The sequence below is a fragment of the Actinomycetospora sp. C-140 genome (assembly GCF_054796175.1).
Genome location: NZ_JBTWNF010000014.1, coordinates 115344 through 172043, shown reverse-complemented (window position 1 = coordinate 172043; position 56700 = coordinate 115344). Strand labels below are relative to the sequence as shown.

Sequence of the window (56700 nt, the reverse complement as noted above, 5' to 3'; positions counted from 1 at the left end):
GCACGCCGTCGGCGACGAACTCGCGCAGGAAGATCCCGCCGACGAGCATCCCGCCGAAGCGGTGGTTGGTGACGTTGGCCAGGTCCGCCACCCGGGAGTCGAGGTCGCCCCGCAGCTCCTCGGGCAGCGGCATCGCCCAGCCGCCGTCCCCGGCCGCGACGGCCCGGGCGGCCACGCGGTCGCGGAACGCGTCGGTGCCCATGACGCCCGGGGTCCGCGACCCCAGCGCCACGAGCTGGGCACCCGTGAGCGTCGAGGTCTCGAGCAGGTAGTCCGGCGAGTCCTCGCAGGCGCGGGCGATCGCGTCGCCGAGGACGAGCCGGCCCTCGGCGTCGGTGTTGAGCACCTCGACCGTCGTCCCGCCGTACATCGTCAGCACGTCGCCCGGGCGGTACGCGGTGCCCGACGGCATGTTCTCGGCCATCGGCACCGTCGCGACGACCTCGACGTCCAGGCCCAGCTCGGCGGCCAGGCAGGTGGCGGCGACGACGCCCGCGGCCCCGGACATGTCCGAGGTCATGTGGTCCATGTTCGCGGCCGGCTTGATCGAGATGCCGCCGGTGTCGAACGTGATGCCCTTGCCGACGAGCGCGACCTTCTTGACGGGGTCCGCGGGCCGGTAGGTGAGGCGCACCAGGCGCGGCGGCCGTGACGACCCCCCGCCGACACCGAGGACGCCGCCGTAGCCGTGCTCGGCCAGCTGGAACTCGTCGAGGATCTCCACGGACACCCCGGCGCCCTCGGCCAGCGTCCGCGCCCGCTCGGCGAAGGCGTCGGGGTAGAGGTCGTTGGGCGGGGTGTTGACGAGGTCGCGCGCGGCGGCGACCCAGCGGGCGACGGCCGTCGCGCGGGTGAGCTCGGAGGTGTCGCCGGGCTCCTGGTGGGCGCCGTGGGAGCCGTGGGCGCTCACCAGCCCGACCCGGGCGAGCTCGGTCGGCGCCGTCGACGGGGTCTTCTTGTAGGCGGTGAAGCCGTAGTCGCCCAGCAGCGTGCCCTCGACCGCCGCCGCGAGGTCGAGCGTCGAGAGGGTGGTGACGACGTGCGCGGCGTGCCCGTGCAGGGCGCGTGCCGCGGCGCCGGCCGCCCGCCGGACCTGCTCGGCCAGGTCGGGCGCCTCGCCCGGGCCCGCCTCGGCCGCGGGCTCTGGACCGAGCCCCACCGCGAGCACCACCGGGACGCCCAGGGCGCCGCGCGTCGGGACGCGCGTCACCTCCTCGGCCTTGCCGGAGCCGCCGAGCAGGCCGACGAGCCCGGGCAGCTCGCCCGCCAGCTCGCCGAGCGCGGAGGTGTTGCCGACGACGACGGGGTCCGCACCGTCCTGACCAGGGCGGACGCCCACGACGAGCGCGTCGGCGCCGTCGAGGGCGTCGGCGCCTGGCTCGGCGCCGAGGAGCTCCAGGTGGGGGGTGCTGCTCACGTCGTGCCTCTCCTTCGCGCGGTGTCGATCACATGCTAGGACCGCGCCCGCTCCCGTACGGTGCCGCGGGTGTCCGACCCCGACTCCCGCCGCAGCCCCGTGCACGACCACCACGTCGCCCTCGGCGCCTCGTTCGCGCCGTTCGGCGGGTGGGAGATGCCCGTCCAGTACTCGGGCACGGTGGCCGAGCACACGGCGACCCGCGAGGCCGTCGGCCTGTTCGACGTCAGCCACCTCGGCAAGGTCCGCATCAGCGGGCCGGGCGCGGCGGCGTTCGTCGACCGGTGCCTGACGAACTCGCTGGAGCGCATCGTGCCGGGCAAGGCGCAGTACACCCTGTGCTGTGCCGAGGACGGCGGCGTCGTCGACGACCTCATCCTCTACCTCGTCGGCCCCGACGAGGTGTTCGCGGTGCCCAACGCCGCCAACTCCGCGGGCGTGGGTCGCCGGCTCGCCGAGGTCGCCCCGCCCGGGATCGCCGTCGACGACGAGCACGACGCCCACGTGGTGCTCGCCGTGCAGGGCCCGTCGTCGCCGGCGGTGCTCGCCGAGGTGGGGCTGCTCACCGATCCCGACCCGCTCGACTACATGGCCTTCGTCGACGCGCAGTGGCAGGGGCGGCCGGTGCGCGTGTGCCGCACCGGCTACACCGGCGAGCGGGGCTACGAGCTGATCGCGCCGGCGGACGGTGCGGGGGAGCTGTGGGACGCGCTGGCGGCCGTCGTGGCGGAGCAGGGCGGCCTGCCGGCCGGGCTGGGGGCGCGCGACACGCTGCGCACCGAGGCCGGGCTACCGCTGCACGGCCAGGACCTCGGCCCCGACATCACCCCGCTGCAGGCGCGGTGCGGGTTCGCGGTCGGGTGGAAGAAGGACGGGTTCTGGGGCCGCGACGCGCTCGTCGCCGAGCGGGAGGCCGGCCCCCGACGCCGCTCGTGGGGGCTGAGGGCCACGGGCCGGGGCGTCCCGCGGGGTCACATGACGGTGCGGCGCGGGGACGAGCCCGTCGGCGAGACCACCTCGGGGACGTTCTCCCCGACCTTGAGGACGGGCATCGCGCTGGCCCTGCTCGACACGGCGGCCGGCGTCGAGGAGGGCGACGTGCTCGCGATCGACGTGCGCGGCCGGGCGCTGGAGTGCGAGGTCGTCAGCCCGCCTTTCGTCCCGTCGCACGTCCGGTGACGATGTCCCGGTGAGCTTCCCCACGGACATCCCGCCGTCCGATCCCGGGACCTACCGGTCCCGATCCGAGGCCGAGCAGGCGGGCCCGGTGCGGTTCATCGCCCCGTCCGACGTCGTCGGCGGCGGCTACGGCCTCTTCGAGAACGCCGCCGAGCCCGGCCGCTGGGGCGCGATCCCGCACTACCACCAGGGCTTCACCGAGTCGTTCTGGGTGATCTCGGGGCGGCTCGCCGTGATGAGCGGGACGGCCTGGCAGGTGCTCGGCAGCGGCGACTTCGCGCACGTGCCGGTGAACGGCGTGCACGGCTTCCACGCCGTCGGCGACGAGACCGCGCGGTTCCTGATCCTGTTCGTGCCCGGCGCGCCGCGCGAGAAGTACTTCCGCGGCCTCGTGGAGCTGTTCACCCGCGGCGCGAGCACCGACGAGATCGACGCCTTCGCCCTCGAGTGCGACCAGGTCAACCTGCGCGACTGGCCCCACGAGCCCGTCCCGGTGAGCTGATCCGAGATCCCACTGCGAGGAATACCCGACGAGATACCGAGAGTCATCGGGTCATCGTCCGCTCGTGTGCAATTCGTTGACAGTGTGTCCAGCCATGGCTGTACTCGACTCCGCGATATCACTCGGAGTAACACGTCGGGGAGTGAGATCCGGAATGATTCCTGTGCTTTGTCGACGAATTCGTTGGCTTCGGTAACGAATTCCGATGAACGCGCCGACCCACGCCCTCCGACCGCTGCCCGTCAGCGGGCCGGACGACCACGTGGTCGCGGCGCTCGCGGAACCCGGCGTCGCCATTCTCGACGGTCCGCCCGGGTCCTACGTCGCCGAGCGCCTCGCAGGCGTGATCGCGAATTGGGGCCGCTGGCGGCACTGTGTGTGGTGGCGCGCCGGGAACGTGCCGCTCGCCGAGCTCTGCGCGGCCCTGGCGGAGGCCGGCGTCCGGCGCTGGGAGGACTCGTCGGCCCCGGGAACGGACAGCGACGTCGACGGCGGGCTGCGGCGGGCTCCGGCGGGCGCGGTCGTGGTCCTCGAGCTGCCCCGCGACACCTCCGCGGCCGTCGTCCGGTGGATCTCGTCCGCCCGCCCCCTGGCGCGGCGTCGGGGGCTGAGCCTCGTTGCGGTCACGGAGCACAGCAACCCCGCCGTCACCTGGAGCGGTCTCGACGACGCCGTGCACCACTGGGCGGTCGGGCCGCCCGTCGGACCCGAGCCGCTGCCGGCCGGACGGTGCCGCCGACTGGTGGAGCTCGCCGGGCCCCGGGCGGCCGTCGTGCGCGACGTGGTCGACGCCGCGCGCGTGTGGTCGCCCGAGCCGGTCGCGCGGGCACTCGACAGTGGCCACGAGCTCGGCACCGTCCTGGACGTCCTCACCGAGGAGCTGCACGCCCGGTGCAGCGCCGAGCAGCAGGCCGCCCTGCGGATCAGTGCGCTCACCGGGTACTGGCACCCGTCGCTGGCCCCGTACCCGGTCGACGCGGCCGGGCTGCGTCCGTGGATCGTCCCGCTGGAGGACGGGTGGGGTTGGGTGCGGCCGCTGTGGCGGCGGGCGCTGCGCCGGGTCCTGGGGGACGACCCCGCCGGCCGCTCCCGCTCCGCGGTGACTCAGCGGCGGACGACGACACCGACGCCGGTGCCGCCGTCACCCGACCCGGCCGGCGATCGGCCGGCGATCCTCCTCGAGGCGCGGCTCCTCGGCCCCTTCGAGGTCCGGGTGGACGGGCGCGCGGTGAGCCGCTGGCGCGGGCGGCTGGGTCCCGATCTCCTCCGGTTCCTGCTCGCGCGCCCGGGTCACGTCTGCGCCCGCGATGAGCTGCTGGCGGAGTTCTGGCCGGAGACCGCGCCGGACGTGGCGCGGAACCGCCTGCAGGTCGTGGTGAGCGGGCTGCGTCGTGCCCTCGGCGAGCTCGCCGGGACGCCGGTCCTGGAATACGTCGACGGCGGCTATCGCATCGCGGCGGACGTCCGCGTGGAGACCGACACGGCGAGGTTCGAGGAGGCTCTCGAGGTCGCGCGCGAGGCCGAGCGGGCCGGCGACACCGCGCGGGCCGCGGGCGCCTACCAGGAGATGCTCGACCTGTACCGGGGTGACTTCGCCGTGGACTCACCGTCGGACTCCTGGACGCTGCTGCCGCGGGAGAGCCTGCGGATCGGCTATCTCGACGCACTCGACCGTCTGAGCCGGATCCACCTCGACGCCGGACGGCTCGACGACGCCATCTCCGTCGGGCACAGGATGGTGGAGGCGGACGTGTGCCGCGAGGACGCCCACCGCCTGATCATCTTCTGCTACGCCCGCCAGGGGCGCTCCTACCAGGCGCTGCGGCAGTTCGACTTCTGCGTACGTGTGCTCCGGTCGCAGCTCGACGTCGGACCGCAGCCCAGCACGCTCGATCTCGTGCGGTCCATCCGCGACGGTGCGCGCGTCCCGGCGCTGACGGAGTGATCGTCACCAACCGATGCCGCGACCCCGTACTCCATGGCCTGCCCCGCCGCCTGCGCAGGCGGCGGGGCAGGCCACGGTCATTCGACCGGAGACCGGTCACGGCGTTGCCTTCGTACGGCTGCTCGACCGTCAGTTCATGTCCTCGACCTGGATGATCGGGCCTTCGCGGAAACCGATCATGTCGAAGCCCGGCGCGGGCAGGGTGCTGTCCAGGAAGACGGTGACGGCGAGCTTGTAGAGACCGCTCACCTCGGTGCCCGGATCGGCCTCCTGCAGCTTGTTGGCCGGCACCGTGATGGTCGCCGTGTAGTCCCGCTGGTTGGGGTCCGCCGCCACCGACTCGTTCGTCCCCAGCAGCCCCTCGAAGCCGGCGCCGATCGACTCGGCGTACGCCGACACGACCCAGTTGCTCGTCCGGCCGCTGAGCCAGAGCGGCACGTCGGTGCCGCTGAGCGTCCACGCCACCGTCACCTCGAACGGCTTCGTGGGGTCGACGACGCGGTTGCCCTGGTGGGGCGGCTGAGGTGCCACCGGGTCGATGACGAGAAGAGCGGTGATCTCGCCCTCGATCTCTCCGGGCCGGTTCGGATCGAACTGATCCATGATTCCTGCTCCTTGTTCGCTCCCACGGCCCGGTCCGGACCGTGTGCGACGCAGGCTAGGAATACCCTCTGAGCCCATCGGATCGTCAGCGCTGAGCAGCGTCGCTCAGCCCGGCCTCAGCGACGGCGAAGCCGCCCGGCACGACCTCTCCACGTCGATCTCTCGGGAGTGTCGCCAGCGGTCGACCCTCCTGACACTCTCGAGAGATCACATTGGAGAGCCCAGCGACATCAGGGGTCGACCGAGGCCGACATCGACAGACCGAGGCTCCCACCGGAGTGCATGGCGAAGAAGTCGCCGCGATCGATCACGACGAAGCCGCCGCCGCGCCGGAGCACCACCCGGCGTCCGCAGGCGGAAACGGGACAGACCAGGAGCAGCTCGTCGCCGTTGTCGGCCTCGACGGTCATGCGGTGCTCGTCCATATCGAGGAACGAACCACGCCACGTGTGGGTTCCGCGTCGGGAGATCCGGGTGTTCCGCTCAGCGGCGACGGCCGCCGGGGCGGTCGGCGGTGTCGTCGAGGTCGACGCCGACGTGCTCGTCGAGCCACTGCCCGAGGGGCTCGAGGCGGCGCCAGGTGGTGGCGACGCGGTCGGCGAGCTCGGGGGTGTGCAGCTCGTCCGACGGCGGCCAGGAGCGCCAGGCGAACAGCGCCTTGTGCCGCATCAGGTCCAGGCGCGGGTGCTCGGGGTCGACGCCGCGCGGCCGCGACTTGAGCTGCTCGCCGGCGATCGTGAAGTCCTCGGCGCGCAGACCCTCGACGATCGAGGCCAGCGCCGGCCCGTGGCGGTCGTCGTCGATCGCCGCCCGGAAGCGGGCGACCTGGGCCGAGGTCATCCGGTAGTAGCCGGTCGCGACCATGACCCCGTCCGCCGACACCTGGACGTAGTGGTGGCCCGCCGTCGCGCCGCACTGGACCTTGTAGGGGGTCTTGTCGGCCGCGAACCGCACGTCGCGATAGGGCCGGAACACCTTGCCCGCGCCGAACTCCGACTCGAGGTCGGCGAGCAGCGCGAGCATCGGCGCCCGCACGTGCTCGTCGTAGATCGTCTTGTTGTCGGTCCAGTACGCCTTGGTGTTGTCGGCCTCGAGGCCCTCGTAGAAGTCGACGACCGCCTCGCCGAAGCCCGGGAACGTCACGGGGTCCATCCTGGCGTGTAGACACGAGCCGTGTCCGGGAGCGTGCACGAGTCGGTGCTCGACGCCATCGGGGCCACCCCGCTGATCCGGCTGCGCCGGGTCACCGAGGGCCTGGCGCCCCGCGTCTACGTCAAGGCCGAGTGGCAGAACGCCGGTGGCAGCGTCAAGGACCGGGCCGCGCTGTGGATGGTCCGGGCCGCCGAGCGCTCCGGGGCGCTGCGGCCGGGCGGCGTGATCGTCGAGGGGACCTCGGGCAACACCGGCATCGGGCTCGCGCTGGTCGGCGGGTACCTCGGCTACCGCACCGTGATCGTCATCCCGGACACGACCGCGGTCGAGAAGGTCGCGACGCTGCGGGCCTACGGCGCGGAGGTCGTCGCGACGCCGGCCGGGCTCGCCCGCGAGGACCCGCGGCACGTCATGAACCTGGCGGCCCGCCTGGCCGGTGAGATCCCGGGCGGCTGGCTCGCCGACCAGTACGACAACCCCGCCAACCCCCAGGCCCACCGCGACACCACCGCGCCCGAGATCTGGGAGCAGACCGACGGCGCGGTGACCTGCTTCGTCGCCGGGATCGGCACGGGCGGCACGCTGTCGGGCACCGGCGCCGCGCTCCAGGAGAAGGGCCCGGTCCGCGTGGTCGGCGTCGACCCGATGACCTCGGCCTACGGCGGCGGGGACGGCAGCCCGTACTACGTCGAGGCGATCGGCCACTACCGCCACCCCGACACCGTCGACGACCCCTGGCCCGCCAACTGGGACCGGGCGGTGGCCGACGAGATCGTCCGCGTCGACGACCGCACGACGATGCTCACGGCCCGCCGGCTGGCCCGCGAGGAGGGTCTGCTGCTGGGCGGGTCGTCGGCGACGGCCGTGGCCGCCGCGCTGCGGGTCGCGCGGGACCTCGGCCCGGACGACGTCGTCGTGGTCGTCGCGCCCGACTCGGGCCGGGCCTACCTGTCGAAGTACTTCGACGACGGGTGGCTGCGCCGGCTCGGCTTCCTCACCGAGCCCGGCCCCGACGCCACGTCGCCGCTGGTCGACGAGCTGCCGATCGCCCCGCTGCCGGTGGTCCGGGCGTCGTGGACGGTGGGACGGGCGCGGACGGAGGTGGGCGCGAGCCCGGCGCCCGCCCCCGTGGCCCGCGACCGCGAGGGACCCCCGGCGCCGTCGGAGGTCCTGGGCGCGGTGACCGCCGCCGACCTCGACGGTCGCCCCGACGACGCCCCGGTGCGCGACCTCGCCCGACCGGTGCCGCCGAGCGTGGGGGCGGGGGAGGACCTGACCTCGGCCCGGGCCGCGCTCGGCGACGCGGCGGCGGCGTGGGTGGTGCGCGACGGGCGGCTCGTCGGTCTGGTGACGCGGGACGTGCTTGCCCCGGCGGACTAGTGTGCGGGACATGAGTACGACCTTCGCCCACACCCCGCACCCCGCCCCGGCGACCGCGGAGCGTGTGGCGGAGGTACTCGCCGCGCCCGGGTTCGGGAAGTTCTTCACCGACCACATGGTCACGATCTCCTGGAACGCCGCCGAGGGCTGGCACGACGCCCGGGTGGGCCCGTACGAGCCGTTGTCGATGGACCCGGCGTCGGTTGTCCTGCACTACAGCCAGACGATCTTCGAGGGCCTCAAGGCCTACCGCTGGGCCGACGACTCGGTGCACGCGTTCCGCCCGGAGGCGAACGCCGACCGGATGGCGCGCTCGGCCGAGCGTCTCGCGATGCCGCCGCTGCCGCGCGAGCTGTTCGTGCAGTCGCTGCACGAGCTGCTGGCCGTCGACCACCGCTGGGTGCCGGCGGCCGGCGGCGAGGACGCGCTCTACCTGCGGCCGTTCATGATCGGGTCGTCGACCGGCCTGGGCGTGCGGCCCAGCGAGGAGTACCTCTACCTGCTCATCGCCTCCCCGGCCGGCGCGTACTTCCCGCGCGGCCTGGCGCCGGTGACGGTGTGGCTGTCCACCGACTACGTCCGCGCCGTGCCCGGCGGCACCGGCGAGGCCAAGTGCGGCGGCAACTACGCGGCCTCGCTCGCCGCGCAGGCCCAGGCGTCGGCCCAGGGCTGCGACCAGGTGGTGTGGCTCGACGCCCTCGAGCACCGGTGGATCGAGGAGATGGGGGGCATGAACCTGTTCTTCGTGTTCACCGACTCCTCGGGCGCCGTCGAGGTCGTCACCCCCGAGCTCTCCGGCTCGCTGCTGCCCGGCGTGACGCGGCGGTCGCTGCTGGAGCTGGCGAAGGAGGAGGGCGCCACGGTCACCGAGCGCCGCATCTCCACCGACGAGATGGAGAAGGAGGTCGCGGCCGGGCACCTCACCGAGGTGTTCGCCTGCGGCACCGCGGCGGTGATCACGCCGGTGGGGACCGTGAAGTACGAGGGCGGTGAGTACGACATCGCGGACGGCAAGCCCGGCGCGATGACCCAGCGCCTCCGCGAGCGCCTCACGGCCATCCAGCGCGGTGCCGCCGAGGACCACCGCGGCTGGATGCGGCGCCTGCTCTAGACGCGGTCAGCCGAGGGTCGACACCGCCAGGGCGGCGGTGACGGCGAGCTCGGCGCACGCGCCGAACACGTCGCCCGACACGCCCCCGAGGCGCCGCCGGGCGTGGGCGGCGACGAGCACGACGACGGCGGCGGCGAGCAGCGCGGCGCCCGGTGCCCGCAGGCCGAGCACCGGGACCGCGGCCGCCGCCAGCACGACGGCCCAGGCCGGGGCGACCCACACCGGCTGGGTGCCGGCGACGAGCGCGCCGAGGCCGTCGGGCGACGCCGCCGGCACCCCGCGGCGGGCCACCCAGGCGAACGACGCGCGCCCCAGCCCGAGGGCGAGCCCGCCGGCGACGGCCGCGACGAGCACGCCCTGACCGGCGAGCGCGCCGAACGCCGCGGCCTGCACCCCGAGCACGACGACCAGCCACACGACGGCGAACGCACCGGTGCCCGGGTCGCGCATCACCGCGAGCGTGCGGGCGGCGTCGCCGTGGCTGCCGAGCCCGTCGGCGAGGTCGGCGAGCCCGTCGAGGTGCAGGCCGCGCGTGGCCGCCGCACCGAGACCGACGGCCACGAGCCCCGCGAGCAGCTCCGGCGCGCCCGCCGCCACCAGACCGGCCGCCGCGGCACCCAGCACCCCGCCGAGGACCAGGCCGACCACCGGCACCACCGCGATCGCGACGCCCGCCGCGGGCCGGTCGACCCGGGTGGCCCGCAGCGGCACGACGGTGAACATCGCGACGGCCAGCGCTACGCCGGCGCGGACGGCCGCCACCTCAGGCGGTGATCGCGGTGGCCGCCCGGACCAGACCGACGGCCGCGAGCGCCCCCGTCGCCTGCCCGGCGCGCATCTGCAGGTCCAGCAGCGGCTCGAGGGCCAGCACGTCGAGCGCGAGCGCCTGGGCGGGCTCGGTGCACCGCGTGCCGGCGACCCACCAGGACCGGGCCCCCGGGGCCTCGGTGTCCGCGAGCAGCGCGGCCACGCTGGTCGCGGCGCCGTCGAGCACCACCGGGGTGCGCCGGCGCGCGGCCTGGGCGAGGAAGCCCGTCAGCGCGGCGAGGTCCGCGCCACCGGCGACGCGCAGCAGGCCCTGCGGGTCGCGGCCGACGGCGCGGGTGCGCCAGAGGGCGTCGCGGACCGCCGCGGCCTTGATCATCCACCGGCGGTCGTCGATCCCGCTGCCGCGCCCGACCACGGCCACCGGCTCGCGACCCGTCGACGCCGCGGCGAGGACCGCGGTCGGGGTGCTGACGCCCACGGCGAGCTCGCCGACGACGAGCAGGTCGGCGCCCTCGTCGACCTCCTCGTCGGCCACCTCGCGGCCCGCGCGCAGGGCGGCCGCGGCCTGGTCGTCGGTGAGCACGTCCTCGACGTCGAGGCGCCCGCCGCCGCGGACCACGGCGCGGTCGTCGCGGGCGTCCCCGACCACCGGTGCGGCGAGCCCGACGTCGACCACCCGCAGGCCCGCCCCGGCGGCCTCGGCGAACCGGCAGGCCGGCGCCGACCCGTCCCGCGCGGCGGCCACGCGGGCCGCTGTCTCGCCGGGCTCGTGGGCGGAGACCCCGGCCGCGGCGATCGCGTGGTCGGCGGCGAAGAGCACGGCCCGCACCCGGCGCGGTTCCCGGGCGGGCGCGCGGCCCTGGCAGGCGGCCAGCCAGGCGGCGAGCTCCTCGAGACGCCCGTAGCTGCCGTCGGGCCGGCCGGCGAGGGCCTCGCGGCGCGCCGTCTCGTCGGGCGGCGCCACGCCGGCGCGGGCGGCGCCGGCCGTCGAGCCGTCGACCACGGGGTGCACGGACGTCTCCTTCGCGGGCGGAGGGGTGGACCGACCGTAGCCGGAGGACGCGGTCACCTCAGGCGCAGGGGCAGCCCGGCCACCAGCAGCCACACCTCGTCGCACACCGCGGCGAGCGCCTGGTTCAGCGCGCCGAGCTCGTCGCGGAAGCGCCGGCCCGCGCTCGTGGACGGCACGACGCCCAGCCCGACCTCGGCGGAGACGAGCACCAGCTCGCCGGCGAAGCCGGACACCGCCGTCACGAGCTCGGCGCGCGCAGCCTCCACCGACGGCGCGTCCCGCTCCCAGCCCGCGTCGTCGAGGAGGCCCGTCACCCAGGTGGCGAGGTCGTCCACGAGCACCGGATCAGCGGGCGCCGTGCCGAGCACGGCGGGCAGGTCGGCGTCCTCGACGGTGCGCCACCCGGCGGGTCGGCGGGCACGGTGCACGGCGACGCGGTCGGCCCACTCCGGGTCGGCCCCGGGGTCGACGCCCCGGGCGGTGGCGACGTAGAGGGCCGCGGCGGCCGGGTCGAGCAGGCCCTCGGCGTACGCCGACTTGCCCGACCGGGTGCCGCCGAGGACGAGCGTGCGGGCGATCTCGCGGACCCGCTAGTCGATCCTGGTGCCGCGGGCGACGCGCGGCTTGGGCATGCGCAGGCGGCGCAGCTGGGTGGCGCGGGTGAAGGCGTACCAGCCGAAGGACAGGCCGCCGACCTGCTCGTTCGGGAACTTCGCCCGCACGCGCGTGACGACGTAGCGCCCGAGCATGACGCCCTCGAGCGCCATCATCACGAGCATCACCAGGCAGACGAGGCTGCCGAACGTCTGCACCTGGGGCACCGGGACGATCACCGTCACGAAGATCACGATCGCCAGCGGCATGAACAGGCCCATGAGGTTGCGCCGGGCGTCGACGAGGTCGCGGGCGTAGGCCCGTGCGGGACCGCGGTCGCGGGGCAGCAGCACCGAGTCGTCGCCGGCCATCATGCGCTTGCGACGGTCGTCGGCCTTGGCCTTGCGGTCCTCCTTGGTGCCGCGCAGCGCCTTCGCCCGCTTCATGGCCTCGCGCTGGGTCTTCGGTGCCGGCGCGACGGGCCCGCGGCGCTTGCCCTGCGCGTCACGGCGCGACGGCGTCGGGCGGCCCTTGGCGGCGGTCTGCGCGCGCGTCTGGTCGCCGACGACGACCGTCTCGCGACCCTCGTCGTCCGTCGTGTCGTCGACGGGCCCGTCGGTGGCGGGCGCGGAACCGCGGCGCAGGAAGTTCACGCCGCCCAGGATAGGACACCGCGTCGAGGGTCGAGCTCCGCTTCGCTTCGTCTCCGCCCACCCCTACCGTGATCGCTCATGCGCGTCCTCCTCGCCCCCGACTCCTTCGGCGGCAGCCTCACGGCCGCCGAGGCCGCGGCCGCGATGGCGCGGGGCTGGGGGCGCTCCGTGCCCGCCGACACGACGGTGCTGCTGCCGCTCGCGGACGGCGGGACGGGGTTCGTCGAGGTCCTGCACACCGCGCGTGGCGGCACCCGGCACCAGGTGGAGGTCACGGGCCCGCTCGGGGAGCCGACGACGGCGACGTGGCTGGAGCTCGAGTCGACGGCCTACGTCGAGTCGGCGTCGGCGTGCGGGCTGCACCTGGTCGCGGAACGCACCCCGGAGACCGCGGCGGCCGCCACGAGCCGGGGCGTCGGTGAGCTCGTGGCCGCGGCCGCCGCGACCGGGCCCGCGTCGATCGTCGTCGGACTCGGCGGTTCGGCCTGCACCGACGGCGGCGCGGGTCTGCTCGCCGCGCTCGGCGCCGTGGCGCGGGACGCGGACGGGACGCCCCTGCCCGACGGCGGCGGCGCGCTCGACGTCGTCGCCCGCCTGGACGGCCTGCGCGACGCCCTCGCGGCGCTGGCGGGGATCGACCTCGTCGTCGCCGCCGACGTCGACCACGTGCTGACGGGCCCGCAGGGCGCCGCCGCGGTGTTCGGGCCGCAGAAGGGCGCGGACGAGGAGACCGTCGCCGCGCTCGATGCGGCCCTCGCCACCTGGGGCGCCGTGCTGGGGGAGGCCTGCGGGGACCCGGGGCTGGTGGAGCGCCCGGGCGCCGGGGCGGCCGGTGGTCTCGGCGCCGCGCTCGCCGCCCTGGGGGCCCGGCGCGTCGCCGGCGGCCAGCTGGTCCGGGAGGTCGCCGGGCTGGACGAGGCCCTGGACCGCGCGGACCTCGTCGTCACCGGTGAGGGCGCGCTCGACGAGCAGTCGCTGCACGGCAAGCTCGTGTCGGTGGTGGCCGCGCGGGCGCGCGAGCACGGCGTGCCGTGCATCGCGCTGGCCGGGCAGGTGCACCTCGGCGGGAACCAGGCGCTCGAGGCCGGGATCGAGAGCGCCTACTCCGTGGCGGCCGACGCCGGGTCGGTCGAGGCCGCCCTGGCCGACCCCGCCGCGCGGCTGGCCGACCTCGCCGAGGGCGTGGCGCGGCACTGGGGTGCTCGTCCGCCGGGAGACGGACCGGAGGGGAGCTCGACCCGTCGGGACGGGTGATCCCGCGCACGCATGAGGCACGGCCCCACGTGTGCGAGCATGGAGACAGGCCGCGGGGGCGGGTACACCGGTCCCGCGGGAATACACGGCACCGCGACCAGTTGTGCCGAGTACGTGCACTGCGTCCCGGGAGCTCAAGGGAGAACCATGACCGTCGAGAACCCTGCCGCGCCGACCGAGGCCGAAGCCAAGCCGCACGGCGTCGAGCTGACCGACACCGCCGCGGGCAAGGCCAAGGCCCTGCTCGACCAGGAGGGTCGCACCGACATGTCGCTGCGCATCGCCGTCCAGCCGGGTGGCTGCGCAGGGCTGCGCTACCAGCTCTTCTTCGACGACCGCAGCCTCGACGGCGACCTCCAGCGCGACTTCAACGGCCTGACCGTCGCGGTCGACCGCATGAGCGCCCCGTACCTCCAGGGTGCGGTCATCGACTTCGTCGACACCATCGAGAAGCAGGGCTTCACGATCGACAACCCGAACGCGGGCGGATCGTGCGCCTGCGGCGACAGCTTCAACTGAGCCACACGCACGACGGCCCCGGACCTCACCGAGGTCCGGGGCCGTCGTGTGTCTGACGGCTGCTACGCCAGGCCGGGCACCTCGGCCGCGACCTTCTCGCGCAGCTTCTCCGGCGGCTGGGCGCCGAGCTGGGCGACGACGTGCGACGCCGCGACGGCGCCGATCCGCCCCGAGGTGGCGTGGTCGAGCCCGTGGGTCCAGCCGTAGAGGAACCCGCCCGCGTACGCGTCGCCGGCCCCGGTGGTGTCGACGAGCTCGTCGGCGTCGCGGACCCCGACCTCCTCGACCGAGCCGTTCGCGTCGTACACCGTCGAGCCCTTCGGGCCGTGGGTGACGACGACGACCTCGCAGTTGCCGCCGTGGCCGCGCAGCAGCGAGGTGACGGGGTCCTCACCGACCAGCGCCGCGACCTCGTCCTCGTCGGCGATGATGATCTCGACGTTCTCGCGCGCCAGCTCGCGGAAGTACTCCCGGTGGCGCTCGACGCAGCCGGCGTCCGAGAGCGTCAGGCCGACACGGGCCTCGCTCTTGGCGGCGGCGTCGACGATCTTGCCGATCGTGGCGCGGGCCTGCTCGGTGTCGGCGAGGTAGCCCTCGATGAGGCTGACCTTCGAGCCCGCGACGTCGTCCTGCTCGATGTCGTCGGGCCCGAGCGCGGTGCAGGCGCCGAGGAACGTGGACATCGTGCGCTCACCGTCGGGCGTCACCATCACCAGGCAGCGGGCCGTCGCCGGGGAACCCGACAGGGCCGGCGTGGAGAACGCCACCCCGTGCGACCGGATCGACTCGGTGAACGAGGTGCCGAGCCGGTCGTTCGAGACCTTGCCGACGTAGCCGCTCTCGGCGCCCAGGGCGGCCGCGATGGCGGTGGTGTTGGCGACGCTGCCGCCCGAGCGCTCGGTCGTGTCGCCGGCCTCGGTGTAGAGCTTCTCGGCCTGCGCCTCGTCGATGAGCGTCATGCCGCCCTTGGGCAGCTCGTGCGCACGGATGGTGTCGTCGTCCGTGCGGAACAGCACGTCGACGATGGCGTTGCCGATCCCCAGTACGTCCATGCCTACCTCTCGAATCGCACTACGTCCTTCGGACCAGCGATCGAGCCTAGGTGAAACTCAGGGCAACCGGGACCGGACCGTTGCGTGGCGCACGTTCACGCATACACCGGGTAGTTGGGTTCCGGGATCTCCGGGCGGATGCGCCCCTCGACGAAGATGCCGTGCCAGAGCATGAACACGAGCAGTGTCCAGATGCGCCGGGAGTGATCGACGGGACCCGCGCGGTGCTCGTCGATGAGGCGCAGGACGGCGGCCTTGTCGATGATCGCGTCGGTCTGCGAGTCGCGGACGATGCCGCGCGCCCAGTCGAGCATGTCGTGGGCGAGCCAGTACCGGATCGGGACGGGGAACCCGAGCTTGCGGCGGTTCAGCACGTGCGGCGGCACGATCCCGTCGATCGCCCGGCGCAGGGCGTACTTCGTGGTGCCGTGCGCGACCTTCTGCTCGGTGGGCAGGTGCGACGCGACCTCGAAGACCTCGCGGTCGAGGAACGGCACGCGCAGCTCGAGCGAGTTCGCCATGGTCATCTTGTCGGCCTTGACGAGGATGTCGCCGCGCAGCCAGGTGAACAGGTCGACGTGCTGCATGCGCGCCACCGGGTCCCAGGAGCCCGAGTCGGCGTAGAGGGGCGCGGTGACGTCGACGTGCGAGAGCTCGGGGTCGTGCCCGCGCAGCACCGCGCCGAGCTGGTCGTCGCGGAAGATGCGGGCGTTGCCGTAGTAGCGCTGCTCGAGAGGCAGCGCGCCGCGCCGCAGCAGGTCCTTGCCGCGCATGCCGTCGGGCAGCCGGGTCGAGAGGGCCCCGGCGAGCTTGCGCACGGCGCCGGGCAGCTTCTCGAACGGCGCGAGCGACAGCGGCTCCTTGTAGATCGTGTAACCGCCGAAGAGCTCGTCGGCGCCCTCGCCCGACAGGACGACCTTGACGTGCTTGCGGGCCTCGCGCGCCACGAACCACAGGGGCACGAGCGCGGGGTCGGCCACCGGGTCGTCGAGGTACCAGACGATGAGCGGCAGCGAGTCCATCATCTCCTGGGCGGAGACCGTGCGGACCACGTGCCGCACCCCGATGGCCTCGGCCGACTCCTTCGCGACGTCGACCTCGGAGTAGCCCTCGCGCTCGAAGCCGGTGGTGAAGGTGATGAGGTCGGGGTTGTGCTCGCGGGCGAGCGCCGCGATCGCCGTCGAGTCGACGCCGCCGGAGAGGAACGCCCCGACGGTGACGTCGGCGCGCATGTGCTTGGCCACCGAGTCGCGCAGCACCTCGGTGATCTCGGCGTGCAGGCGCGCCTCGTCGTCGACCGGCTTGGCGTCGAACTGCGGGGTGAAGTAGCGCTCGGCGCTCAGCGGCTCGCCGGGGGAGACGACGAAGCTCGTCCCCGACTCGACGCGGCGGATCGAGCGGTGCAGCGACAGCGGCTCGGGGACGTACTGCAGCTGGAGGTAGTGCTGCAGCGCGGTGGGGTCGGGCGCCGTGATGGGCTCGCCGAGGGCCGTGGCCAGCTCGAGCAGGCTCTTCTTCTCGCTGGCGAACGCCACACCGTGCGGGCCGGCGGCGAGGAAGAGCGGCTTGATGCCGAACGGGTCCCGCGCGCCGAAGAGCACCTTCTCGTGCGTGTCCCAGATGAGGAACGCGAACATGCCGCGCAGCCGGCGGACCGCGTCCTGTCCCCAGACGTCGTACGCGGCGACGATGGCCTCGGTGTCACCCTCGGTCGCGAACGTGACCCCGTGGTCGCGGGCCAGCTCCTCGCGCAGCTCGAGGTAGTTGTAGATCTCGCCGTTGAAGACGATGCGGTAGCGGTCGCTCGCGTACGTCAGGGGCTGGTGCGAGCCCTCGACGTCGATGATCGACAGGCGGTTGAAGCCGAGGACCACGTCGTCGTCGTGCCACGTCCCGGACTCGTCCGGGCCGCGGTGGCGCATGCACTCGAGGCTCGCGCGCACCGCGTCCGCCCGCGCCGCGCCGGATCCGTCGGGCGTGATCAATCCCATCAGGCCGCACACGCGTCCGCTGACACCTCCGCTTGCCGGTTTCGCGTTCCCGCCCCGCGGGCGTGCCGGGGGGCCGCCCCAGTATGCCGACGGTCCTCGACGGGCCCGCCTGTGGGCGACCCGCCGCGCCCCTCCGACAGCGCGTAGTGGCTCGCTCGGCTAGTCTCCGCACCGACGTCGGGGCCCGGGTCCACCGGGCCGCCCACCACGACGCCGTCGGGTCGGATGACCAGGGGCGACGAGGGGGACCCGCCCGAGGAGGAAGGCAGCCAGCAGTGCGCCGAGATGGGACGCCGGTCCGGAGCCGCACCGGTCGCGTGCGCCGGGCCGTGGGCCTGGCTGCGGCGGCCGTCGCCGTCGCCGTGACCACCTCCGGCTGCTCCGTCGAGGAGGTCCTGCGCTTCGGCTGGCCGATCGGGGTCACCCCCGAGGCCACGCAGATGCGCACGCTGTGGACCTGGGCCGCGGTCGCCGCGCTGATCGTCGGTGCCCTCGTGTGGGGGGCGACGGCGTGGACCGTCGCGTTCCACCGCAAGAAGGCCGGCGAGTCGGACCTGCCGCGGCAGTTCCAGTACAACCTGCCGCTCGAGCTGGTGCTGACGGTCGTCCCGCTGATCATCGTCGCGGTGCTCTTCTACTTCACCGTCGTCGTGCAGAACGTCGTCGACCGCACCGCGACCGGCAACGAGCTCAAGGTCGACGTCATCGGCTTCCAGTGGAACTGGGAGTTCTCGTACCCGGACACCCGCGGCCCCAACGGCCTCCCGGCGTCCACCGTGGGCTCCACCGGCCAGGTGCCGCTCCTCGTGCTGCCCACGAACCGGCCCATCGCCTTCACCCAGGACTCGCAGGACGTCATCCACTCGTTCTGGGTGCCGGAGTTCCTCTTCAAGCGCGACGTCCTGCCCGACCCGGAGAAGAACGACCAGAAGAACACCTGGGTCATCGACCGGATCGAGCAGCCCGGGGCCTTCGTCGGGCGCTGCGCCGAGTTCTGCGGCGCGTACCACTCGATGATGAACTTCGAGGTCCGGGCGCTGCCGCCGGAGCAGTTCGACCAGTTCCTGCGTCTGCGCACGCAGGTGAACCCGCAGACCGGCCAGGGCTACACCACGCCGGACGCCCTCGCGGCGCTGAACTGCGGCGAGCTCTGCAACCCGGAGGCGGTCACCACGGCGCCGTTCGACCCGAACCCGACCGCCCGCCAGGCCTTCAAGTGATCATGCGCACCCAGAGAGCGAGGACCCGATGAAGGTCGAATCGCGCATCTTCGAGATCCTCACGGTCTTCTGCTTCGTCTGCGCGATCGTGTACGGGATCCTCTCCGGTGAGGAGGTCGGCATCGTCGGCCTCACGCTCACCGGCGGTCTGACCCTCATCGTCGGGACGTACTTCCGGTTCGTCGCCCGGCGCCTCGAGGAGCGCCCGGAGGACAACCCGGAGGCGGAGGTCTCCGACGGCGCCGGCGACCTGGGCTTCTTCAGCCCGGGCAGCTACTGGCCGATCGCCGTCGCCGGCGGCGTCGCCTTCACCGGGCTCGGCGTCGCGATGTGGCAGTGGTGGCTCATCGTCCTGGCCGGCATCGGCCTGCTCGTCGCCATCTGCGGCCTCGTCTTCGAGTACCACGCCGGTCCCTCGGCCCACTAGTCCCACCCGCCCGGCCTCGCTCCGTGCTTCGGAGTGGGGCCGGCGTGCGTCCGCGGTGTGTCCCGCCCGGCGCATTGGTCGGCGGGGCTGACGGAGCGAACGCGCTGTTCGTGCGCAGAGAAGCAGCGAACGGCGCGTTCGTGGCGGGGGAGTGGGCGCTCGCGGCGCCGGGTGAGCGCTCGAGGCGTCGGGGCGGGCCTCGGGCCGTGCAGGAGACCAGGGCCCCCTCCCTGGCCGCAGGAGTGCGTCGAGGTGCCGAGAGTGCGTCTGACGGCGCGCTGAGCTGGGAACCGGGGGGCAGGGGGTGCGACAGGCGTTGCCCGGAGGGCCGGGGCCGAACGAACGGCGCTTTCGCTGCTACCGAGGCAGCGAGAGTGCCGTTCGTTTCTCTTGGAGGGCCCGCCCTGACGGGCCCGGACGGCCCCACGCCTGACGCCTCGTGCCTGAAGGCGCCCCTGATGTGCCCGGAGCGGCCGTCTGGTGCCTCGAGGGGCCGTCCTGGTGCGTGGGAGGGGCCAGCGCCTGACGTGCCTGGAGGGGCTCGCCCGAGGAGGTGCCTGGAGGGGCCCGCCCGAGGTGTCCGGAGGGGCTGCCCGAGGTGCCTGGAGGGCATCGGGCGGCGCGGATCCGCGCCGCGCCGCCGGGCCACGCGCCGCAGCCGAGATCAGGGGCGCGTCATCCACCCCGCGGACGCTCCGGCGGTGCACCAGGTGCTCGTGATCTCGGGCTCGCGCGGGTGCGAGGGCCAGCTCGGCGCGCGAGCGGCACGTTCGGCACCTCGCGCGGCCTCTCGATCATGCGGAACGTGCCCCTCGCGGCGCGTCAATGGAAACGACGGCGAGCGGCCGGCGCGGGCAGCGCCCGGGCGCGGCGTGTCGGCGCGGCGAGCGTGTGGCGATCCTGGCGTCACACGCCAGGAAAGCCGCATTCCTCGTACAGGGGAGCTGACCACACAGACGACGGGCCGGGAGCGTCGGTGACGCTCCCGGCCCGTGTCGGACGTGCGGGCGGTGCTATTCCTGGATGTCGCGCGGGCGGCCGGCGTCGGGACGCCCGGCGAGCTCGCGGGACTCGGTGGACCCGCTCGGCTCGATCTCCAGCGGGTCGCCGCCGTGGGGCCCGCCGGTGAGCTGGTCCTGCTCCTCGGCCGGGTCCGGGCGGAACCAGCCGCCCTTGAGCGGCTTGCCCGCAGAGCCCAGGTCGTTCATGCGCTTCGGCACCTTGGCGCCCTGGTAGGCCAGCGGGACGGCGTGACCGTGCTCGTCGACCCCGCCCAGGGGCTGGTGCACCTCGATGAACTCACCGTGCGGCAGCCGCTTGATGTGCCCGGTCTCGACGCCGTGCTCCAGGACCTCGCGGTCGCTGCGCTGGAGGCCCAGGCAGATCCGGTAGGTCGCGAAGTAGACGAGCGGCGGGAGCACGAGCAGCCCGATGCGGCCGATCCACGTCATCACGTTCAGGGAGATGTCGAACGTGTAGGCGAAGATGTCGTTGCCGCACGCCAGGACCAGCCAGAAGTAGAAGGTCATGGCCATCATGCCCGTGGCGGTGCGCACGGGGACGTCGCGCGGACGCTGCAGCAGGTTGTGGTGGGCGTTGTCGCCGGTCAGCTTGCGCTCGATGATCGGGTAGAGCGCGAGCAGCGTGGTGAGGATGCCCATCCCGATCACGGCCGGGAAGAAGATCGCCGGGATCGTGTACCGGCCGAACAGGTACATCTCCCACGAGGGCCAGAGCCGGACCGCGCCGTCGAACAGCGCCATGTACCAGTCGGGCTGCGAGCCTGCGGAGACCTGCGTCGGGTCGTACGGGCCGAGCTTCCAGATCGGGTTGATCTGGAACCAGCCCGACATGATCGCGGTGGCGCCGACGACGACGGCCGTGAAGCCGCCGCCCTTGCTGGCGAACGTCGGCAGGATGCGGACGCCGACGACGTTGCGCTCGGTGCGCCCGGGCCCGGGGAACTGGGTGTGCTTCTGGAACCACACCAGCGCCACGTGGACCGCGATGACCGCGGTGATGATCCCCGGGAGCAGGAAGACGTGGACGATGTACAGGCGCGGGATGATGATCGTGCCCGGGTACTCGCCGCCGAGGATCGCCCAGTGCAGCCACGTGCCGATCACCGGGATCGACAGGACGATCGCGGAGAGGCCGGTGCGGATGCCGGTGCCCGAGAGCAGGTCGTCGGGCAGCGAGTAGCCGATGAAGCCCTCGATCATGCCGGTGAGCAGCAGGACGACGCCGAGCACCCAGTTGGTCTCGCGCGGGCGGCGGAACGCTCCGGTGAAGAACGTCCGCATCATGTGGACGATCATCGCCGCGACGAACAGCAGCGCCGCCCAGTGGTGCACCTGGCGGATGAACAGGCCGCCGCGCACGTCCATCGAGATGTTGATGGACGACTCGTAGGCCATCGACATCGTCACGCCGCGCAGGCCCGAGTAGCTGCCGTCGTACGTGGTCTCGGCCATCGACGGGTCGTAGAAGACGGCCAGCCAGGTGCCCGACAGCAGCAGCACGATGAAGCTGTACATCGCGATCTCGCCGAGCATGAACGACCAGTGCGTCGGGAAGACCTTGTTGATCTGACGACGGACGCCGCCGGCCGGGTGGATGCGGCTGTCGATCTCGTCGGCGGCCGTGCCGACCAGCTTCATGGCCGTGCCGCCGCCCTTGCGGGTGGGTGTGGTGATCGAACTCATGAATTCCGCTCCCAGAACGCCGGCCCCACCGGTTCGATGAAGTCACTGCGTGCGTACAGGTAGCCCTGATCGTCCACGCTGATGGGCAATTGCGCCAGCGGACGCGTGGCCGGGCCGAAGACGGGCTTGGCGAACTCGTTGGCCTGGAACTGCGACTGGTGGCACGGGCAGAGGATCCGCATCGTCTGGTCCTCGTACAGCGACGTGGGGCACCCCATGTGGCTGCAGATCTTCGAGTAGGCGAAGAGCGTGCCGTAGTTGAAGTCCTCCTGGCCGGCCCGCTTGATGACGGGCACGTCCGGCCGCAGGCGGATGAGCATGACCGGGGAGTCCGACGACCGGACCGTCTCGGCCACGTGCTCGGGGTCGACGAGGTCGTCCTCGCCCAGGACGGCCTCGCCGCCGTTCGCCCCGGCGGTGAGGAACTCGGCGAACACGGCCGGGTCCTTCACCTCGTCGGCGTGGAACGGGAACACGGTCTCCATCGCGCCGGGCTCGAGGTCGCCGGACCGCACCAGGACGACGTCCTTGGAGTTGCCGTCGAACTTGCGCACGTAGACGCGCTCGCCGTGCAGCGACTTCCACTGCGTCACCAGCAGAGGGGAGTTCGGCCCCTCCTTCCACGGGTTCTTGACGAGCCCGCCGAAGGCCGCGACGAGGACGCCGATGCCGAGGACGCCGCCGGCGGCCCCGACCGAGCGGATGATCAGCTTGCGGCGGCCGATCCCGCTCTGCTGGCCGGCCTGCACGAGGCGGGCCGCCGCGGTGCGGCGGTCGAGCTCGGAGGACCGGCCGTCGTGGCGCTGCTGGATCGTGAGGTCCTCGGGCAGCAGCTTCTTCGAGTACGCGATCACGCCCATGCCGGTGGCGAGGACCGCGACACCGAACGTCGTCCCGATGATCGGCGTGTAGAGCGCGTAGACCCACGCCCCCTCGTCGGTGCCCGGGCGGTACTCCCACGGCCACGCGATGAAGGCGACGATGAACAGCAGGCCCGCGACGGCGGCGAGGATGAACCAGCCGGCCACCTGGCGGACCGCGCGCTTCTCGGCCCGCGTGCCCGGCACCGGGAAGCGCTCGCGGCCCGAGACGACCTCGATGTCGTCGATCTGGTTGCCCAGACGGACGAGGTCGTCGGTGCTCATCTGCGCGAGCTCGGCGTCCGAGGGGATGCGCGGGCCGTCCGACGGGCGGTTCTCGGTGGGCGCGTTCGCGCCGTGGTCAGCGGGGCTCACTGGCGGGATCCGATCCAGAGGGAAATGCCGATGAGGGCGGCGATGCCGACGAAGAAGGCGACGAGGCCCTCGGGCACCGGGCCGAAGCCGCCGAGCCCGTTGCCGCCCGGGTTGACGCCGGTGTTGTTGCTCGACACCGACTTGATGTAGCCGATGATGTCGCGCTTCTCCTCGGGGGAGAGCTGGGAGTCGGCGAACGTGGGCATGTTCGCCGGGCCCGACAGCATCGCCGCGTAGATCTGCTGCTCGTTCGCCGGGTCGAGCACCGGCGCGAACTTGCCCTGCGAGAGTGCGCCGCCGCGGCCGGTGAAGTTGTGGCAGGACGCGCAGTTGAGACGGAACAGCTCGCCGCCGCGGCCGAGGTCCTCGCCGCGCAGCTCCGCGCCGTTCGCGACGGCCGGCGTCACCGGTCCGCCGCCGTTGGCCTGGACGAACGCGCCGAGGGCGTCGATCTGCGCCTCGTCGTAGCGCGGGGGCTTGCGCTCCGCCGCCGCGCCCTGCGCGGCCAGCGGCATCCGGCCCGTCGAGACCTGGTAGTAGACCGAGGCCTCGCCGACGCCGACGAGGCTGGGCCCGCGTCCCTGCACGCCCTGCAGATTGGTGCCGTGACAGGTGATGCAGGAGTTGTCGTACAGCTGCTGACCCTCGCGCACGATCGCCGGGTCGGCGGCCTGCGCGGCGTCCGGCTTCGGGGTGAACACCGTGTAGAGGCCGCCGACGGCGACCAGGGCGACGCCCAGGGCGAGCAGCCCCGAGAGGCGCCGCCGCATCTTGCTCCCGCGACGCGCCCGCGTGCGGGCGGGGCGGGGCTTCTCGTCACTCATCGGGTGCCCAACCTCGAGCTCTCCTCGCTGATGGTCCTGGGGGTCCGGCGACCGGGGTGGTGGTGTCGCTGCCATCGGTCAGCGGATGAAGTAGATGACGGCGAACAGGCCGATCCAGACCACGTCCACGAAGTGCCAGTAGTACGAGACGACGATCGCCGCCGTGGCCTGCGCCGGGGTGAACCGACTGAGGAACGTGCGGGACACGAGCAGGATGAACGCGATCAGGCCGCCCGTGACGTGCAGCGCGTGGAACCCGGTCGTGATGTAGAAGACCGAGCCGTAGGAGCTGCTGGAGATCGTCGTGGCGTGCTCGGTGACGAGCGTGTGGTACTCGTTCACCTGCCCGAGCACGAAGATCAGGCCCATCACGAACGTCACCGCGTACCAGCGCCGCAGACCGAACACGTCGCCGCGCTCCGCCGCGAACACGCCGTACTGACACGTGAACGACGACGCCACGAGGATGATCGTGTTCACCAGGGCGTAGGGGATGTCGAGCTCGGTGGGCTCCGGCGGCCAGCCCTCGGTGGCGTTCGCACGCGCGACGAAGTACATGGCGAACAGCCCGGCGAAGAACATCAGCTCGCTGGAGAGCCAGATGATGGTCCCCACGCTCACGACGTTGGGCCGGTTGAGGGAATGAATCCTCGCGCTGAAAGAAGGCGCCGGCGCACCCTGGGCGGTCGTCACGGGCGTCATGATGACACCTCCGACCGACACCAGCCCGTCGGGGCGAGCCCCCGCGGTGTCGCGTCGCGGCGGCCCGTGCGGCCGGGTCCGTACCCGCGCCGACCTGCACCGCCCCTCACCTGCGTGTTCTCCTACCCGCCGTCGTACGTCGGCTCGTCGTACGGATCTGTCGCTCGCGTGCCGTCTGCTCGTGACTCTCCGGGGTGACCGCTAACATCGCCGACCATGGAGGACACGCGATGACCGCTCCGGGCCCCACCCTCACGGTCGTGGTGATGAGTCATCGCGCGGAGGTGCGCGAGGCCATCGCCACCGCGGTCGGGCGCCGGCCCGCGCCGGACCTGCCACGCCTGCGCTTCGTCGACGCCGCGAACGTCGCGGACGTGCTCGGTGCCGCCGACGCCGGCGAGATCGATCTCGCCGTGCTCGACGCGGAGGCCCAGCCCACGGGCGGGATGGGCGTGTGCCGCCAGCTCAAGAACGAGAGCGCCGACCCGCCGCCGGTGATCGTCGCCGTCCGCCGCCGGGACGACCACTGGCTCGCGACGTGGTCGCAGGCCGACGCCGTGCTGGTGCAGCCGCTCGACCCCGTGACCGCGGCCGAGACCGTGGCCACGGTCCTGCGCGAGCGCGCCCGCCCCGTCGTCCGGGGATGACCGCCGGCGTGCCGCCGACCTGGCCCGCGCTCATCGGGCGCCTGCTCGCGGGCCAGGACCTCGCCGCCGGCGACACCGAGTGGGCGATGGACCAGGTGATGTCCGGGGAGGCGTCGCCCGCCCAGGTCGCGGGGTTCGTCGTCGCCCTGCGCGCGAAAGGGGAGACGGCGCCCGAGATCGCCGGACTGGCGACGGCGATGCTGGCGCACGCCAGGGCGGTCGAGGTCCCGCCGCCCGTGGTCGACATCGTCGGCACCGGTGGCGACGGCGCGCACACCGTGAACATCTCGACGATGTCCGCCGTCGTCATGGCGGCCGCCGGGGCGCGCGTGGTGAAGCACGGCGGGCGCGCCGCGTCCTCCCAGAGCGGGTCGGTGGACGTGCTCGAGGCCCTCGGCGTCCCGGTCGACCTCGGCCCCGACGCCGTCGCGCACTGCGTGGCCGAGGTGGGCATCGGCTTCTGCTTCGCGCAGGTGTTCCACCCCGCGATGCGGCACGCCGGCCCGGTCCGTGGCCAGCTCGGTGTCCCGACCGCGTTCAACCTGCTCGGCCCGCTGACCAACCCGGCGCGACCGGGGGCCGCGCTCATCGGGTGCGCCGACGTGCGGTTCGCCCCGATCCTCGCCGAGGTCCTCGCCGCCCGCGGCGACCGCGCCGTCGTGGTGCGCGGCGACGACGGGCTCGACGAGGTCACCACCGCCACCACCACGACCGTGTGGCACGCCGGCCCGGCCGGGGTCCGCGTCGAGACCCTCGACCCCGCGGCGCTGGGTGTGCCGGCCTCGGGCCAGGAGGCCCTGCGCGGCGGCGACGCCGCGCACAACGCCGCCGTCGCCCGCGCGGTCTTCGCCGGGGAGGCGGGCGCGGTGCGGGACGCCGTGCTGCTCAACGCCGGCGCCGCGCTGGCCGCCCACGAGGAGGCCGTCACCGGGACGCCGATGACCGACCTGCACGCGGGCGTCGCCGCCGGGCAGCGCCGGGCGGCCGAGGCCGTCGACTCCGGGGCGGCCGCCGCGCTGCTCGACCGGTGGTCGGCCGTGGCGCGGGAGGCCCGGGGCTAGCTGGCCCTCATCGGGACCTGGTCGAGTGTCTAGTCGAGCCCGACCGAGAACGCCGACGCGTCGTCGCGCGCCGAGTACGACCGGAACGCGATGTGCGTCGACGTGCTCCGCACGCCCGTCACCTTGGACAGCCCGCCGGCGATGACCTCGGCGAGCTGCTCGTGCTCGCGGACGCGCACCACGGCGACGAGGTCGACATCGCCCGCGCACGAGTAGACCTCGGCGACGCCGTCGAGGTCGGCGATCGCCTGCGCCGTCTCGGGGATGCGGTCGGCGTCGGCGTGGACCATCACGAAGGCCGTGATCACGGAGCTCTCCTCGGCGGCGTCGGTGGGGCCCGCAGTCTAGGGGCGCGCCGCGGGCGAGGGCGGAGGGCCCGGACCCGGTGCGGGTCCGCCGCGATCCTCCAGGGCCCACCCACCTGGTCCCGCGGAGCGGGCGATCTCTCGTGTCACGGCCGCCGCTCCCGTCTCAGTGCTCCCGTGCGTCCCGGGACCACCGCGGGCGAACGCCGCATTTCCGCGGGTGAGTTCTCGGCGAACGGCTCCGCCGTTCGGTCTCCGCGATTCCCCGGGGGCGTCGGACACCCGTACGCCGTCCGGCGTTCCGCCCGTGGGCGAACGGGGGTCCGCGACGCCCGTTTCTGCTGCTCGGTGAATCGTGGCTCGCGATCTGTATCGGTTTCTCGTTCTCCTGTGTCCGGACGATCTCGGAGTTGAGGACGCCATTCCGGAGTTCTACGGCCCCGAACTTGCAGCCGTTGGGGTGAACAAGCGCCCCAACGGGTGAGGGGGGAAGGGACGTTGGTGACGGAGGATCGGAACGGCGCTGCGCGCGCTCCTCTCCCCGCGCGGACGCCGCGCGCCGCACTGGCCGCGAAGCGCGAGTACTGGGAATGGCGGCGGCCCGGACCGGACCCGCTCGCCGGGCCGGTCCCACCCCTCGCGCCCGCCACGGCCGGCGACGGCGCCGACGGGGTCGGGACCGCACCACGGGGGGAGTCGCGGGCCGTCACCCCGATGGTGGTGCCTCCGCCGCCACCGCCGTCTCGGCCTCCGCTGCCGCCCCCGCCCGCGTCCCCGGTCCCGTCCCCGCCTGCGTCCCCGGTTCCGTCCCCACGCGCGGCCCGGCGGAGGCCGGTCGCCCCGGGCCGCGACCTGTCCCGCGAGGCGCCGCGGGGCGACGAGGGCGGCGCCGGTCGATGGCACTCGGCGTTCGACGACCTCGCGGGTCTGCCCGGCGCCGAGTACGTCGCGAGCGTCGACGACGAGACCGGCGCGTGCCTGCGGGAACGCGGCGAGCGCGACGAGCAGGTGGATGCGCTGCTCGGGTGGGCGCGGCGTACCGCGGCCGTGTCGGCCGACCGTCGAGGGTCCGTCGAGGACATCGTCGTCACGACGCCGACGGCCCACCACCTCCTCCGTCCGCTCGACGCCCCGAGCGGGAGGCCGGCCTGGGTCCACCTGCGGCTCGGACGACCGCGCGGGAACCTCGCGATGGCCCGCCAGCAGCTCGCCGAGCTCGGTCGGGACGCGACGGGCCCGCGGTCGCTCCCGCCGGCACCGTCCCGGATCCCCGCGCCGCGCCCGCCCCGGCCGTCCCCGCTCCCGCCGCTCTCGTCGTCGGTCCCGCCGCCGTCTTCCTCGCTCCCGCCGCCGTCGTCCTCGCTCCCGCCGCCCTCATCGCCGCCCTCACGGCCCCCGACACCGCCGTCGCCGCGGCGACCGGAGCCCGACCGCGCGCCGGCGGCCCCGTCGCCGCGACCGACCCCGGCGCCGATCCCGGCGCCGACTCCGGACCCCGCGCCCGATGCGGACGGCCGGCCGGACGACCACGCGGGCGACGAGCCCGGCGAGACGGCGTCGCGTCCGGGCGCCGTGTCCCGGTGCCTCGCCGTGCTGCGCGACTTCGTCCACGGCCCCGATGACGATCCCGACCCCCGTCGGCGGGCCGTCCGCCCACCGACCCCGCCGACGCCGTCCGTCTGACCCGACACCCCGAGGAGAACACCCATGGCCGATGTCGACTACGTCCTCAACGCCGCCGCGAACATCAAGGGCGCATTCGCCGTCGCCCTCGTCGACTACGACAGCGGGATGACGCTCGGCTCGCGCGGCGGCAGCGCCGAGTTCGATCTCGACGTGGCCGCGCCCGGGAACAGCGAGGTCGTGCGGGCGAAGTTCGACGTCATGCAGAAGCTGGGCCTGCGCGAGACGATCGAGGACATCCTCATCACGCTCGACACGCAGTACCACCTGATCCGCCCGATCTACTCGAGCGGCGACGACAAGTTGTTCTTCTATCTGGTCCTGAACCGCCAGCAGGCCAACCTGGCGATGGCCCGCCGCGATCTCAAGATGATCGCGCAACGATTCTTCATCGACGATCCCGGAGCGGCCGCGGGCCCGGCCATGGCGACGCTGGCCGAGCCCGGCTACTCACAGCAGCCCGGCCCGCGCTGACACGACCACCGGCCGCCGAGGAAGGGAGCACCGTGGCCCGCCATCGCCACGTGGTGTGCGTCCGCGACGACGGCCTCTCGGCGGTGCTGCGCCCGCTCCTCGACCACCGGTGGATCGCCGCGGCCACCCTCGTGGACGCCGCGAGCGGGTTCGTGTTGGACGGTTACGCGACCGGCCGCGACGACGTGGACGTCGAACGGCTCGGGACCGGCCACGCCGAGCTGGCGCGCGGGGCCGCGGCGATCGACGGGGTCGGCGGACCGTCCGGAGAGGTCACCGTGGCCACCGGTGACGGCCGGCGACACCTGCTGCAGCCGCTCGCCGACCCGCACGGGGACCACCTCGTGCTCGTGGTGGTCGTCGAGGGCGGCGCGCTGCGTGCCCGGCGGGTGCGGCGGCGTCTGCGGACGGTGTCACCGGACGCCGTGACCGCCGGCCCGAGCCTGCGCCGCCGGCCCGTCGACGGAGTCTGGTCGTCGACCCCGTCCCTGGCCGACCCCGCCGCCACCCCGGACCCACCGACGGACCGTCAGGTCCCCGGGCGCGGTACGGCGGACCGGGAGCACCGCGCCGCGACGAGTGAGAACAGTCCGGAGCCGCTCCCACCTGCGGCCATGATCCCGCGCGCCGACCCGCCCGAGCACCCGGATCGACCGGCGGCCCGCGGCCCGACGGTGCGCGACGGACGGCGACGCGGCCTGTGAGGTGGTCGGCTCCCGGCGGGACGCGCCCGGTCACCGGACCTCCCCCGGGGCGGGGGCGCCCCCACGGTCGCCCCGCCGCGCCTCCCGGGCGCGCCCGATCCACGCGCCCCACGCCCCGGCGCCGGCGGCGGGCATGGCCCAGGGCGTCGTGGTGCGGACCATCCGCGTGCCCGGCCGCTCGAGCCACCGGGTCACGACCGCGACCTCCTCGGGCGGCGCCCCGCACAGGGGGCCCGCGTCGGGCCGGACCGTCTCCGCCGAGGCCACCAGCGACTCGACGACCGGCATGGGCGGCACCCCGCGCCGGGCGCGTCCGGCGGCGGCGAGGCGCCCGTGCCGGACCACGGCGAGGTCCCACCCCCGCTCGCCGTCCGGCCTCGCGGCGATCATCTCCGGCGCTGCGGCGACCGCGGACAGGCGCTGGACCCGGCCGAGGGCGTGGGCGAGCTCGGCGAGGCGGTCGCGGTGGGCGGCCGCGTCCTCGAACCGCTCGGCCGCGGCGAGCTCGGTGACGGTGGCCGAGAGGCGTCGCAGCCCCGCGTCGTCGTTCCCCCGCACCAGCGCCCGGGCGTCGTCCACCACCGGGCGGTAGGCCTCGACGTCGAGGTGACCCGCGCACGGGGCCGCGCAACGGCCCATCTCGTGCAGGGCGCACGGCGTGCCCGACGCCCCGCGGGCCGGGATCCGCTGGGTGCACGGCCGCAGGCGCACTGCGTCCTGCAGCGCGGCGACCGCGTCCACGGCGTTCGGGCGGCGGGTGAAGGGCCCGATCGCGTCGGCTCGGGGCGTCCGGACCACCGACAGGCGCGGGAAGGGCTCGTCGGTGAGCGCCACCCACCACCCGCGGTGGGGGAAGCGGGAACGGCGGTTGTAGCGGGGGGCGTGCCCGGCGAGCAGGCGCAGCTCGCGGACCTCCGCCTCGAGAGCGTGGGCGCACACCACCCAGTCGACGCGTTCGACGAGACCGATCATCTCCTTGATGCGGGCCCGTTTGTCGCCGCCGGTGAAGTAGGAGCGCACGCGGCGGCGGAGCTCGCCGCTGGTGCCCACGTAGAGCACCTCGTCGCCGGGGCCGCGGAAGAGGTAGACGCCGGGCTGCTCGGGCACGGCGTCCGCGAGGTGGCGCTTGGCGCGTTGCGCGGGGCTGACCTCCACCTGCAGCGCGAGGAGGTCCTCCAACGTCGACACCCCGCGCCCGCCGACGCGCTCGAGCAGCCCGTGCAGCACGTCGACGGTGGCCTTCGCGTCGTCGAGGGCGCGGTGGACGGGGCGCGTGCGGGCGTGGAAGAGCGTCGCCAGCGCCGAGAGCCGGCACGACGGGGCCTCGTCGCGCGTCAGCACGCGGCGTCCGAGCCGCGCCGTGCACACGACCGCCGGGCGCGGCCACGACGGACCGTGGCGCCGGCAGGCGGCGCGCAGGTGTCCGATGTCGAACGGGGCGTTGTGCGCGACGAGCACGGCGCCGGCGCAGAACTCCAGGAACGCGCCCAGCACGTCGCGCAGCCGGGGAGCGCCGGTGACCATGGCCGTGGTGATGCCGGTGAGCTGGATGATCGCCGGCGGCACGGACACCCCCGGGTCGACCAGCGTGGCGAACTCGCCGACCACCTCGCCGCCGCGCACCTTGACCGCGCCGATCTCGGTGATCGCGTCGGAGTCGGGAGGGCCACCGGTCGTCTCCAGGTCGACCACGACGAACGTGACCGCCGACAGGGGCGTGCCGAGCTCGCCGAACGAGAGCTGGGGGTCCGGCCCGGTGACCGGACGGGCGGGTGCGTCCATCGCGGCGGGACGCTACGAGCGCCCCCCGACAGTCCCTGCCGGCCGCGCGGACGGGCCCGGTCGTGGGGCCGCGCCGGGACTAGCCTGACCGGTCATGGAGGCGTGCGGCGACGGCCCGGGAGGTCCGGGCACGACGGCACCCCCCGATGCCCCCGATGCCCCCGGCGCGGCGGACGGGGCGCCGGACGACGACGGGGTCGCCGTGGACGACGCGCCGGACGTTGCGGCGGAGGACGCGGTGGACGACGCGGCGCGGGCCGCGGTGCGCACCCGCCTCCTGGAGCAGGCCCCCGAGCCGGTGCGGGCCAAGGTGGCGGAGCTGGCGTCGGTCGCCGTCGGCAACATCCCGGTCACGGAGCTGCCCCCGCCGGTCCGGGCCGTGGCGCGGTTCGCCCCGGCCAAGCGGGCACGGGCCGGCGCGGCGCCCCTGCTCGCCGCCGTCGGGCGCACCGAGGGGTTCGCCGCGCGGATCGTCGGCTGGTGGACCGAGGAGCGCCCCGACGGTTGGAGCCCGCCGTCGCCCGATCCCGTGCACGCGGCCGCCGTCGCCGTGCTCGAGGGCCGCGAGGAGGGGTCCGGGCTGGTCCGCGACGTGGGCGACCGGCAGGACGCCGTCCGGGCCCGTGCCGAGCGCGATGCCGCGCTCGCCCGCGTCGAACGGCTCGAGGGGGAGGTGCGCAGGCTCACCGCCGAGCGCGACGAGGCCCGCGCCGCGGTGGGGTCCGTGGGCGAGGAGAACCGTGACGAGGTCGCCAAGCTGCGCGCCCGCCTGCGCGAGCAGGGCACGCGGGTGCGTCGGGCCGAGGACGAGGCGACGGCGCTGCGGGCGGCGCAGGAGGCGGGCGACGGCGGGCTGCGCGCCGAGCTGGAGGAGCTGCGCCGCGACCGTGATCGCCGGCGGGACGCCGCGGCCGCCGCCGAGGACCGGGCGCGCCGCGCCACCGAGGAGCTCGCCGGGGCGCGCCGCGCCTCGCTGGAGGCCCGCCGGGTCGACGACGCGCGCCTCGCCCTGCTCGTCGACACCGTCGCCGGCGCCGCCGAGGGCCTGCGCCGCGAGCTCGGCCTGCGGACGGCCGACCCCGGCGCCCGGCCGGCGGAGCTCGTCGGCGCCGGGTCCGGCGGGGCGCCGAAGGCCCGCGTCACCGACCCCGCCGCCCTCGACCGGCTGCTCGCGCTGCCCGAGGTGCACCTCGTCGTGGACGGCTACAACGTCACCAAGACCGGCTGGCCGGAGTTGTCCCTGGCCACCCAGCGGGAACGCCTCGTCGCGGCGGTCGCGCCCCTCGCGGCCCGGACGGGTGCCGAGACCACCCTGGTGTTCGACGGCGCCGGCATCACCAACGTGCCGACGCACTCCGTGCGCGGGGTGCGGGTGCTCTTCAGCGACGCGGGGGTCCTGGCCGACGACCTCATCCGCTCGCTCGTCGGCGCGGAGCCCGAGGGCCGCCCCCTGGTGGTGGTCACCTCCGACCGCGCGGTCGTCGACTCGGTGCGGCGGTCGGGTGCGCACCCGGTGCCCTCGAGCGTCCTGCTCAGCCGGTTGTCGCGCATCTGACCTGCGGTTCCGTCGGGCTGCGGGATCGACGCGGGCGGCGTTGTCGGGGGTCGCTCCTAGCGTGCGTGCCACGACCCCGGACCCGCCGGGGACTCCTGACCGGGAGGCCACCGTGCTCATCGACTGCGACTCCTGCGCCGTCCGCGACATCGCCTGCCACGACTGCGTCGTCGGCGTCCTGCTCGGCACGCCGTCCGTGCCGTCCGCCCCGCCGGCGGACGGGTCGGTGGTGCCGAGCGACGCGGCGCCCGGCGGCCCCCTGCCGCTGGAGTTCGGGCCCGTCGAGCAACGGGCGCTCGAGGTCCTCGCCGACCACGGACTGATCCCGCGGCTGCGGCTCGTGCCGCCGGCCCCGCCGCCCGAGGCCCCGCGCGAGCAGCGGGGAGCGCCCCGTCCGCGCCGGGCCCGGGACGCCGGGTGACGGCTCTGATCGGGCGCACGTCACGGCGGAGCGTGCTTCGCCCGGTGCGCGCCGGACCGTGGGCCGTCCGGGCGCCCGCCGTTCGACACCGCCCGGTGCGGGGCGCCGTCAGGCCTTCGATAATCTCCGCCCACCCACGCGGCGCCGGGTGCGCCGCCGGGGGTTCCGGATCGAGGCCGTCGGGGGCTGACGTGTCCGGCCCGAGGACGGTCGACGGCCGCCGGCGGGTCCGGGGACGCGGTCGTGCCAGACTGCGCAGAGAGGACCCGACGACGCGGTGGTGTCCCCCCGTTCCGCACGACGCGCCACCGAGCACCCTGCCGAGCACCCCGCTGGACGCTCCCGGCCCGCGGTCATCGTCCGAGGCGTCGTGCTGCTCCTGCTCGGGGTCCTGCTCGCGGCCGGAGCGGGGGTGGGGGCCGCGCCCGCGGGGACCGCACGGGCCGACCCCATCGTCCCGCCCGGAGCCTCCGACGCCGTCACGGCCCTCGCCCAGGCCAACGCCCGTGCGGCCGACGCCACGGAGGCGTCGATGGACGCGGCTGAGCAGCTCGGGGTGCGCCGGTCCGAGGCCGACCGCACCCGCCGCGAGGCCGACGACGCCCGCGAGGTGGCCGACGGCGCCCGCGCCGACCGCGACCGGGCCTTCGCCGAGGTCGACCCGGTCACCGCGGCCGCATTCCAGGGTGGCCAGCTCGACGCGCTCGGCGCGCTGCTGGGCAGCGAGTCCCCGCAGGCCTACCTCGACCGCACCAGCCTGCTCGACACGATCTCCACCGAGAACCAGAGGTTCGTCCAGCGCTTCCTCGACGCCACCGCAGCCGCCGAGGGCGCCGAGCGCGACGCCGGCGCCCGCGCCACCGACGCCGACCGGTCGGCCTCGGACGCGCAGCGCAGCGCGGACGACGCCCAGCGGCGCCGCGACGACGCCGACCGCGAGGTCGCCGCGGCGGAGGCGGCTCTCGCCGACGCGTCCCCGGCGACGCTGGCCGCGCTGCGCCGCGGCGGTACCACGAAGTTCCCCACGAACGTCCCAGGCTCCGGGATCGCGGTCGAGGCGCTGCGCGCGGCGCTGACCCAGCAGGGCAAGCCCTACGTCTGGGGCGCCACCGGGCCCTCGACGTTCGACTGCTCCGGGCTGGTGCAGTGGGCCTACCGACAGGTCGGGGTCGGGCTCCCGCGGGTGTCACGCCAGCAGGCCCTGGTCGGTGTGCCGGTCTCGATGGCCGACGCCCGCCCCGGCGACCTGCTGTTCTTCAACGACCCCGTCACCCACGTCGGCTTCTACGTCGGCGACGGCAAGTTCCTCGAGGCGCCGCAGTCCGGCGACGTCGTCAAGGTCTCCGACGTCCGCTCCAGCCTCACCGGCGTCCGGCGCATCGTCCTCTGAGCGGCCCCCGGGACGACGGTGTGATTGACACCGTCGTGGGCCGGGTCACAGGCTCGGGCTCGTGGACTCCGCCCAGACGATCACCGTGCCCCACCTCGGCTCCTCGACGATCGGGTACGCCCTGGGCGGCCCGTACGACGCGACGCTCCCGACGCTCGTCCTGGTCAACTCGTTCACGACCTCGGCGGAGCTGTACCGCCCGCAGTTCGCCGACGAGGAGCTGACCCGGACCGCGAACGTCCTCGCGATCGAGCCCTACGGCCACGGGGCCACGCGAGCCGGGTACGCCGACTACACCTACTGGGACAGCGCCGCGGCGGCGCTCCAGGTGCTCGACGCCCTCGGGATCGACCGTGCGTTCGTCCTCGGCACGTCCCAGGGCGGGTGGATCGCCGTCCGCATGGCCCTCCTCGCGCCCGACGTCGTCCGCGGCGTCATCCCGCTGGGCACGTCGATGGACTTCGAGAGCCCACGGAGCCGCGAGCTCGGGTGCTGGGACGGCATCGCGTTCCTCAGCCCGGCGATCGACGCCCTCGCCGAGCCCGTCGGCGACGACTGGGTCATCCCCGTCGAGCTGGTCGACGCGGTCCTGGCGGAGGGCTTCGGCGAGGACGTCGACCCGGACGAGCGCGCGTTCTGGCACGCGACCCACCAGCGCAACTACACCGGCGACGCCGGGCGCCGGCGGCTGCGGATCAGCTCGATCAACCTGCGGGACCGCGACGGGCTGCACGGTCGGCTCGACGCCGTGCGCTGCCCGGTGCTCTGGCTGCACGGCACCGACGACCGCGTGTACTCGGTCGCCAACGCCGAGGACGAAATCCCACGGTTCACGAGCTCCCCGCAGGCCGAGCTGCGGGTCGTCGACGGGGGCCAGCACTTCCTCAGCGCGACGCACCCGGAGGTCGTCAACGCGGCCACGGTGGAGTTCCTGCGCCGTTCGTCCTAGCGGCGTCCGGCCCGTGGCGGGCGGCGCGGAGACTCGTGCGAGGCTCCGCGGCGTGGCGCGCACGTTGCTGGTCACCAACGACTTCCCGCCCCGGCCGGGCGGCATCCAGTCCTACCTCCACGCGCTCGCCACCCGCCTCCCCGCCGACGAGCTCGTCGTCCTCGCCTCCACCTGGCGGCGCACGGACGAGGCACGGGAGGCGTGCCGGCGTTTCGACGCGGACCAGCCCTTCGAGGTCCACCGCCTGCCCACCACGATGATGCTGCCCACGCCGGGCGCGACGCAGCGCGCGGCGGAGCTGCTGCGCACGCGGGAGATCGACACCGTGTGGTTCGGCGCGGCGGCTCCCCTCGGGCTGATGGCGTCCGCGCTGCGCCGGGCCGGAGCACGCCGGATCCTCGCGAGCACCCACGGACACGAGGTCGGCTGGTCGATGCTGCCGGCCAGTCGCCAGGCGCTGGGGCACATCGGGCGCGAGAGCGACGTCGTCACCACGGTCAGTCGCTACACCCGCGGCCGGATCGCCCCGGCCCTCGGCCCGGACGCCGCCCTCGAACCGTTGCCGTCGGGGATCGACGGCGAACGCTTCCGGCCCGACCCCGGGGCCCGGGACGCGATCCGGCGCCGGTACGGGCTGGGGGAGCGGCCGCTCGTGGGCTGCGTGTCCCGGCTCGTGCGCCGCAAGGGGCAGGACGTGCTGATCGCGGCACTGCCCCACCTGCGCGGGAGCGTGCCGGGCGCCGCGCTGCTCATCGCGGGCGACGGCCCCGACCGCGATCGGTTGCGGCGACTGGCGCGCACCCACGACGTCGCCGACCACGTCGTGTTCACCGGCCCCATGGCACCCGACGAGGTCCCGGCGCACCACGCCGCCCTCGACGTCGGCGCCCTCCCGTGCCGCACCCTCGGGGGCGGGCTGGACGTCGAGGGCCTGGGCATCGTCCTGCTCGAGGCGCAGGCCAGCGGCGTGCCCGTCGTCGCCGGCCGCTCCGGCGGCGCCCCGGAGACCGTGCGGCCCGGCCGGACCGGGCGCCTCGTCGACGGCCGCGACCGCCGCGACGTCGCCGACACCCTCGCCGACCTGCTCGCCGACCCGGACGCCGCCCGGGCCATGGGCGAGGCGGGTCGGCGGTGGATGCGCGACGAGTGGACCTGGGAGTCCCGCGCCGCGCGCCTGCGCGCCCTCGCCGCCGGCTGAGCACCTCCCAGGCGGGTGATCAACGGGGACTTCGGGCGCATAGAAGCAGCGAGATACCCGTTCGCTGCGGAAACCCCGGGCCTCAGTGCTGCTCGTAGACCGCGTCGATGTCGGCGGCGCGGTTCTCGGCGATGACGTTGCGCTTGAGCTTCATCGTCGGCGTGAGCTCGCCGCTCTCCTCGGTGAAGTCGGTCGAGAGGATGCGCCACTGCTTGATGGCCTCGGCCTTCGAGACGGCCTTGTTCGCGTCGTCGATCGCCGCGGTGATCTCCGCCCGGATGTCGGGGTCGTCGGCGAGGGCGGCGGCGTCGGAGGAGTCCTTGCCGTGCTCGGTGCTCCAGCCGGGCAGCGCCTCGGGGTCGAGGGTGATCAGCGCGCCGACGTAGGGGCGGTTGTCGCCGACGACGAGCGCCTGGCTGACCAGGCGGTGGGCGCGGACGCGGTCCTCGAGCACGGCGGGGGCCACGTTCTTGCCGCCCGCGGTGACGATGAGCTCCTTCTTGCGGCCGGTGATCGAGAGGTAGCCCTCGTCGTCGAGGCTGCCGAGGTCGCCGGTGTGGAACCAGCCGTCGACGATGGTCGACGTCGTGGCCTCCTCGTTGTTCCAGTAGCCGCGGAAGACGACGTCGCCCTTCGCGAGGATCTCGCCGTCCTCGCCGATCGCGACCGTGATGCCCGGGATCGGCTTGCCGACGGTGCCGACCTTGATGCGGCCGCTCGGGTTCGCGGTGATCGCCGCGCTGGTCTCGGTGAGGCCATAGCCCTCGTGGATCGGCACGCCGATGCCGCGGAAGAAGTGGCCGATGCGCGCGCCGAGCGCCGAGCCGCCCGACACCGCGCCGATGCAGCGCCCGCCCAGCGCCGCGCGGAGCTTGCCGTAGACGAGCTTGTCGAACAGCCCGTGCTGCAGGCGCAGGACGATCCCCGGGCCGCCGGCGTCGAGGGCCTCGCTGTAGGAGACGGCCGTGGCCTCGGCGGCGTCGAAGATCCGCCCCTTGCCGTCGTTGTGGGCCTTGACCTTGGCGCCGTTGTAGACCTTCTCGAACACCCGGGGCACCGAGAGCAGGAAGTCCGGCCGGAACCGCGGGAGCTCGGTGGTCAGCTTCTTGGTGTCGGCGAAGTGGCCGATGGTGTAGCGGTACTCCTGCGCCGCGCACTGGATGACGCGGGCGAAGATGTGGGCGAGGGGGAGGAACAGCAGTGTCGAGTTGCCCGGGGTCATGAGGTCCCCGAAGGTCTCGGCCACGGCGCGCACCTCGAACAGCAGGTTGCGGTGGCTGATCTCGCAGCCCTTCGGGCGTCCGGTGGTGCCGGAGGTGTAGATCAGGGTCGCGAGGTCGTCGGCGTGCACGGCCGTGCGCCGCGCCTCGACCGTCGCGTCGTCGACGTCCGCGCCGGCCTCGCGCAGGCCGCCCACGGCGCCGTCGGCGCCGTCGATCTGCCAGACGTGCTCCAGCTCCGGGAGCTTCTCGCGCAGCGCGGAGACGATCGAGAAGTGCTCGTCGGACTCGACGATCACGCCGCGCGCGCCCGAGTCGGAGAGGCACCACTCGACCTGGTCGGACGAGGAGGTCTCGTAGATCGGCAGGGTCACCGCGCCGGCGGTCCAGAGCGCGTAGTCCAGCAGGGTCCACTCGTAGCGGGTCTTCGAGATCAGCCCGACCCGGTCGCCGGGCTGGATGCCCGCGGCCACGAAGCCCTTGGCGGTCGCGACCACCTCGTCGCGGAAGGCGGCGAAGGTGACGTCCTGCCACTGGTCACCCTGTAGGCGCTTGTAGGCGACGTCGCCACCGTGGGCGTCGGCGTTCGCCCAGGGTGCGGCGGTGAGGTTGTCGTCGTCGGCGACCTTCGCGATCGCCGGCTCCGTGTACTGCTGCATGTCGTCCACCACTCCTGCCCCGCGCGCCTCGCTGCGTCCGGCTGTGACCCTAGTCGCGGGGTCTACCTCCCGGTAGCCGGACATTTCGCCCAGCCATGTGGGACGTGAGCGATGGAGAAGGAGGGGTCCTGGGACGCTGGACGCGTGGCGAGCGTGGATGTGGTGGACGAGACGTTCCTCGCCGTGCCGCCCGAGCGCCTCGCGGCCGAGTTCGCCGACCCGGCGGCCTGGCGGCGGCTCTGGCCGGACCTCGCGCTGCGCGTCTTCGCCGACCGGGGCCCCCAGGGCGTGCGCTGGAGCGTCGTCGGCGATGCCTGGCGGGGCAGCATGGAGGTCTGGCTCGAGGCCGTCGGCGACGGCACGGTGCTGCACTACTTCCTGCGCGTCGACCCGGCGGACGGGACCCTCTCGCGGCGGGCGGCGACCCGCGAGGGGGTGCGCCGCCAGCGCGCGGCGAAGGCCCTCGCGTTCGCGCTCAAGGACCGTCTCGAGGCCGGTCGACCGCCGGGCGTGCCGCCGCTCCCGACCGGGGAGCGGTGAGGGCCCGATCACGCCGATCCGGCCCGGTGAGGGCCTGGTCACGGCGCTCCGGACGGGGTGTATGGGGCGTGACGTGCGCGTCGGGCTCGGCGGTAGCCTTCCGCGCCATGGCCGACGAGTCGACCCAGTCCATCACCATCGCGGCCCCGGCCGCCGATGTCCTCGGGGTCATCGCCGACTTCCCGGCCTACCCGGAGTGGGCTGACTCGATCACCTCGGCCTCGGTGCTCACGCACGACGACGAGGGACGTCCGGAGCAGGTCCGCTTCTCCCTGGACGCCGGTCCGATCAAGGACACCTACGTGCTGGCCTACGACTGGCAGGACGACGGCGTCACCTGGGACCTCGTCTCCGGACAGATGCAGCGCTCGCAGCGTGGCCGCTACCGGCTGGCGGAGGCCGGGGACGGCACCGAGGTCACCTACACCCTGTCGGTGGATCTCGCCGTGCCGCTGCCCGGCATGCTCAAGCGACGCGCCGAGAAGCGGATCATGGACCAGGCACTGACCGGGCTGAAGCGTCGCGTGGAGGGCTGAGTGCGGGTCCTGCTGTTCACCGGCAAGGGCGGGGTCGGGAAGACCACCACGGCGGCCGCGACGGCGGTGGCGCTCGCCCGTGGCGGGCGCAAGGTGCTCGTCCTGTCCGCGGACCCCGCGCACTCCTTGGGCGACGCGTTCGCCGCCCGTCTCGACGGCACGCCCGCCGAGGTCGCGCCCGACACCTTGCCGGGCCTGTTCGCGGCCCACATCGACACCCGCGCGCTGGTCGACGACGCCTGGGAGCCGCTGCGTGCCCAGCTGCGCACCCTGCTCGCGGGGGCCGGGGTCGACGAGATGGTCGCCGACGAGCTGACCGTGCTCCCCGGCGTCGAGGAGCTCCTCGCCCTCGAGGACGTGCGGCGCGCGACGGTCGACGGGCCCTGGGAGGTCGTGGTCGTCGACTGCGGACCGACCGCCGAGACCCTGCGGCTGCTCGCGCTGCCCGAGGCCCTCGGCTCCTACCTCGAGCGGTTGTTCCCGGCACACCGCCGGGCCGTCCGCGGGGTCCTCGCCGGACTCGCCGGCAGCAGCGCGACCGTCGCGAAGTGGGACGCCGCGGCGGCGTCGCTCTCGCGGCTGGCCGAGCAGCTCGCCGGCCTGCGCGACCTGCTCGGCGACCACCGCACCACCACGATCCGCCTGGTCCTCACCCCCGAACGGGTCGTCGCCGCCGAGACGCGACGCACCCTGACCGCGCTGGCCCTGCACGGCCTGCACGTCGACGGGATGGTGGCCAACCGTCTCGTCCCGGACGCCGGCAAGGGACGGGGCGCGGCCGCGAACTGGGTCCGGGCCCGGCGCGCCGAGCAGGAGGCGGTGCTCGCCGACCTCGCCGGCGCCGGCGGCGACGTCCCCGTCCGGCGTGTCGCCCACCACCCCGGCGAGCCGGTCGGCGTCGACGCCCTCGCCGACCTCGCCGACACCCTCTACGGCGACGACGACCCGCTCGACGGGCCGATCGGGCGGGCGCTCGTGGCCGTGCGGCGCACCGCCGGCACCGGGACGGAGCAGGACAGCGAGTTCGTGCTCGACCTGCACGTCGCGGGGATCGGTGACGCCGAGGTCGATCTCGCGCGCATCGGCGACGAGCTGGCCGTCACCGTCGACGGCCGCCGCCGGGCGGTCGCCCTGCCGCCGGTGCTGCGCCGCTGCGAGGTGACCGGCGCGGACCTCGCCGACGACCTGCTCTCGGTGGTCTTCCGCCCCGACCCGACGGTGTGGATGCGGTGACCGGCGCGGGGAGCGGTGCGGGTGACGCCGGCCGGGCCGCGCAGGAGCGCCTGACCGAGGAGGCCCGCGCGACGGCGTCGGCCCTGCTCGACTGGCTCGGCACGCGGATGGACGTGCCGACCGACGGGGCCCGCCCTCCGGGAGCCAACGGGCTGACGGGATCGCGCCGGCTGGGGATGCGCCCGCCGCAGAGCCCCGGCCCCTGCGCGTGGTGCCCGGTCTGCGCGCTCGTCGCGGCCCTGCGTGGCGAGCAGCCCGAGCTGACGGCGCGCCTCGCGGAGCAGGCGTCCGGGCTGATGATGTTGCTGCGGCTGATGCTGCAGACCCACCAGGACGCGGGGCACGGGCACACGCACGGGCACACGCACGGGGCGGCTCCTGAGGCGACTCCCGGCCCGGACGGTGCGCCGCCGCCCGGCTGGCCGGCCGAGTGGGGCGCGTGGGACGGCTGGGGCGCGACTCCGGGCTCCGCCGAGGACCACGCCGCCGAGGACCACGCCGCCGAGGACCACGCCGCCGAGGACCACGCCGCCGAGGACCACGCCGCCGAGGACCACGCCGCCGAGGACCACGCCGCCGAGGACCACGCCGCCGTCGGCGACGAGGTCCCCGACAGCACGGGCGACGGGATGCCGCCGGGAACGCCCGCGGCCTCCGGCGACGTCCGGGACGTCGGCCCCGCCACGGACGCCCGGGCACGGCGCAGGGTCCCGATCCGTCGGGCCTCGCCGCGGTCCGCTGCCTTCCGCGGCGCGGGTGGCGCCGGGACGTCGCCGTCGGAGACGCCGGGCGAGGGCACGAGCACCGCCCCAGAGGCGGGACGGACCGACGCCCGGCCCGAGCAGGACGCCACGCCGAACGGTGGTGCCCCGGTCGGCGCGCCTCGGCCGGGACCCCGGGCCTCCGGCGGCGGGCCCCGTCCGGCACCGCGCCGGGCGAGCGCCCGTCCCGCGGCGACGGGCCGGCCCGCGACGAGGGGCCGGCCGACGACCGCCGACCCGGCCGCGTCGGGTGCCGCCGCGCCGGGACGGGACGCCACGCCCACCGTCCCGCCGCGCCCGTCCGTCCAGCGCATCGCGATCCGCCGCCCCGCACGAGGGCCCGGCGCGGCCTCCGGGGACCCCCACGACACCGAGCCACCGTGCTGACGGTCGGCGTCGACGTCGGCGGGACGTCCGTGCGCGCCGCGGTGGTCGACGGCGACGGCCGGGTCCTGGCCGAGGCCGCGGCCCCGACCGCCCGGGAGGCGTCGGCGCTCGACGACGTGGTCGTCGAGCTGGTCGGCGGGCTCGCCACGACCCACCCCGTGCGCGCGGTCGGGCTGGCCGTGGCCGGGTTCGTCGACCCCGACCGGCGCACGGTCGCCTTCGGGGCCCACCTGCCGTGGCGCGACGACCCGGTGGTCGACCGCCTGGCCGAGCGGCTGGCCCTGCCCGTGGTCGTCGAGCACGACGCGAACGCCGCCGGGCTGGCCGAGCACCGGGTCGGCGCCGCCTCCGGCGCCTCGGTGGCCGTGCTGGTGGCGCTCGGCACCGGGATCGGCGCGGCCCTGTTGATCGACGGCGCCGTGTTCCGTGGTGCCCACGGCGTGGCCCCCGAGCTCGGGCACCTGACCGTGGTGCGGGGCGGGCGTCCCTGTCCCTGCGGCAAGTCCGGCTGCCTCGAGCGCTACTGCAGCGGCAGCGCGCTGGGCCGGTCGGCGGAGGAGCTGGTCGCCGCGACCGACGACTTCTCGGTGCTGCGCGCCGCCTGGGAACGGGCCGAGCCCCTGACCGGCCGCGACGTCGCGCGGGCCGCCGAGCAGGGTGATGCCCTGGCCGGTCGGGTGGTCGCGGAGTTCGCGGACTGGCTGGGCCAGGCGCTCGCCCTGGTCGCCGACGTCTTCGACCCCGACGTCGTCGTGGTGGGCGGCGAGGTGTCCGCGTCGGCGCCGCTCTACCTCGAGCGCGCGCGGCGCCGATACGCCCAGAAGGTCACCGGCGACGGGCACCGCCGGCTGGCCGACATCAGGACCGCCGAGCTGGGCGGTCGCGCCGGGGTGATCGGCGCGGCGCTGGACGCCCGGGAGCGCGCGGGCGTCTAGAGGATGGCGCCGTCGTCGGACCCGTCGTCGGACCCGCGGCCTCGCCGGAGGCCGAACACGAGCCAGCCCAGGCCGGCGGTCATCGCGAGCAGGCCGGGCACGATGCCCAGCCCGATGGGCCCGCCGAGCAGGCCGGGCACCGCGAGCAGGACCACCCCGACGATCAGCAGGCCGATGCCGAGCAGGCTGCTCAGACCGAGCCGGGGCAGCGGCGGCGGGTCCGGCGGCACGTAGTGCTCGTCCTCGGCGGGCCGCGCGGGCGGGGAGCGCCGGGCGTCGGGCACCGGCGGATCCACGCGGGGACCCGTGCCGGGACGCGGGGCGCGCCGGCCGGGCACGTCCCGCGGCGCGGGCTGCCCGCCGGGCGGGGTGGCGGTGCCGATCCCCGAGGACGGACCGTCGTCACGCGGGTCGGTCGCGGGGCGGCGGGGCGCGTCGGGGACGTCGGGCGCCTCGTCGGGCCAGCGCGGCGCGCCGTCGGCCGCCCAGTCGGCGACGATCGAGGCGAACGCGGCGTCGATGTCCTCGGGCAGGTCCGGACGGCGGGCACCACCCGCGTCGCGTCCCGCCGGGTCGGGGCGGGTCTGGTCCGGACCGTCGGGCTCGGGCGCGGTCATGCGGTGGTCCCTGTGGTGGTCCCGGCGGTGGTGCCGGAGATGGAGTCGGTCGAACCGCCGGTGCGGTCGGCGTGCACGCGGCGCACGAACGCCAAGCTGTCGGCGAAGATCGTCGGGGCGTCGTTGTCGAGGGTCGCGACGTGGTGGCTGTCGGCGAGCACGACGTCCGTGACGTCGTCGGAGCCGATGCCCTCGAGCACGAGCGTGCTGTTCACCGGCTCGACCACGTGGTCGGACGGCGAGTGGAACAGCAGCACGGGGCAGCGCACCCGCGGCAGGTCGGCGCGCACCAGCCGCCACAGCGCCGTGAGCGACACGGCCGCGCGGGTGGGCAGCCGGTCGTACGCGAGCTCGGTGACTCCCGGCTTGCGGATGTCGTTGGCGACGCCCGGCACCCACGGCACGACCCACTGGATGTACGGGGCGATCGCGGCGTCGCGCCGCAGCGTCGTGACCGACGGGTTGACCAGGGCGATGCCGGCCAGGTCGTCGCCGCGCTCCTGCGCGAGGCGCAGCGTCAGCGTGCCGCCCATGGACTGCCCGAACACGAACACCGAGCGGTACTCGCGCCGCAGGTCGTCGACCGCGCGCTCCACCTCGCCGTACCAGTCGGGCCAGCGCGTGCGGTTGAGGTCCTGCCAGCGCGTGCCGTGCCCGGGCAGGCGGGGCCCGCGGACGCCGACCCCCTCGCCGGCCAGGTACTCGCCCCAGGCGCGCATGCTCTGCGGCGTGCCGGTGAGCCCGTGGCTGAGCACGACACCGATCTCCCGCGAGCCGTCGCCGGGATCGGAGGCGAACGGCTCGGCTCCGGGCATCACGGGCACGTGGTTCCTCCGGGCGCGGCGGCGCGACGTCGGCACCCGCCGGGCGGGCGGGGGAGCGGATCGGGACCACCATCGTGGCACGTCCCACACGTCCGGGTCACGCGGTGGGGGTCGTGTCGCGCCGGACGGTTCCCCGGGGCGGTCCGGGGACGCCTACGCTCGGCGCAACGGACGGGCAGCGGGTCGACAGAGGGTCGACAGTGGGCCGAGGAAGTCACCACGCACCGGTGTCGGCAGCGGCGAGGAACGGAGCCCGGGTGCTGTACTGGATCATGAAATACGCCCTGCTCGGGCCGCTCATGCGCGTGGCGTTCCGCCCGCACGTCGAGGGCGCCGAGCACCTGCCGCGCCGCGGCGGGGCCCTGGTCGCGTCGAACCACCTCGCGGTGATCGACTCGTTCGTCCTGCCGCTGATGGTGCCCCGGCGGATGGCCTTCCCGGCCAAGTCCGAGTACTTCACCCAGCCCGGCCCCGTCGGCACGCTGAAGCGCTGGTTCTTCACCGGTATGGGCCAGGTGCCGATCGAGCGCGGCAACGGTCGCGCGGCGCGGGCGGCGCTCGACACCGGGATCGGCGTCCTGCGCGAGGGGCGGCTGTTCGGCATCTACCCGGAGGGCACCCGGTCGCCCGACGGCCGCCTCTACAAGGGCCGCACGGGCGTCGCCCGGATGGCGCTCGAGGCAGGCGTGCCCGTCGTCCCCGTCGCCATGATCGGCACGGACCGGGCCAACCCCGTCGGCTCCCGCTTCTGGCGGCCCTGCCGCATCGGCATCCGCATCGGGGAGCCCCTCGACTTCTCCCGCTTCCACGGGATCACCGACGACCGGCAGGTCGAGCGGGCGATCACCGACGAGGTCATGGACGCGGTGCGGGCGCTGTCCGAGCAGGAGTACGTCGACGTCTACGCGAGCACGATGAAGGACAAGGGCGCCGACGCCGAGGCGGCCTGAGCCCGTCGTGAGCGGCCCCGTCACGCGGCCGGGGGCCGCTGCGGACAGAATGCGCCCGTGGCCCGCTACTTCTACGACTGCGAGTTCATCGAGGACGGGACCACGATCGAGCTGGTCTCGGTGGGCGTGGTCGACGAGCAGGGCCACGAGTTCTACGCGATCTCCCGCCAGTTCGACCCGATGCGCGCCGGCCCGTGGGTGCGGAAGAACGTCCTGGACAAGCTGCCCCCGACCTCGGACCCGGCGTGGCGCAGCCGCCTGGCGATCCGGGAGGCGTTCTACGAGTTCGTGACCGCCGGCGAGGGCCCGGTCGAGCTGTGGGCCTGGTACGCGGCGTACGACCACGTGGCGATCGCCCAGCTCTGGGGCGCGATGCCGGACCTCCCGCGCGCGCTGCCCCGGTTCACCCGCGACCTGCGCCAGCGCTGGGACGACGTCGGGCGCCCGGAGCTCCCCGCGGCCCCCGCGGACGCGCACGACGCCCTCGCCGACGCCCGGCACAACCTCGCCCGCTGGCAGGTCATCGACGCCGCGTGGCAGCGGCTCCACGACGGGACGTCGCCCGCGGGGCGGTGACGGGCCGGGCGTCGCGGGGAACACGTCGGGCCCCGACGGGCCACGACTACGCTGGGCGATGTGTGGTCCGTCGACCTTCCCGTGGATGCCCTGCCCGGCCTGCCCCCGCTCTCCGCCGAACTGCGCGAGCGTCTCGATGCCGCCCTCGCGCGCCCCGCGGCGCAGCAGCCCGACTGGCCGGACGAGCAGGCGGTGACCGACGTCCGCACGGTGCTCGAGCACGTGCCGCCGATCACCGTGCCCGCGGAGGTCGACCGGTTGCAGACCCAGCTCGCGGCGGTTGCCCGCGGGGAGGCGTTCCTGCTGCAGGGCGGCGACTGCGCCGAGACCTTCGCCGACAACACCGAGCCGCACCTGCGCGGCAACATCCGCACGCTGCTGCAGATGGCCGTGGTGCTGACCTACGGCGCGTCGCTGCCGGTGGTCAAGATCGGGCGGATCGCCGGGCAGTACGCCAAGCCCCGCTCGGCGCCGATCGACGCCCTCGGCCTGCCGTCCTACCGGGGCGACATGGTCAACTCACTGGCCGCCAACGCGGAGCGCCGCGTCCCGGACCCGGGCCGGATGATCCGTGCCTACGCCAACGCGGGCGCCGCGATGAACCTGGTGCGGGCGCTGACCAGCGGCGGGATGGCCGACCTGCACGAGGTGCACGACTGGAACCGCGAGTTCGTGCGCACCTCCGCGGCCGGCGAGCGCTACGAGGCGGTGGCCGCGGAGATCGACCGGGCGCTGCGGTTCATGTCCGCGGCCGGGGTCACCGACCACTCGCTGCGCCACACCGAGATCTTCGCGTCGCACGAGGCGCTCGTGCTCGACTACGAGCGCGCGCTGCTGCGGCTGGACTCCCGCGTGGAGGCCACGAGCAGCGACGACGCCCGGCTGTTCAGCCTGGGTGCGCACTTCCTGTGGATCGGGGAGCGCACGCGGGCGCTCGACGGCGCCCACATCGCCTTCGCCGAGCTGCTGGCCAACCCGATCGGGCTCAAGATCGGGCCGGGCACGACTCCGGAGCAGGCCGTCGAGTACGTGGAGCGCCTCGACCCGCACCGCCAGCCCGGTCGGCTCACCCTGATCAGCCGCATGGGCGCGGGCAAGGTCCGCGACGTGCTGCCCGGCATCGTCGAGAAGGTCACCGCCTCGGGCCACCAGGTGATCTGGCAGTGCGACCCGATGCACGGCAACACCGTCGAGGCCACCACCGGCTACAAGACCCGGCACTTCGACGCCGTGGTCGACGAGGTCCAGGGGTTCTTCGAGGTCCACCAGCGCCTGGGCACCCACCCCGGCGGCATCCACGTCGAGCTCACCGGCGAGGACGTCACCGAGTGCCTCGGCGGTGCCCAGGACATCTCCGACACCGACCTCGCGGGCCGCTACGAGACCGCCTGCGACCCGCGCCTGAACACCCAGCAGTCCCTCGAGCTCGCCTTCCTCGTGGCGGAGATGCTGCGCGGCTGAGGGTTGTCAGCGAAGTGCCGTCGCTGACGCTCAGCGTCCGTATCGGGACTTCGATCACCTGGGACGGGGGCGTCAGCCCGGGAACCCGAGACCCCAGCCGGCGGCCCCGGCCGCGATGGTCGCGATCGCCTCGAGCAGCAGCCACGCCGCGAGCAGGCGCCGCGACCGCGACCGTGCCCGCCGGCGCTCGATCTGCTCGATGGCGACGTCGATGTCGTCGACGGGGTCGTCGGGACCGCGCCGTCGGCGGGTGGACCGGGTCTCGTCCACCGCGTCGTCGTCGGGCTCGTCGACCTCGTCGTCGACCCAGGGCGCGTCCTCGCCGTCGGCGTCGTCCGCGTCGTCCCACTCGCCCTCCACCACCGGCGGCGGGCGGCGACCGCGGGGCGCGGCCGGCGCCTCCGGCTCGAGGTCCAGCAGCCGCGTGCCCCGCAGGGGCCGCGAGCCGTTCGCCCCGCGGCGGCGGCGGGGCGGCGGCACGGTGAGGAACGGCAGGTCCGCGTCCATCCGGACGCCGCGGGCGGCGGCCAGGAACGCCTCGGCGTCGGCGAGGCGGGCGTCCGGGTCGCGGCGGGTGGCCGCCGCGACGAGGCGGTCGAGCGCCCTCGGGATGCCCCCGGCGAGGCCCGAGGGCGGTGGGACGTCGACGTGCACGTGACGGCGGGCGACCTCGACCGCGTCGTCGCCGCCGTGGGGCGGGACGCCGGTGAGCAGCTCGAACAGCACCACGCCCGTCGCGTAGAGGTCGCTGCGCTCGTCGGCGCGGCCGTCGGTGACCTGCTCGGGGGCCAGGTAGGCGACGGTGCCGAGCACCAGCTCGCCGGACTCCTCGGGGTCGCCGGGTTCGGCGCCCGCCTCCCACGCCGCGGCCACCAGACCGAAGTCGGCGACCTTGACCGCCCCGTCGCTGCCGACGAGCACGTTCTCGGGCTTGACGTCGCGGTGGACGAGCCCGCGGTCGTGGGCGACCTGCAGCGCGGTCACCACCTGCTCGACGACCGTCAGCGCCGCCGCGGGGTGCAGGCGCCCCTGCTCCCGCAGGACGTCGCGCAGGGTCCCGCCCTCGACCAGCTCGAGGACGAGGAAGACGGTGCCGTCGTCGTCGCGCCCCTGGTCGTGCACGGCGACGATGCCCGGGTGCGCGAGCCGGGCCGCCGCCCGCGCCTCGCGCTCGAAGCGCCGCACGAACGCCGGGTCGGCGGCGAGCTCGCGGTCGAGCACCTTGATCGCCACGGGCCGGTCGAGGCGCAGGTCCGACCCGCGGTGCACCACCGACATCCCGCCCCGCGCGATCACCCCGTCCACGCGGTAGCGCCCCTCCAGCACCGTCCCCTCGGGGTGGGCGGTGGGAGCGGCCATGGCCCCGATGCTACGAGGACGGCGGTGACCTGCGGGGATCCTCGGACGCGACGCGCGGCGCCCCGTCCGGGTGGGCCTAGTGTCCTCGCGGTGACGACCTGGCTGCTCGTGCCCGGCGCCGGCGGCGCGGGCTGGTACTGGCACCTCGTGGCCGACCGGTTGCGGGCCCGCGGCGACACGGCGATCGCGGTGGACCTGCCCGCCGACGACCCCGCGGCGGGCATCCCGCGCTACGTCGAGGTGGCGCTCGAGGCGCTGGGTGACCGGCCGGACCCCGTCGTCGTGGGGCAGTCCCTGGGCGGGCCGACCGCGGTCGAGATCGCGCGGCGCATGCAGGAGACGGAGCGGAGCGGAGCTGGACCATCGAGCTCCGTCCGGCACCTCGTCCTGGTCAACGCCATGATCCCGGCCGTCGGCGAGAACCCGGGGGACTGGTGGACCGACTCGGGCCACCGGGCGGCGAAGGAGGCCGCGGTCCGCGCCGCGGGGCGGGAGGACGCGGGTTTCGACGAGGCCTGGGAGTTCCTGCACGACGTCCCCGCCGACGTCGCGGCCGCCGGTGCCGAGCACCAGCGCGAGCAGTCCGGCGGCCCGTTCTCCGACGGCTGGTCTCTGTCCGCGTGGCCCGACGTCCCGGTCACGGTCGTCGTGGGTCGCGACGACCGGTTCTTCCCCGCCGACTTCCAGGTCCGGCTGGCCCGCGAGCGCGCCGGTGTGGAGCCGCACGTGCTCCCCGGCGGGCACCTGCTCGCCCTCGCGGACCCCGACGGGCTCGTCCGCGTGCTCGTCGACGCGAGCGGCGGCTGACGCCAGGGCGTTTCGGGGTCCGCCGTACGCCCTTCCTCTGGCACAGTGACGCGCGTGTCCGAGTCCGTCGCCGCCGTCGTGGGCCACGACATCGAGGTCGTGTCGCTCGCCCAGTGTGCCGAGCGTCTGGGCGTGCCCCGCACGCGCGTCAGCCAGATGATCAAGCAGGGCCAGCTGCTGGGCGTGCGCGAGGGCGACCGGTGGATCGTGCCCGCCGCGTTCCTCACCGACGACGGGGTGGTCAAGGGCCTGCCCGGCACCATCTCGCTGCTGCGCGACGGCGGCTACGCCGACGGCGAGATCCTGCGCTGGCTGTTCGCCGACGACGAGTCCCTGCCGGGGATGCCGATCGACGCGCTGCGCTCGGACCGCGGCCGCGAGGTCAAGCGTCGCGCCCAGGCGATGGCCTTCTAGGCCGGGGCGGACGGCCTCCCGGGCCGCGCGAGCAGACCGCCGAGGGCATCGCCGAGCACGCCGTGGGCCCGCAGTGTCGCCACGATCCGCAGCGTCCGCCGGGGTCCGAGCCGCCGGAGCAGCGCCGCGCCGATCGCGGGGCCCGTCCGGGCGCGGACGCGGTCGTCGCCGTCCGTGGGCGTGATCTCGATCAGGGTCGGGAGGTCGCCCGCGACCCCGGCCTCGGCGCACCAGGCCGTCACCCGGTAGTCCGCCAGCGGCAGGACGTCCACCTCCGTGACCGCCGCGGCGACCGCCCGGCAGCGTGCGCAGGACGCGTCGACGCCGAGGACGAGGTCGGTCACACCGGGGTTGGTAGCACGCGGCGGCGCCACCGGGTACCGACCGCCCGGGCCAGGCCGGGCAGCGCGACCGCCGCCCGCCGGCCGGTGCCGACGGCGACCCGTCCGCCCAGCACGTCGTAGTCGGCCGCGACGATCTGGTCGAGGATGCCGCCGTAGAGAACGTGGGCGGTGCGGACGCAGGGCCGGGACACGGGGTGCAGGAGCGCGATGCCGCGCTCGGCGCGGCGGTAGACCGCCCGGGTGCGCGCGACGAGGTGGGCCAGGGCGCGCCGGACCCGCGGGTCGGTGCGGCCGGTCCGGCGGCAGCGGTCGAGCAGGTCGCGGTCCACGCCGAAGGCGGCGAGCTCGTCGCGCGGGAGGTAGACACGCCCGCGGTCGAGGTCCTCGCCGACGTCCCGCAGGAAGTTCGTCACCTGGAACGCGACGCCCAGGTCGGCGGCGTACGGGGCGGCCTCCTCGCGGGGCACGACCGTGCCCAGCACCGGCAGCACCTGCAGGCCGATGACCGCGGCCGAGCCGTGCACGTAGCCGGCGAGGTCGTCGAACGTCGCGTACTCGGTGACCGTGAGGTCCATGGCCATCGAGTCCATGAAGTCCTCGAGGTGGCGGTGCTCGATGCCGTACCGCGCGACCGTGTCGGCCAGCGCCGCCACCACCGGCTCGCCCTCGGCCACCAGCGCCCGCGGGTCGGTGCCGGCGAGCCCGCGGCGCATCCGGGCGCGGACCTCCTCCAGCCGGGCCGCGACGGCGGCGGGGGAGGCGTCGGCCGCGGGGTCGTCGACGACGTCGTCGGCCATCCGCGCGAACCCGTAGAGCGCGTGGATCGCGGGACGCTGGGCGGGCGCGAGCAGGCGGGTGGCCAGGAAGTACGTGCGCCCGTGGGCCGCGTTGAGCCCCCGGCAGCGGGTGTAGGCCGCGCGCAGGGCGGGGTCGGCGACGCCGGCGGCGTCGAGCTCCGCGGTGCTCATCCCGTGATCCGGGCGGCGGCGAGCTTGCCGGACACCAGCACCGTCGGGACCCCGACGCCCGGCGTCGTCCCCGAGCCGGCCAGCACGACGTTGCCCTCGCCCCGCACGAGGTTGCGCGACCGGAAGGGGCCGGTCTGGGCGAACGTGTGGGCCGCCGAGAAGGGCGTGCCCGCGGCGAGGCCGAGGGCGGACCAGTCGGCGGGGGTGATGGTGTGCTCGACGACCGGCTCGCCCAGCGTGATCCCGCGCCCGCCCAGGAGCCCGCGCAGCTCGTCGCGGTAGCGCGGGCCGATCCGCTCCCAGTCCAGCGGCGCGACCTCGGTGTTGGGGCACGGCGCGAGGACGCTGACGTACTCGTGGCCGGCGGGCGCCAGCGAGGGGTCCGTCGCGGTCGGGTGCGTGATCAGCAGCGACGGGTCGGACATCAGCCGGCCCTCGGTGATGATCTCGTCGAACGTGCCGGCCCAGGCGTCGCCGAACGAGATCGTGTGGTGGCCCAGCCCCGTCCCCGCCGGCACCCCGGCGTGCCAGACGAACGCCGACGGCGACCAGCGCAGCGGCACCGCCCGGCGCGGCGTGCGACCCAGCAGGGCGTGCGCCGCGGGGAGGTCGCAGGTCAGGACGACGGCGTCGGCGGCGAGGCGCTCGCCGTCGGCGCCCGGGTCGCCGGTGGGGACGGTGCGCAGCGCACGCACGCGCCCGCCCGCGCGTTCCAGCCCGGTGACCGTGGTGCCGTAGCGGAACTCGGCGCCCGCGTCGGCGGCCGCGTCGGCCAGCGCCTGCGGCAGCGCCCGGACACCGCCGCGCGGGAACGAGACGCCCGCGATCGTGTCCATGTAGGCGATGACGGCGTAGGCGGCGAGCGCCCGCGCCGGCGGCACGCCCGCGTAGAGCGCCTGGAAGGAGAAGACGCGCCGCAGGCGCTCGTCGGCGAGGAAGCTCCCGATCCTCGGCCCGAGCCGGCCGAAGCCGCCGAGCACGCCGAGCCGCGCCAGCTCGGGGGACAGGACGTCGAGCGGGGTGTCGAAGTTGGCGTCGATGAACGTCGCCATCTGCACGCGGTACAGCTCGGTGAGCCAGGCCCGCATCCGGCGGTAGCCGTCCGCGTCGGCGGCCGAGACCTTCTCCCGGATCTCCTGTTCCATCGCGCCCGGCTCGGTGTGGACGTCGATGGCGCTGCCGTCGGCGAACCGCGCGTGGTACGCCGGGTGCAGGTCGACCAGGTCGAGGCGGTCCCCGAGCTTCTCCCCGACCGCCCCCAGGGCCTCCTCGACCAGCTCCGGCATCGTGATGACGGTCGGGCCGGTGTCGAGGTGGAAGCCCTGGAGATCGAGGCGCCCGGCGCGACCGCCGGGGGTCGGGTCGCGCTCGACGACCGTGACGCGGCGTCCCGAACCGAGCAGGTGCAGCGCGGTCGCCAGCCCGGCGAGGCCGGCGCCGACGACCACGACGTGGTCGGTGGGGGACTGGACGGTGCGCATGCTCAGCGGGCGCGGCGGGTGGCCGCGACCGCGAGGTCGGCCAGCCGCTCGGGAGCGGGCGCGGTGAGCTCCGGGGCGTCGGCGCCGCGGACGGCGTCCAGCGCCGACGCGGTGAGCTCGGCGATGCGCGCCTCGACGTCGTCGACGACGCCGAGGGTCAGCAGTGCCTCGCGGGCGGCGGCGACGTCGTCGGCGGTGAGGTCGGGCTTGCCGATCGTGCGCTCGACCACGGCGGCCGTGTCGCGGTCGGGGTGGGCGCGGGAGAGCGCCACGAGCAGGGTGAGCTTGCCCTCGCGCAGGTCGTCGCCCGCGGGCTTGCCGGTCACCGCGGGGTCGCCGAACACCCCGAGCACGTCGTCGCGCAGCTGGAACGCGATCCCGAGGTCGGTGCCGTAGCGGCGCAGGGCCCGCACGGTCTCGTCGTCGGCGCCGGCGAGCGCCGCGCCGAGGTGCAGGGGCCGTTCGACGGTGTACGCCGCGGTCTTGTAGCGGCTGATGCGCAGCGCGGTCTCGGGCCGCGAGTCGGACGCGGCGTGCCCCTGGACGTCCAGGAACTGCCCGCCGAGCACCTCGGTGCGCATGCCCTGCCACACCGGGCGGGCCCGGGCGAGCGCTATGGGGTCGACGCCGGACTCGTGGAGCATGTCGTCGGCCCAGGCCAGCGCGACGTCGCCGAGCAGCACCGCCACCGCGGCCCCGAAGCGCGTCGGGTCGCCCGCCCAGGCGGCGTCCGCGTGACGGGCGCCCCAGCGCGCGTGCACGGTCGGCTGACCGCGCCGTGTCGCGGAGTCGTCGATGAGGTCGTCGTGCACCAGCGCGCAGGCCTGGATGAGCTCCAGGGCGCTCACGGCGCGCAGCACCGCGGTCGGCTCGTCCGCGCCGCCGGCGGCCCGCCATCCCCACCACGCGAACGTGGGACGCAGGCGCTTGCCCCCGGCGAGGACGAAGCGGGTGAGGTCGTCGGTGGCCTCGGCGAACTCCTCGGCGATCTCGGCGCACGCGACGCGGCGGGCCTCGAGGTAGTCGGCGAGGGCGGCCGTGACGGCGGCCGGCAGGTCGTGCTCGAGCGCGTCCCGTTCGTGCGGTCCGTCCGGCGTGTTGAAGGGGTCGTACGGTCCGGTGCCGACCGTCGTCGACGCTCCGCCGACCGTCATACGCGCTCGTCCCCTCCGCCGCGATCGTCCTGTCGCCACCGAGGGTAGGGGCGGACGCCGGAACCGGCTGATCGGGCGGTCCCGGTCACAACGACCCTCCGTATCAACGCCGTGTCACCGTAGGGTCGACGGATGGCTACTGTGACGGAGCGCATCCAGCGCGGGGTGCCCACGTTCTCGGCGGAGTTCTTCCCGCCCAAGGACGACGAGGGTGAGGCCACCCTCTGGCGGACCATCCGTGACCTCGAGCCGCTGGACCCGGCCTTCGTGTCGGTCACGTACGGCGCGGGCGGTTCCAGCCGCGACCGCACCGTGCGGACCACCGGGCGCATCGCCACCGACACCACGCTCACGGCGATGGCCCACCTCACGGCCGTGGACGCGTCCCTCGACGACCTGCGCCAGGTGATCGGCTCGTACGCGGCCGCGGGCATCAGCAACGTGCTCGCCATCCGCGGCGACCCTCCCGGCGACAAGGACGCCGACTGGGTGCCGCACCCGGCCGGGCTCAGCTACACCGACGAGCTGGTGCACATGCTCCGCCGTCTCGGCGACTTCTGCTGCGGCGTCGCGGCGTTCCCGTACCTGCACCCGCGGTCGGCCGACGAGGACGCGGACACCCGCTTCTTCGTGCAGAAGGTGAAGGCCGGCGCGGAGTTCGCCATCACCCAGATGTTCTACGACGCCGACCAGTTCCTCCGGATGCGGGACCGCATCGCGGCGGCGGGCTGCGACATCCCGATCATGCCCGGTCTCATGCCGGTGACGACGCCCAAGTCGGCCGAGCGCGGCGCGGACTTCTCCGGGGCGCCGCTGCCCGCGGCGATGACCGAGCGGCTGGAGCCGCTGGCCGAGGACAAGGCCGGGTACCGCGACGCCGGCATCGACCTCTGCGTCGAGCTCTCCCAGCGGATGTTCGACGAGGGCGTGACGAACATCCACTACATCAGCATGAACCGCTCGCCGGCGGTGGTGGACGTCGTGGACCGTCTCGGCATCGCCGCGCGACCCGGCGCCTGACCGGCCCGCGCCCGTGCCCGCCGGTCAGCGGCGGGCGCGGGTGCGGAGCTGGGTCCGCGACGACGCCGCGAGCAGCACGACGATCGCGACCGCCACCGCGACCACCCCGAGCAGCAGCAGCGCCCACAGGATCCACGACGGCGCGTCCGGGTCGGGGTACTCGACCACCGCGTTCACGTCGGTGACGGTGCCCGGCTGGAAGGTCCAGCTGATGAGGCCCTGCGTCGCCGTGCCGTCGGTCTGCCGGATGGTGCCCGGGAACGCCATCTTCAGCTGCACGTCGGAGCTCTCGGGCGAGACGCGCGTCAGGTCGACCTGCCCGGACACGACGACGCGGTCGCCCGAGCGTCGCATCTGCACCCGGATCGCCTGGGTGCTCGACGGGCTGATCGCGGGCAGCAGGCGCGTGACCTGGTCGAACGTGAGGTCCTCGAACCGGAGCCGGGAGCCGATGTAGCCGTCCTGCTCGTAGCGCTCGACGCTGACGTCACCGCTGAGGTCGTCGGGCACCGTGAGCGGCGGCCCCGACCCGTTCGGCGCGCCGTCCGGCGTCGCGATGTCGACCTGCCCGGAGACGCGGTCGTCGGGGGAGACGGCCATGCCGGCCCGCACCCGCACGCACCCGGTGCCCAGCACGCCGACCAGCGCGAGGACCACGGCGAGGAGCACGAGGCCGCGGCGGCGGGGCCGCGTGGGGGCCGGCGGGACGGGACGGGCGCCGGCGGGGTCGACGGTCGGGGTGGGGGCGCTCGCAGGCACCCGCGCATGGTGCCAGGCGCCCCCGACGGTCGCGGTCAGGCGCGGCGACCCGAGCGGTGGCGCCCGGGTTCCCCCGGCTCGTCGCCGGTCGGGGCGACCTCGAGCCGGCCGGGCGGGGGGAGGGGCGCCCCGGGCGGGTCGAGCGGCAGCGCGCGTCCGAGCACGGCGAACGGGCGTGGGTCGCTGGTGAACCGGTGGTGGCGCAGCACGTCGGAGAACCCGAGACGCCGGTAGAGCGACCAGGCCCGGTTGGGGTCGTCGGCGCCGGGGGTCTCGGGCGTCGAGAGCAGGACGTGGCGGTTCGCGGGGCGGGCGAGCAGGCGGCGCGCGAGCGCCTCGCCCACGCCGCCGCCCTGCACGTCGGGGCGCACGTGCAGCTCGGTGAGCTCGAAGTAGTCGGCGAGGATCGCCGCCGCCAGCTCCCGGCCCTCGGCGCCCTGTGCCAGCAGGCCGCGGCGGACCTCCTCGAACCACCACTGGCCCCGGGCGCCCGGATAGCCGTAGGCGACGCCCCACAGCGAGCGGTCGGGGCCGATCGCGGCGACCGCGTGCCAGCCCGGCCGCCGCGAGTGCTCCACCCACATCGGGCGGCGCTGGCGCACCGTCCCGGGCGGATAGCCCATCGCGTCGACGTAGACCGCCAGCGCCTCGTCGAGCCGGGCGCCGAGGTCGTCGGGCGTGAGGTCGACGACGGACGCGCGGGTGGGTGCGGCGGTCACCGTCCGGCTCCCGCGCGGGCGGAGGGGGAGTCGGTCACGGCGGGCACCCGGCCATCACACCACGCCGCGCCCGGCGCGCCACCCGTCGATCCCCGGACGGCCGACTTGACGGTGTCGGACCGACCGGGTTCACTGGACCGCATCGAACACATGTTCGATCGCACGGTCGGCGGGGCGGGGGAAGCGCCCCGTCGCCCGTGCGTGCCGCCGGCTTCCCACGGTGGCAGGCACCGCTCGGTCTGAGCCACGGGCCGAGGAGCACGAGCCCGCCGTGGAGGACGCATCGTGGTTCGCAGTCCCTCGCCGGTCCAGGTCCGCTGCGCGGACGGCGACCCCGTCGAGTTCCATCGCCGCCCGAACCGGCGCGACAGTCACTACCTGGTCGAGGAGGTCCGCGAGCGCTGGATCGAGGAGTCCCGCTGGCCGTTCCTGTCGGCGATGCCGGTGGGGGGCGACCGGTGCCGGTGCTGGCGCGTGCTCGCCCGTCGCTCGGACGAGCCGCACCTGCCGCCGGGGGAGTTCGTGCTGCGCATGCGCTCCGGCCCCGGGGTGTGGGACCTGC

At 75.0% G+C, this 56700-nt stretch carries 57 protein-coding genes (2 of these 57 running past the window's edge); 31 read left to right on the top strand and 26 right to left on the bottom strand.

From position 1 onward, the window contains the following. A protein-coding gene (locus tag ACR9E3_RS22575; RefSeq protein ID WP_460382792.1) for a leucyl aminopeptidase crosses the window boundary here: on the bottom strand, positions 1-1417 show its 5' portion. 134 nt of this gene lie to the left of the window's left edge; only the first 1417 of its 1551 coding nucleotides appear in the window; the start codon lies at positions 1415-1417; its stop codon lies off the left edge, out of view. A 69-nt stretch (positions 1418-1486) separates the two neighbouring features. On the opposite strand from ACR9E3_RS22575, the gene gcvT reads away from it, so the two are divergent. The 3 genes from gcvT (at position 1487) to ACR9E3_RS22560 (ending at position 5043) form a co-directional block, all read left to right on the top strand. Continuing rightward, positions 1487-2596 carry a glycine cleavage system aminomethyltransferase GcvT gene (gene gcvT, locus ACR9E3_RS22570; protein ID WP_460382790.1) on the top strand — a complete coding sequence of 370 codons (1110 nt, stop codon included), beginning with the start codon at positions 1487-1489 and terminating at the stop codon, positions 2594-2596. Positions 2597-2606: 10 nt separating this feature from the next. Beyond that, on the top strand, positions 2607-3098 hold the full coding sequence (locus ACR9E3_RS22565; protein WP_460382789.1) for a cupin domain-containing protein: 492 nt from the start codon (positions 2607-2609) through the stop codon (positions 3096-3098). A 205-nt stretch (positions 3099-3303) separates the two neighbouring features. Further along, positions 3304-5043, top strand: coding sequence for an AfsR/SARP family transcriptional regulator (locus tag ACR9E3_RS22560; protein WP_460382788.1), 1740 nt, complete (start codon positions 3304-3306; stop codon positions 5041-5043). 129 nt (positions 5044-5172) lie between these two features. On the opposite strand, the gene ACR9E3_RS22555 is transcribed toward ACR9E3_RS22560, so the two are convergent. From ACR9E3_RS22555 to ACR9E3_RS22545, 3 genes are all read right to left on the bottom strand, one after another. Beyond that, positions 5173-5646, bottom strand: coding sequence for a hypothetical protein (locus ACR9E3_RS22555; protein ID WP_460382786.1), 474 nt, complete (start codon positions 5644-5646; stop codon positions 5173-5175). Between the two features lie 230 nt (positions 5647-5876). After that, entirely contained in the window at positions 5877-6056 is a 180-nt protein-coding gene (locus tag ACR9E3_RS22550; protein WP_460382785.1) for a hypothetical protein, read from the bottom strand. Positions 6057-6129: 73 nt separating this feature from the next. Then, on the bottom strand, positions 6130-6789 hold the full coding sequence (locus tag ACR9E3_RS22545; protein WP_460382784.1) for a DUF2461 domain-containing protein: 660 nt from the start codon (positions 6787-6789) through the stop codon (positions 6130-6132). Positions 6790-6819: 30 nt separating this feature from the next. On the opposite strand from ACR9E3_RS22545, the gene ACR9E3_RS22540 reads away from it, so the two are divergent. Together ACR9E3_RS22540 and ACR9E3_RS22535 are read left to right on the top strand one after the other, a co-directional pair. Beyond that, entirely contained in the window at positions 6820-8178 is a 1359-nt protein-coding gene (locus ACR9E3_RS22540) for a pyridoxal-phosphate dependent enzyme (protein ID WP_460382783.1), read from the top strand. A gap of 10 nt (positions 8179-8188) precedes the next feature. Further along, entirely contained in the window at positions 8189-9289 is a 1101-nt protein-coding gene (locus tag ACR9E3_RS22535) for a branched-chain amino acid aminotransferase (RefSeq protein ID WP_460382782.1), read from the top strand. 6 nt (positions 9290-9295) lie between these two features. Here ACR9E3_RS22535 and ACR9E3_RS22530 read toward each other — a convergent pair whose 3' ends face one another. The 4 genes from ACR9E3_RS22530 to ACR9E3_RS22515 are packed head-to-tail and all read right to left on the bottom strand — an operon-like array spanning position 9296 to position 12316. Continuing rightward, entirely contained in the window at positions 9296-10051 is a 756-nt protein-coding gene (locus ACR9E3_RS22530; protein WP_460382780.1) for an adenosylcobinamide-GDP ribazoletransferase, read from the bottom strand. 1 nt (position 10052) lies between these two features. Then, positions 10053-11069 (bottom strand): nicotinate-nucleotide--dimethylbenzimidazole phosphoribosyltransferase, encoded by a 1017-nt coding sequence (locus tag ACR9E3_RS22525; RefSeq protein ID WP_460382778.1) that lies wholly within the window; start codon positions 11067-11069, stop codon positions 10053-10055. A 53-nt stretch (positions 11070-11122) separates the two neighbouring features. Next, a complete protein-coding gene (gene cobU / locus ACR9E3_RS22520) occupies positions 11123-11647 on the bottom strand; it encodes a bifunctional adenosylcobinamide kinase/adenosylcobinamide-phosphate guanylyltransferase (RefSeq protein WP_460382825.1) in 525 nt (174 codons plus the stop codon). A gap of 12 nt (positions 11648-11659) precedes the next feature. Next, positions 11660-12316 carry a DUF3043 domain-containing protein gene (locus ACR9E3_RS22515; RefSeq protein ID WP_460382776.1) on the bottom strand — a complete coding sequence of 219 codons (657 nt, stop codon included), beginning with the start codon at positions 12314-12316 and terminating at the stop codon, positions 11660-11662. A 78-nt stretch (positions 12317-12394) separates the two neighbouring features. Between ACR9E3_RS22515 and ACR9E3_RS22510 the strand changes: the two genes are divergently transcribed. After that, positions 12395-13570, top strand: a complete 1176-nt coding sequence (locus ACR9E3_RS22510; RefSeq protein ID WP_460382775.1) for a glycerate kinase family protein — start codon at positions 12395-12397, stop codon at positions 13568-13570. Positions 13571-13717: 147 nt separating this feature from the next. Next, positions 13718-14089 carry a HesB/IscA family protein gene (locus ACR9E3_RS22505; RefSeq protein WP_460382774.1) on the top strand — a complete coding sequence of 124 codons (372 nt, stop codon included), beginning with the start codon at positions 13718-13720 and terminating at the stop codon, positions 14087-14089. Positions 14090-14151: 62 nt separating this feature from the next. Here ACR9E3_RS22505 and ACR9E3_RS22500 read toward each other — a convergent pair whose 3' ends face one another. After that, complete coding sequence (locus tag ACR9E3_RS22500; protein ID WP_460382773.1) at positions 14152-15141, bottom strand: adenosine kinase; 990 nt, start codon at positions 15139-15141, stop codon at positions 14152-14154. Between the two features lie 95 nt (positions 15142-15236). Beyond that, positions 15237-17144, bottom strand: a complete 1908-nt coding sequence (gene asnB / locus ACR9E3_RS22495; RefSeq protein WP_460382772.1) for an asparagine synthase (glutamine-hydrolyzing) — start codon at positions 17142-17144, stop codon at positions 15237-15239. A 317-nt stretch (positions 17145-17461) separates the two neighbouring features. Between asnB and ctaC the strand changes: the two genes are divergently transcribed. Next, positions 17462-18352, top strand: coding sequence for an aa3-type cytochrome oxidase subunit II (gene ctaC / locus ACR9E3_RS22490; RefSeq protein ID WP_460382771.1), 891 nt, complete (start codon positions 17462-17464; stop codon positions 18350-18352). Positions 18353-18380: 28 nt separating this feature from the next. After that, entirely contained in the window at positions 18381-18779 is a 399-nt protein-coding gene (locus ACR9E3_RS22485; protein ID WP_460382769.1) for a cytochrome c oxidase subunit 4, read from the top strand. Positions 18780-19792: 1013 nt separating this feature from the next. Here ACR9E3_RS22485 and qcrB read toward each other — a convergent pair. The 4 genes from qcrB to ctaE all read right to left on the bottom strand — a co-directional run bounded on the left by qcrB (position 19793) and on the right by ctaE (position 24245). Beyond that, entirely contained in the window at positions 19793-21484 is a 1692-nt protein-coding gene (qcrB, locus tag ACR9E3_RS22480; protein WP_460382768.1) for a cytochrome bc1 complex cytochrome b subunit, read from the bottom strand. Next, entirely contained in the window at positions 21481-22719 is a 1239-nt protein-coding gene (qcrA, locus tag ACR9E3_RS22475) for a cytochrome bc1 complex Rieske iron-sulfur subunit (protein WP_460382767.1), read from the bottom strand. Before qcrA ends, qcrB begins: the two co-directional genes overlap by 4 nt. Then, complete coding sequence (gene qcrC, locus ACR9E3_RS22470; RefSeq protein ID WP_460382766.1) at positions 22716-23543, bottom strand: cytochrome bc1 complex diheme cytochrome c subunit; 828 nt, start codon at positions 23541-23543, stop codon at positions 22716-22718. Before qcrC ends, qcrA begins: the two co-directional genes overlap by 4 nt. 78 nt (positions 23544-23621) lie before the next feature. Continuing rightward, complete coding sequence (gene ctaE / locus ACR9E3_RS22465; protein ID WP_460382765.1) at positions 23622-24245, bottom strand: aa3-type cytochrome oxidase subunit III; 624 nt, start codon at positions 24243-24245, stop codon at positions 23622-23624. A gap of 230 nt (positions 24246-24475) precedes the next feature. On the opposite strand from ctaE, the gene ACR9E3_RS22460 reads away from it, so the two are divergent. Both ACR9E3_RS22460 and trpD read left to right on the top strand, forming a co-directional pair. Next, positions 24476-24892 carry a response regulator transcription factor gene (locus ACR9E3_RS22460; RefSeq protein WP_460382764.1) on the top strand — a complete coding sequence of 139 codons (417 nt, stop codon included), beginning with the start codon at positions 24476-24478 and terminating at the stop codon, positions 24890-24892. Beyond that, positions 24889-25953, top strand: a complete 1065-nt coding sequence (trpD, locus tag ACR9E3_RS22455) for an anthranilate phosphoribosyltransferase (protein WP_460382763.1) — start codon at positions 24889-24891, stop codon at positions 25951-25953. The genes ACR9E3_RS22460 and trpD overlap by 4 nt, the downstream gene beginning before the upstream one ends. Positions 25954-25982: 29 nt before the next feature. Here trpD and ACR9E3_RS22450 read toward each other — a convergent pair whose 3' ends face one another. Then, the gene (locus ACR9E3_RS22450; RefSeq protein ID WP_460382761.1) at positions 25983-26261 is read right to left on the bottom strand and encodes an Lrp/AsnC family transcriptional regulator; all 279 of its coding nucleotides are present in this window, start codon (positions 26259-26261) and stop codon (positions 25983-25985) included. 498 nt (positions 26262-26759) lie between these two features. Between ACR9E3_RS22450 and ACR9E3_RS22445 the strand changes: the two genes are divergently transcribed. Genes ACR9E3_RS22445 through ACR9E3_RS22435 form a run of 3 tightly spaced genes read left to right on the top strand, consistent with a single transcriptional unit; the run spans position 26760 to position 29119 of the window. Next, the gene (locus tag ACR9E3_RS22445; protein ID WP_460382760.1) at positions 26760-27941 is read left to right on the top strand and encodes a hypothetical protein; all 1182 of its coding nucleotides are present in this window, start codon (positions 26760-26762) and stop codon (positions 27939-27941) included. Between the two features lie 24 nt (positions 27942-27965). Then, positions 27966-28415, top strand: a complete 450-nt coding sequence (locus ACR9E3_RS22440; RefSeq protein ID WP_460382759.1) for a hypothetical protein — start codon at positions 27966-27968, stop codon at positions 28413-28415. A gap of 32 nt (positions 28416-28447) precedes the next feature. Then, entirely contained in the window at positions 28448-29119 is a 672-nt protein-coding gene (locus tag ACR9E3_RS22435) for a hypothetical protein (protein ID WP_460382758.1), read from the top strand. A gap of 30 nt (positions 29120-29149) precedes the next feature. On the opposite strand, the gene ACR9E3_RS22430 is transcribed toward ACR9E3_RS22435, so the two are convergent. Next, positions 29150-30901: a DEDD exonuclease domain-containing protein gene (locus ACR9E3_RS22430; RefSeq protein ID WP_460382756.1), complete on the bottom strand. Its 1752-nt coding sequence runs from the start codon at positions 30899-30901 to the stop codon at positions 29150-29152. Between the two features lie 94 nt (positions 30902-30995). On the opposite strand from ACR9E3_RS22430, the gene ACR9E3_RS22425 reads away from it, so the two are divergent. The 5 genes from ACR9E3_RS22425 to ACR9E3_RS22405 all read left to right on the top strand — a co-directional run bounded on the left by ACR9E3_RS22425 (position 30996) and on the right by ACR9E3_RS22405 (position 36414). Then, positions 30996-32456, top strand: a complete 1461-nt coding sequence (locus tag ACR9E3_RS22425; protein ID WP_460382755.1) for an NYN domain-containing protein — start codon at positions 30996-30998, stop codon at positions 32454-32456. 61 nt (positions 32457-32517) lie between these two features. Further along, a complete protein-coding gene (locus ACR9E3_RS22420; protein WP_460382754.1) occupies positions 32518-32877 on the top strand; it encodes a hypothetical protein in 360 nt (119 codons plus the stop codon). A gap of 370 nt (positions 32878-33247) precedes the next feature. After that, positions 33248-34267 carry a C40 family peptidase gene (locus tag ACR9E3_RS22415; protein ID WP_460382753.1) on the top strand — a complete coding sequence of 340 codons (1020 nt, stop codon included), beginning with the start codon at positions 33248-33250 and terminating at the stop codon, positions 34265-34267. A 61-nt stretch (positions 34268-34328) separates the two neighbouring features. Beyond that, positions 34329-35216, top strand: a complete 888-nt coding sequence (locus ACR9E3_RS22410) for an alpha/beta fold hydrolase (protein WP_460382752.1) — start codon at positions 34329-34331, stop codon at positions 35214-35216. Positions 35217-35268: 52 nt separating this feature from the next. After that, positions 35269-36414, top strand: a complete 1146-nt coding sequence (locus tag ACR9E3_RS22405; RefSeq protein ID WP_460382751.1) for a glycosyltransferase family 4 protein — start codon at positions 35269-35271, stop codon at positions 36412-36414. An 82-nt stretch (positions 36415-36496) separates the two neighbouring features. Here ACR9E3_RS22405 and ACR9E3_RS22400 read toward each other — a convergent pair whose 3' ends face one another. Beyond that, a complete protein-coding gene (locus ACR9E3_RS22400; RefSeq protein ID WP_460382749.1) occupies positions 36497-38293 on the bottom strand; it encodes an AMP-dependent synthetase/ligase in 1797 nt (598 codons plus the stop codon). 111 nt (positions 38294-38404) lie between these two features. Here ACR9E3_RS22400 and ACR9E3_RS22395 point away from each other — a divergent pair, with 111 nt between their 5' ends. From ACR9E3_RS22395 to ACR9E3_RS22375, 5 genes are all read left to right on the top strand, one after another. Continuing rightward, on the top strand, positions 38405-38833 hold the full coding sequence (locus tag ACR9E3_RS22395; protein ID WP_460382748.1) for a polyketide cyclase / dehydrase and lipid transport: 429 nt from the start codon (positions 38405-38407) through the stop codon (positions 38831-38833). Between the two features lie 107 nt (positions 38834-38940). After that, positions 38941-39369 (top strand): SRPBCC family protein, encoded by a 429-nt coding sequence (locus tag ACR9E3_RS22390; protein ID WP_460382747.1) that lies wholly within the window; start codon positions 38941-38943, stop codon positions 39367-39369. Then, entirely contained in the window at positions 39370-40602 is a 1233-nt protein-coding gene (locus ACR9E3_RS22385) for an ArsA family ATPase (protein WP_460382745.1), read from the top strand. Beyond that, on the top strand, positions 40599-41750 hold the full coding sequence (locus tag ACR9E3_RS22380) for a hypothetical protein (RefSeq protein WP_460382743.1): 1152 nt from the start codon (positions 40599-40601) through the stop codon (positions 41748-41750). Before ACR9E3_RS22385 ends, ACR9E3_RS22380 begins: the two co-directional genes overlap by 4 nt. Next, a complete protein-coding gene (locus ACR9E3_RS22375) occupies positions 41744-42685 on the top strand; it encodes an ROK family protein (protein WP_460382742.1) in 942 nt (313 codons plus the stop codon). The genes ACR9E3_RS22380 and ACR9E3_RS22375 overlap by 7 nt, the downstream gene beginning before the upstream one ends. Here ACR9E3_RS22375 and ACR9E3_RS22370 read toward each other — a convergent pair. Then, a complete protein-coding gene (locus tag ACR9E3_RS22370; RefSeq protein WP_460382741.1) occupies positions 42682-43302 on the bottom strand; it encodes a DUF308 domain-containing protein in 621 nt (206 codons plus the stop codon). The genes ACR9E3_RS22375 and ACR9E3_RS22370 overlap by 4 nt on opposite strands. Then, the gene (locus tag ACR9E3_RS22365; protein WP_460382740.1) at positions 43299-44126 is read right to left on the bottom strand and encodes an alpha/beta hydrolase; all 828 of its coding nucleotides are present in this window, start codon (positions 44124-44126) and stop codon (positions 43299-43301) included. Before ACR9E3_RS22365 ends, ACR9E3_RS22370 begins: the two co-directional genes overlap by 4 nt. Before the next feature lie 257 nt (positions 44127-44383). Here ACR9E3_RS22365 and ACR9E3_RS22360 point away from each other — a divergent pair, with 257 nt between their 5' ends. Genes ACR9E3_RS22360 through ACR9E3_RS22350 form a run of 3 tightly spaced genes read left to right on the top strand, consistent with a single transcriptional unit; the run spans position 44384 to position 47113 of the window. Beyond that, positions 44384-45076 carry a lysophospholipid acyltransferase family protein gene (locus ACR9E3_RS22360; RefSeq protein WP_460382739.1) on the top strand — a complete coding sequence of 231 codons (693 nt, stop codon included), beginning with the start codon at positions 44384-44386 and terminating at the stop codon, positions 45074-45076. 57 nt (positions 45077-45133) lie between these two features. Next, positions 45134-45652 carry a polyadenylate-specific 3'-exoribonuclease AS gene (locus ACR9E3_RS22355; protein ID WP_460382738.1) on the top strand — a complete coding sequence of 173 codons (519 nt, stop codon included), beginning with the start codon at positions 45134-45136 and terminating at the stop codon, positions 45650-45652. A 60-nt stretch (positions 45653-45712) separates the two neighbouring features. Beyond that, on the top strand, positions 45713-47113 hold the full coding sequence (locus ACR9E3_RS22350; RefSeq protein ID WP_460382736.1) for a class II 3-deoxy-7-phosphoheptulonate synthase: 1401 nt from the start codon (positions 45713-45715) through the stop codon (positions 47111-47113). Positions 47114-47185: 72 nt separating this feature from the next. On the opposite strand, the gene ACR9E3_RS22345 is transcribed toward ACR9E3_RS22350, so the two are convergent. Beyond that, positions 47186-48472 (bottom strand): protein kinase domain-containing protein, encoded by a 1287-nt coding sequence (locus ACR9E3_RS22345; RefSeq protein WP_460382735.1) that lies wholly within the window; start codon positions 48470-48472, stop codon positions 47186-47188. Positions 48473-48562: 90 nt separating this feature from the next. Here ACR9E3_RS22345 and ACR9E3_RS22340 point away from each other — a divergent pair, with 90 nt between their 5' ends. Then, positions 48563-49279 carry an alpha/beta fold hydrolase gene (locus ACR9E3_RS22340; RefSeq protein ID WP_460382733.1) on the top strand — a complete coding sequence of 239 codons (717 nt, stop codon included), beginning with the start codon at positions 48563-48565 and terminating at the stop codon, positions 49277-49279. 54 nt (positions 49280-49333) lie between these two features. Next, on the top strand, positions 49334-49693 hold the full coding sequence (locus ACR9E3_RS22335; protein WP_460382731.1) for an Rv2175c family DNA-binding protein: 360 nt from the start codon (positions 49334-49336) through the stop codon (positions 49691-49693). Here ACR9E3_RS22335 and ACR9E3_RS22330 read toward each other — a convergent pair. The 4 genes from ACR9E3_RS22330 to ACR9E3_RS22315 are packed head-to-tail and all read right to left on the bottom strand — an operon-like array spanning position 49690 to position 53640. Further along, positions 49690-50037 (bottom strand): hypothetical protein, encoded by a 348-nt coding sequence (locus ACR9E3_RS22330; protein ID WP_460382730.1) that lies wholly within the window; start codon positions 50035-50037, stop codon positions 49690-49692. The two genes, ACR9E3_RS22335 and ACR9E3_RS22330, sit on opposite strands and share 4 nt — an antisense overlap. Further along, a complete protein-coding gene (locus ACR9E3_RS22325) occupies positions 50034-51005 on the bottom strand; it encodes a phytoene/squalene synthase family protein (protein WP_460382728.1) in 972 nt (323 codons plus the stop codon). Before ACR9E3_RS22325 ends, ACR9E3_RS22330 begins: the two co-directional genes overlap by 4 nt. Then, entirely contained in the window at positions 51002-52486 is a 1485-nt protein-coding gene (gene crtI / locus ACR9E3_RS22320) for a phytoene desaturase family protein (protein ID WP_460382727.1), read from the bottom strand. Before crtI ends, ACR9E3_RS22325 begins: the two co-directional genes overlap by 4 nt. A 2-nt stretch (positions 52487-52488) precedes the next feature. Further along, positions 52489-53640 (bottom strand): polyprenyl synthetase family protein, encoded by a 1152-nt coding sequence (locus ACR9E3_RS22315; RefSeq protein WP_460382725.1) that lies wholly within the window; start codon positions 53638-53640, stop codon positions 52489-52491. Positions 53641-53772: 132 nt separating this feature from the next. Here ACR9E3_RS22315 and ACR9E3_RS22310 point away from each other — a divergent pair, with 132 nt between their 5' ends. Beyond that, positions 53773-54660 (top strand): methylenetetrahydrofolate reductase, encoded by an 888-nt coding sequence (locus tag ACR9E3_RS22310; protein ID WP_460382724.1) that lies wholly within the window; start codon positions 53773-53775, stop codon positions 54658-54660. 24 nt (positions 54661-54684) lie between these two features. Here the strand turns inward: ACR9E3_RS22310 and ACR9E3_RS22305 are convergent, their stop codons facing one another. Both ACR9E3_RS22305 and ACR9E3_RS22300 read right to left on the bottom strand, forming a co-directional pair. Then, complete coding sequence (locus ACR9E3_RS22305) at positions 54685-55419, bottom strand: DUF3153 domain-containing protein (protein WP_460382723.1); 735 nt, start codon at positions 55417-55419, stop codon at positions 54685-54687. A 35-nt stretch (positions 55420-55454) separates the two neighbouring features. Then, positions 55455-56138, bottom strand: a complete 684-nt coding sequence (locus tag ACR9E3_RS22300) for a GNAT family N-acetyltransferase (protein ID WP_460382722.1) — start codon at positions 56136-56138, stop codon at positions 55455-55457. A gap of 285 nt (positions 56139-56423) precedes the next feature. On the opposite strand from ACR9E3_RS22300, the gene ACR9E3_RS22295 reads away from it, so the two are divergent. After that, positions 56424-56700, top strand: the 5' portion of a protein-coding gene (locus ACR9E3_RS22295; protein ID WP_460382720.1) for a hypothetical protein. It continues 17 nt past the right edge of the window; 277 of the gene's 294 nt are visible here — the first part of the coding sequence; its start codon is at positions 56424-56426; its stop codon lies beyond the right edge, outside the window.

Coding starts and splice junctions, on each gene's coding strand:
- qcrB (WP_460382768.1), bottom strand. CDS start 21,484: ATGAGTTCGATCACCACACCCACCCGCAAGGGCGGCGGCACGGCCATG.
- ACR9E3_RS22315 (WP_460382725.1), bottom strand. CDS start 53,640: ATGACGGTCGGCGGAGCGTCGACGACGGTCGGCACCGGACCGTACGAC.
- ACR9E3_RS22400 (WP_460382749.1), bottom strand. CDS start 38,293: ATGCAGCAGTACACGGAGCCGGCGATCGCGAAGGTCGCCGACGACGAC.
- ACR9E3_RS22440 (WP_460382759.1), top strand. CDS start 27,966: ATGGCCGATGTCGACTACGTCCTCAACGCCGCCGCGAACATCAAGGGC.
- ACR9E3_RS22555 (WP_460382786.1), bottom strand. CDS start 5,646: ATGGATCAGTTCGATCCGAACCGGCCCGGAGAGATCGAGGGCGAGATC.
- ACR9E3_RS22485 (WP_460382769.1), top strand. CDS start 18,381: ATGAAGGTCGAATCGCGCATCTTCGAGATCCTCACGGTCTTCTGCTTC.
- ACR9E3_RS22390 (WP_460382747.1), top strand. CDS start 38,941: ATGGCCGACGAGTCGACCCAGTCCATCACCATCGCGGCCCCGGCCGCC.
- ACR9E3_RS22460 (WP_460382764.1), top strand. CDS start 24,476: ATGACCGCTCCGGGCCCCACCCTCACGGTCGTGGTGATGAGTCATCGC.
- trpD (WP_460382763.1), top strand. CDS start 24,889: ATGACCGCCGGCGTGCCGCCGACCTGGCCCGCGCTCATCGGGCGCCTG.
- ACR9E3_RS22535 (WP_460382782.1), top strand. CDS start 8,189: ATGAGTACGACCTTCGCCCACACCCCGCACCCCGCCCCGGCGACCGCG.
- ACR9E3_RS22505 (WP_460382774.1), top strand. CDS start 13,718: ATGACCGTCGAGAACCCTGCCGCGCCGACCGAGGCCGAAGCCAAGCCG.
- ACR9E3_RS22510 (WP_460382775.1), top strand. CDS start 12,395: ATGCGCGTCCTCCTCGCCCCCGACTCCTTCGGCGGCAGCCTCACGGCC.
- ACR9E3_RS22550 (WP_460382785.1), bottom strand. CDS start 6,056: ATGACCGTCGAGGCCGACAACGGCGACGAGCTGCTCCTGGTCTGTCCC.
- ACR9E3_RS22560 (WP_460382788.1), top strand. CDS start 3,304: ATGAACGCGCCGACCCACGCCCTCCGACCGCTGCCCGTCAGCGGGCCG.
- ACR9E3_RS22325 (WP_460382728.1), bottom strand. CDS start 51,005: ATGAGCACCGCGGAGCTCGACGCCGCCGGCGTCGCCGACCCCGCCCTG.
- ACR9E3_RS22500 (WP_460382773.1), bottom strand. CDS start 15,141: ATGGACGTACTGGGGATCGGCAACGCCATCGTCGACGTGCTGTTCCGC.
- ACR9E3_RS22370 (WP_460382741.1), bottom strand. CDS start 43,302: ATGACCGCGCCCGAGCCCGACGGTCCGGACCAGACCCGCCCCGACCCG.
- ACR9E3_RS22430 (WP_460382756.1), bottom strand. CDS start 30,901: ATGGACGCACCCGCCCGTCCGGTCACCGGGCCGGACCCCCAGCTCTCG.
- ACR9E3_RS22395 (WP_460382748.1), top strand. CDS start 38,405: ATGGAGAAGGAGGGGTCCTGGGACGCTGGACGCGTGGCGAGCGTGGAT.
- qcrC (WP_460382766.1), bottom strand. CDS start 23,543: ATGAGTGACGAGAAGCCCCGCCCCGCCCGCACGCGGGCGCGTCGCGGG.
- ctaE (WP_460382765.1), bottom strand. CDS start 24,245: ATGACGCCCGTGACGACCGCCCAGGGTGCGCCGGCGCCTTCTTTCAGC.
- ACR9E3_RS22425 (WP_460382755.1), top strand. CDS start 30,996: ATGGAGGCGTGCGGCGACGGCCCGGGAGGTCCGGGCACGACGGCACCC.
- crtI (WP_460382727.1), bottom strand. CDS start 52,486: ATGCGCACCGTCCAGTCCCCCACCGACCACGTCGTGGTCGTCGGCGCC.
- ACR9E3_RS22310 (WP_460382724.1), top strand. CDS start 53,773: ATGGCTACTGTGACGGAGCGCATCCAGCGCGGGGTGCCCACGTTCTCG.
- ACR9E3_RS22345 (WP_460382735.1), bottom strand. CDS start 48,472: ATGGCCGCTCCCACCGCCCACCCCGAGGGGACGGTGCTGGAGGGGCGC.